Origin of the sequence: Achromobacter sp. MYb9, from assembly GCF_002975275.1 — a bacterium.
Taxonomy (GTDB): domain Bacteria; phylum Pseudomonadota; class Gammaproteobacteria; order Burkholderiales; family Burkholderiaceae_B; genus Achromobacter.
The window spans coordinates 1-57022 of the sequence record NZ_PCOQ01000023.1; the positions used below are offsets into that span (position 1 = coordinate 1).

Annotated in this window: 50 protein-coding genes (1 of these 50 cut by a window edge); 24 read left to right on the top strand and 26 right to left on the bottom strand. The window is 66.6% G+C overall.

Annotation, left to right across the window (positions count from 1 at the left end):
- Positions 1-120 precede the first annotated feature (120 nt).
- The gene (locus CQ050_RS24650) at positions 121-3729 is read right to left on the bottom strand and encodes an indolepyruvate ferredoxin oxidoreductase family protein (protein WP_105559443.1); all 3609 of its coding nucleotides are present in this window, start codon (positions 3727-3729) and stop codon (positions 121-123) included.
- Between the two features lie 188 nt (positions 3730-3917).
- Here CQ050_RS24650 and mutY point away from each other — a divergent pair, with 188 nt between their 5' ends.
- Complete coding sequence (mutY, locus tag CQ050_RS24655; protein ID WP_105559444.1) at positions 3918-5006, top strand: A/G-specific adenine glycosylase; 1089 nt, start codon at positions 3918-3920, stop codon at positions 5004-5006.
- Positions 5007-5039: 33 nt separating this feature from the next.
- Here mutY and CQ050_RS24660 read toward each other — a convergent pair whose 3' ends face one another.
- The 3 genes from CQ050_RS24660 to CQ050_RS24670 are packed head-to-tail and all read right to left on the bottom strand — an operon-like array spanning position 5040 to position 8512.
- A complete protein-coding gene (locus CQ050_RS24660) occupies positions 5040-5996 on the bottom strand; it encodes a tripartite tricarboxylate transporter substrate binding protein (RefSeq protein WP_105559445.1) in 957 nt (318 codons plus the stop codon).
- A 36-nt stretch (positions 5997-6032) separates the two neighbouring features.
- Positions 6033-6788 carry a 3-oxoacyl-ACP reductase gene (locus CQ050_RS24665; RefSeq protein ID WP_105559446.1) on the bottom strand — a complete coding sequence of 252 codons (756 nt, stop codon included), beginning with the start codon at positions 6786-6788 and terminating at the stop codon, positions 6033-6035.
- Complete coding sequence (locus CQ050_RS24670; protein WP_105559447.1) at positions 6785-8512, bottom strand: acetolactate synthase catalytic subunit; 1728 nt, start codon at positions 8510-8512, stop codon at positions 6785-6787. Before CQ050_RS24670 ends, CQ050_RS24665 begins: the two co-directional genes overlap by 4 nt.
- A gap of 165 nt (positions 8513-8677) precedes the next feature.
- Here CQ050_RS24670 and CQ050_RS24675 point away from each other — a divergent pair, with 165 nt between their 5' ends.
- Complete coding sequence (locus CQ050_RS24675) at positions 8678-9355, top strand: GntR family transcriptional regulator (RefSeq protein WP_105559448.1); 678 nt, start codon at positions 8678-8680, stop codon at positions 9353-9355.
- 15 nt (positions 9356-9370) lie between these two features.
- On the opposite strand, the gene CQ050_RS24680 is transcribed toward CQ050_RS24675, so the two are convergent.
- Positions 9371-10204: a helix-turn-helix transcriptional regulator gene (locus CQ050_RS24680; protein ID WP_105559449.1), complete on the bottom strand. Its 834-nt coding sequence runs from the start codon at positions 10202-10204 to the stop codon at positions 9371-9373.
- Between the two features lie 91 nt (positions 10205-10295).
- Between CQ050_RS24680 and CQ050_RS24685 the strand changes: the two genes are divergently transcribed.
- On the top strand, positions 10296-11066 hold the full coding sequence (locus tag CQ050_RS24685) for a class I SAM-dependent methyltransferase (protein WP_105559450.1): 771 nt from the start codon (positions 10296-10298) through the stop codon (positions 11064-11066).
- Positions 11067-11124: 58 nt separating this feature from the next.
- Here CQ050_RS24685 and CQ050_RS24690 read toward each other — a convergent pair whose 3' ends face one another.
- The 9 genes from CQ050_RS24690 to CQ050_RS24730 form a co-directional block, all read right to left on the bottom strand.
- A complete protein-coding gene (locus tag CQ050_RS24690; protein WP_105559451.1) occupies positions 11125-12678 on the bottom strand; it encodes a mannitol dehydrogenase family protein in 1554 nt (517 codons plus the stop codon).
- Positions 12666-13877, bottom strand: a complete 1212-nt coding sequence (manD, locus tag CQ050_RS24695; protein WP_105559452.1) for a D-mannonate dehydratase ManD — start codon at positions 13875-13877, stop codon at positions 12666-12668. Before manD ends, CQ050_RS24690 begins: the two co-directional genes overlap by 13 nt.
- Before the next feature lie 31 nt (positions 13878-13908).
- Positions 13909-14721 carry an amino acid ABC transporter ATP-binding protein gene (locus tag CQ050_RS24700; protein WP_105559453.1) on the bottom strand — a complete coding sequence of 271 codons (813 nt, stop codon included), beginning with the start codon at positions 14719-14721 and terminating at the stop codon, positions 13909-13911.
- Positions 14718-15377, bottom strand: a complete 660-nt coding sequence (locus tag CQ050_RS24705) for an amino acid ABC transporter permease (protein WP_105559454.1) — start codon at positions 15375-15377, stop codon at positions 14718-14720. The genes CQ050_RS24700 and CQ050_RS24705 overlap by 4 nt, the downstream gene beginning before the upstream one ends.
- Complete coding sequence (locus CQ050_RS24710) at positions 15374-16039, bottom strand: amino acid ABC transporter permease (protein ID WP_105559455.1); 666 nt, start codon at positions 16037-16039, stop codon at positions 15374-15376. Before CQ050_RS24710 ends, CQ050_RS24705 begins: the two co-directional genes overlap by 4 nt.
- Before the next feature lie 41 nt (positions 16040-16080).
- Positions 16081-17118 carry an L-idonate 5-dehydrogenase gene (locus CQ050_RS24715; RefSeq protein ID WP_105559456.1) on the bottom strand — a complete coding sequence of 346 codons (1038 nt, stop codon included), beginning with the start codon at positions 17116-17118 and terminating at the stop codon, positions 16081-16083.
- A 10-nt stretch (positions 17119-17128) separates the two neighbouring features.
- Positions 17129-17977, bottom strand: coding sequence for a transporter substrate-binding domain-containing protein (locus CQ050_RS24720; RefSeq protein WP_105559457.1), 849 nt, complete (start codon positions 17975-17977; stop codon positions 17129-17131).
- Between the two features lie 140 nt (positions 17978-18117).
- Positions 18118-18984: an ABC transporter substrate-binding protein gene (locus CQ050_RS24725; RefSeq protein ID WP_105559458.1), complete on the bottom strand. Its 867-nt coding sequence runs from the start codon at positions 18982-18984 to the stop codon at positions 18118-18120.
- Between the two features lie 96 nt (positions 18985-19080).
- Positions 19081-19809, bottom strand: a complete 729-nt coding sequence (locus CQ050_RS24730; protein ID WP_105559459.1) for a FadR/GntR family transcriptional regulator — start codon at positions 19807-19809, stop codon at positions 19081-19083.
- 193 nt (positions 19810-20002) lie between these two features.
- On the opposite strand from CQ050_RS24730, the gene iaaH reads away from it, so the two are divergent.
- Positions 20003-21502: an indoleacetamide hydrolase gene (gene iaaH, locus CQ050_RS24735; RefSeq protein ID WP_105559460.1), complete on the top strand. Its 1500-nt coding sequence runs from the start codon at positions 20003-20005 to the stop codon at positions 21500-21502.
- An 87-nt stretch (positions 21503-21589) separates the two neighbouring features.
- Here iaaH and metH read toward each other — a convergent pair whose 3' ends face one another.
- Positions 21590-25363, bottom strand: coding sequence for a methionine synthase (gene metH / locus CQ050_RS24740; RefSeq protein WP_105559532.1), 3774 nt, complete (start codon positions 25361-25363; stop codon positions 21590-21592).
- A gap of 459 nt (positions 25364-25822) precedes the next feature.
- On the opposite strand from metH, the gene CQ050_RS24745 reads away from it, so the two are divergent.
- The 6 genes from CQ050_RS24745 (at position 25823) to CQ050_RS24770 (ending at position 32854) form a co-directional block, all read left to right on the top strand.
- Positions 25823-27868 (top strand): TonB-dependent receptor, encoded by a 2046-nt coding sequence (locus CQ050_RS24745; RefSeq protein ID WP_105559461.1) that lies wholly within the window; start codon positions 25823-25825, stop codon positions 27866-27868.
- Positions 27869-27920: 52 nt separating this feature from the next.
- A complete protein-coding gene (locus CQ050_RS24750) occupies positions 27921-28847 on the top strand; it encodes a cobalamin-binding protein (protein WP_105559462.1) in 927 nt (308 codons plus the stop codon).
- A 154-nt stretch (positions 28848-29001) separates the two neighbouring features.
- Positions 29002-29811 carry a thiazole synthase gene (locus CQ050_RS24755; RefSeq protein WP_105559463.1) on the top strand — a complete coding sequence of 270 codons (810 nt, stop codon included), beginning with the start codon at positions 29002-29004 and terminating at the stop codon, positions 29809-29811.
- Positions 29808-30650 carry a bifunctional hydroxymethylpyrimidine kinase/phosphomethylpyrimidine kinase gene (gene thiD, locus CQ050_RS24760; RefSeq protein ID WP_105559464.1) on the top strand — a complete coding sequence of 281 codons (843 nt, stop codon included), beginning with the start codon at positions 29808-29810 and terminating at the stop codon, positions 30648-30650. Before CQ050_RS24755 ends, thiD begins: the two co-directional genes overlap by 4 nt.
- A gap of 113 nt (positions 30651-30763) precedes the next feature.
- Positions 30764-31444, top strand: a complete 681-nt coding sequence (locus CQ050_RS24765; RefSeq protein ID WP_105559465.1) for a protein-L-isoaspartate O-methyltransferase — start codon at positions 30764-30766, stop codon at positions 31442-31444.
- A 78-nt stretch (positions 31445-31522) separates the two neighbouring features.
- Complete coding sequence (locus CQ050_RS24770; protein WP_105559533.1) at positions 31523-32854, top strand: TolC family outer membrane protein; 1332 nt, start codon at positions 31523-31525, stop codon at positions 32852-32854.
- Positions 32855-32929: 75 nt separating this feature from the next.
- Here the strand turns inward: CQ050_RS24770 and CQ050_RS24775 are convergent, their stop codons facing one another.
- The 6 genes from CQ050_RS24775 to ubiE form a co-directional block, all read right to left on the bottom strand.
- Positions 32930-33418 carry an adenylyltransferase/cytidyltransferase family protein gene (locus CQ050_RS24775; protein ID WP_105559466.1) on the bottom strand — a complete coding sequence of 163 codons (489 nt, stop codon included), beginning with the start codon at positions 33416-33418 and terminating at the stop codon, positions 32930-32932.
- Positions 33419-33496: 78 nt separating this feature from the next.
- Positions 33497-34375, bottom strand: coding sequence for a ferritin-like domain-containing protein (locus CQ050_RS24780; protein ID WP_105559467.1), 879 nt, complete (start codon positions 34373-34375; stop codon positions 33497-33499).
- A gap of 181 nt (positions 34376-34556) precedes the next feature.
- On the bottom strand, positions 34557-36110 hold the full coding sequence (gene ubiB / locus CQ050_RS24785; protein ID WP_105559468.1) for a ubiquinone biosynthesis regulatory protein kinase UbiB: 1554 nt from the start codon (positions 36108-36110) through the stop codon (positions 34557-34559).
- Between the two features lie 3 nt (positions 36111-36113).
- On the bottom strand, positions 36114-36752 hold the full coding sequence (locus tag CQ050_RS24790; RefSeq protein ID WP_105559469.1) for an SCP2 domain-containing protein: 639 nt from the start codon (positions 36750-36752) through the stop codon (positions 36114-36116).
- A 185-nt stretch (positions 36753-36937) separates the two neighbouring features.
- Positions 36938-37948 (bottom strand): Tim44 domain-containing protein, encoded by a 1011-nt coding sequence (locus tag CQ050_RS24795; protein WP_105559470.1) that lies wholly within the window; start codon positions 37946-37948, stop codon positions 36938-36940.
- Between the two features lie 179 nt (positions 37949-38127).
- The gene (gene ubiE / locus CQ050_RS24800) at positions 38128-38904 is read right to left on the bottom strand and encodes a bifunctional demethylmenaquinone methyltransferase/2-methoxy-6-polyprenyl-1,4-benzoquinol methylase UbiE (protein WP_105559471.1); all 777 of its coding nucleotides are present in this window, start codon (positions 38902-38904) and stop codon (positions 38128-38130) included.
- Between the two features lie 163 nt (positions 38905-39067).
- Here ubiE and phoB point away from each other — a divergent pair, with 163 nt between their 5' ends.
- The 9 genes from phoB (at position 39068) to serA (ending at position 48277) form a co-directional block, all read left to right on the top strand.
- A complete protein-coding gene (phoB, locus tag CQ050_RS24805) occupies positions 39068-39766 on the top strand; it encodes a phosphate regulon transcriptional regulator PhoB (protein ID WP_006227196.1) in 699 nt (232 codons plus the stop codon).
- 12 nt (positions 39767-39778) lie between these two features.
- Positions 39779-41086, top strand: a complete 1308-nt coding sequence (gene phoR / locus CQ050_RS24810) for a phosphate regulon sensor histidine kinase PhoR (protein WP_105559472.1) — start codon at positions 39779-39781, stop codon at positions 41084-41086.
- 61 nt (positions 41087-41147) lie between these two features.
- Positions 41148-41846 carry a heavy metal response regulator transcription factor gene (locus CQ050_RS24815; RefSeq protein WP_105559473.1) on the top strand — a complete coding sequence of 233 codons (699 nt, stop codon included), beginning with the start codon at positions 41148-41150 and terminating at the stop codon, positions 41844-41846.
- Positions 41843-43243 carry a heavy metal sensor histidine kinase gene (locus CQ050_RS24820; RefSeq protein ID WP_105559474.1) on the top strand — a complete coding sequence of 467 codons (1401 nt, stop codon included), beginning with the start codon at positions 41843-41845 and terminating at the stop codon, positions 43241-43243. Before CQ050_RS24815 ends, CQ050_RS24820 begins: the two co-directional genes overlap by 4 nt.
- Before the next feature lie 71 nt (positions 43244-43314).
- Positions 43315-43803 (top strand): plastocyanin/azurin family copper-binding protein, encoded by a 489-nt coding sequence (locus CQ050_RS24825; protein ID WP_105559475.1) that lies wholly within the window; start codon positions 43315-43317, stop codon positions 43801-43803.
- A 19-nt stretch (positions 43804-43822) separates the two neighbouring features.
- Positions 43823-45547: a copper resistance system multicopper oxidase gene (locus CQ050_RS24830; RefSeq protein ID WP_105559476.1), complete on the top strand. Its 1725-nt coding sequence runs from the start codon at positions 43823-43825 to the stop codon at positions 45545-45547.
- A gap of 3 nt (positions 45548-45550) precedes the next feature.
- Positions 45551-46480, top strand: a complete 930-nt coding sequence (locus CQ050_RS24835; RefSeq protein ID WP_105559477.1) for a copper resistance protein B — start codon at positions 45551-45553, stop codon at positions 46478-46480.
- Between the two features lie 44 nt (positions 46481-46524).
- Positions 46525-46983, top strand: coding sequence for a DUF411 domain-containing protein (locus CQ050_RS24840; protein WP_105559478.1), 459 nt, complete (start codon positions 46525-46527; stop codon positions 46981-46983).
- Between the two features lie 97 nt (positions 46984-47080).
- Positions 47081-48277, top strand: a complete 1197-nt coding sequence (serA, locus tag CQ050_RS24845) for a phosphoglycerate dehydrogenase (RefSeq protein ID WP_105559479.1) — start codon at positions 47081-47083, stop codon at positions 48275-48277.
- 88 nt (positions 48278-48365) lie between these two features.
- Here serA and CQ050_RS24850 read toward each other — a convergent pair whose 3' ends face one another.
- Positions 48366-49232 (bottom strand): LysR family transcriptional regulator, encoded by an 867-nt coding sequence (locus CQ050_RS24850; RefSeq protein WP_199196924.1) that lies wholly within the window; start codon positions 49230-49232, stop codon positions 48366-48368.
- 139 nt (positions 49233-49371) lie between these two features.
- Here CQ050_RS24850 and CQ050_RS24855 point away from each other — a divergent pair, with 139 nt between their 5' ends.
- Genes CQ050_RS24855 through CQ050_RS24870 form a run of 4 tightly spaced genes read left to right on the top strand, consistent with a single transcriptional unit; the run spans position 49372 to position 52333 of the window.
- Positions 49372-49803 carry a VOC family protein gene (locus CQ050_RS24855; RefSeq protein ID WP_105559481.1) on the top strand — a complete coding sequence of 144 codons (432 nt, stop codon included), beginning with the start codon at positions 49372-49374 and terminating at the stop codon, positions 49801-49803.
- Between the two features lie 24 nt (positions 49804-49827).
- A complete protein-coding gene (gene pxpB, locus CQ050_RS24860) occupies positions 49828-50562 on the top strand; it encodes a 5-oxoprolinase subunit PxpB (protein WP_105559482.1) in 735 nt (244 codons plus the stop codon).
- A complete protein-coding gene (locus tag CQ050_RS24865) occupies positions 50559-51569 on the top strand; it encodes a biotin-dependent carboxyltransferase family protein (protein ID WP_105559483.1) in 1011 nt (336 codons plus the stop codon). Before pxpB ends, CQ050_RS24865 begins: the two co-directional genes overlap by 4 nt.
- Entirely contained in the window at positions 51566-52333 is a 768-nt protein-coding gene (locus CQ050_RS24870; RefSeq protein ID WP_105559484.1) for a LamB/YcsF family protein, read from the top strand. The genes CQ050_RS24865 and CQ050_RS24870 overlap by 4 nt, the downstream gene beginning before the upstream one ends.
- Before the next feature lie 40 nt (positions 52334-52373).
- Here CQ050_RS24870 and CQ050_RS24875 read toward each other — a convergent pair whose 3' ends face one another.
- Together CQ050_RS24875 and CQ050_RS24880 are read right to left on the bottom strand one after the other, a co-directional pair.
- Positions 52374-53075 (bottom strand): GntR family transcriptional regulator, encoded by a 702-nt coding sequence (locus tag CQ050_RS24875; protein ID WP_105559485.1) that lies wholly within the window; start codon positions 53073-53075, stop codon positions 52374-52376.
- 123 nt (positions 53076-53198) lie between these two features.
- A complete protein-coding gene (locus CQ050_RS24880) occupies positions 53199-53837 on the bottom strand; it encodes a trimeric intracellular cation channel family protein (protein WP_105559486.1) in 639 nt (212 codons plus the stop codon).
- 264 nt (positions 53838-54101) lie between these two features.
- Here CQ050_RS24880 and CQ050_RS24885 point away from each other — a divergent pair, with 264 nt between their 5' ends.
- Entirely contained in the window at positions 54102-54968 is an 867-nt protein-coding gene (locus CQ050_RS24885) for a universal stress protein (RefSeq protein ID WP_105559487.1), read from the top strand.
- A 91-nt stretch (positions 54969-55059) separates the two neighbouring features.
- On the opposite strand, the gene CQ050_RS24890 is transcribed toward CQ050_RS24885, so the two are convergent.
- Both CQ050_RS24890 and metW read right to left on the bottom strand, forming a co-directional pair.
- The gene (locus CQ050_RS24890; protein WP_105559534.1) at positions 55060-56310 is read right to left on the bottom strand and encodes a muropeptide transporter; all 1251 of its coding nucleotides are present in this window, start codon (positions 56308-56310) and stop codon (positions 55060-55062) included.
- A gap of 108 nt (positions 56311-56418) precedes the next feature.
- Positions 56419-57022 carry the 3' portion of a methionine biosynthesis protein MetW gene (gene metW / locus CQ050_RS24895; RefSeq protein ID WP_105559488.1) on the bottom strand. It continues 11 nt past the right edge of the window, so only the last 604 of its 615 coding nucleotides appear in the window; the start codon falls outside the window, past its right edge — the gene reads right to left on this strand; it ends in the stop codon at positions 56419-56421.

A 57022-nucleotide genomic window follows, 5' to 3' on the forward strand; every position in this document is an offset into this window, starting at 1 on the left:
AGTCCGGAGCGAAGGCTCCGGACCGCAATCGTTGACCCGCGCCCCACCGGCCACCGACGCGACGGGCGCCTCAAGAACCCCACCGCCACCACCATCAAACACCCCCCCCAAAAAAAATCTTCAAGCCGCCCGAACCCCAATAGCCACAACCCGAGCACTAAACTCCTTCAGCAATTCCTCCCGCTTCCCCGCCACCTTCTCCATCGCCGCCTCCTTTATATGTCCGTAGCCTCTGATTTCTTCGGGCAGGCCTGCTAACGTCACGGCCTTGTCGAGGTTGCCGCGGTTCAATTTCGATAAGATCGCCGTCAGTGTTTCCCGATACTCGCGGATCAGTTCGCGTTCCGCGCGCCTTTCCGCCGTATAGCCGAACGGGTCCAGCCGGGTGCCGCGCAGCCGCCGCATCTTCGCCAGCAGCGCGAACACCTTCAGCATCGCCGGCCCGTAGCTGCGCTTGATCAGATGGCCCTGCGGGTCGCGGCGGGCGAACAGCGGCGGGGCCAGGTGAAAGCGCAGCTTCCAGTCGCCTTCGAACTGTTCGCCGATCTTCTTCACGAACTCGCCGTCCGAGTACAGGCGGGCCACTTCGTACTCGTCCTTGTATGCCATCAGCTTGAAATAGTTGCGCGCCACGGCGATCGCCAGGCGGTTCGTGCCTGTGGCGTCCTGTTCCGCCCGCGCAACCCGGTCCACCAGATCCGTGTACTGCTTCGCGTAGACCTCGTTCTGATATTGCGTCAGGAACGCCTTGCGCACCGCCACCAGCTGCGCCAGTTCACCCGAGGGCTTCTTCAAATCCGTGACCGGGGCCACGCGCGGGCGCTTGATCTCGATAATGTCTTCGGGTGGCGCGATGGGCATGCCGCCGTTGGCCAGCACGCGCATCACATCGGCCATGTCGTGCGCGGCGCGGCGGCCCCACGCGAAGGCAGCCTGGTTGGTGGCGACTTGCTGGCCGTTCAACGCTATCGCCCGCAGCAGCGCCTCTTGGGACAGCGGGATCCAGCCCTTTTGGTAGGCGTAACCCATCATCAGGGGATTGGCGTAGATCGCATCCCCCAACAAGGCAACCGCCATCGCCGCCGCGTCCACGCTATGCAGATTTTCCTTGCCGCAAGCGGTTTGCAGGTCGGCGGTCAGGTGGTCGGCCGGCAGCGTCCAATCGGGGTTGGAGACAAAGGCGGCGGTCGGCGCGTTGTCGCGGTTCAGCAGCACGCGGGTGCGCCCCGGCCGCAGGCGCGCCATGCTGTCCGCGCTGGTGGCAACCACCAGGTCGCCGGCCAGCAGCAAGTCGGCCTCGCCCATGGCGACGCGCGTGTTCATCAAATGGTCGGGCGATTGCGCCAGCACCACATGCGAATACACGGCGCCGCCCTTTTGCGCCAGGCCGGCCATGTCCAGCACCGAACAGCCCTTGCCTTCCAGGTGCGCCGCCATGCCCAGCAATTGGCCGATGGTGACGACGCCCGTGCCGCCAACGCCCGCGATGAAGACGCCATACGGCTGGTCCAGCACGGCCGCGCGCGGCGCGGGTACGCCTTCATCGATGACGCCCTCTTGCGACAGCGCCTTCGGCTTTCTCAACTTGCCGCCTTCCACCGTCACGAAGCTGGGGCAAAAGCCCTTCAGACAGGAGAAGTCTTTATTGCAGCTGGATTGATTGATGGCACGCTTGCGGCCGAATTCGGTTTCCAGCGGTTCGACCGACAGGCAATGGGACTTCTGCGAACAATCACCGCAGCCTTCGCAGACGCGCTCATTGATGACGACGCGGCGTGCCGGATCGGGATAGGCGTTGCGCTTGCGGCGGCGGCGCTTTTCCGTGGCGCAGGTCTGGTCGTAGATCAGCACCGACACGCCCGGATGCTCGCGCAGGTCGCGCATCACCGCGTCGAGTTCGTCACGGTGCATCACCGGCACGCCCGGCGCCAGGTCCGAGACATCGTTGTACTTGTCGGGGTCGTCCGTCACGATGACGATCTTGTCGATGCCTTCGGCGGCCACCTGGCGGCTGATCATCGGCACGCTGATCGGGCCGTCGACAGGCTGGCCGCCCGTCATGGCGACGGCGTCGTTGAACAGGATCTTGTAGGTGATCGGCACCTTGGCCGCCACCGCCGCGCGTATGGCCAGCAAGCCGGAATGGAAGTACGTGCCGTCGCCCAGGTTGGCGAACACGTGCTTTTCCTCGGTGAACGGCGCCTGGCCCACCCACGGCACGCCCTCGCCGCCCATCTGGGTATAGACCTCGGTATTGCGGTCCATCCACCGCACCATGTAATGGCAGCCGATGCCAGCCATGCCGCGCGACCCTTCGGGCAGGCGGGTCGAGGTGTTATGCGGACAGCCCGAACAGAACCAGGGCTTTCGCTCTTCGACGACGCGCGGACGCGCCAGGGCCTGTTCGCGGCCGCCGATGAAGTCCAGCCGGGCCAGGATGCCGGCGCGCACATCCTGGGGCAGTTCAAAGCGCAACAGGCGTGCCGCGATCGCCTTCGCGACCATCGCCGGCGAAAATTCGTAGTGCGCGGGCAACAGCCAATTGCCCTGCGGCACGGACCATTCACCGCCATCCTTGTCGTCGAACTTGCCCGCCACGCGAGGGATCTTCTTGCCGCTGCCGATCCAGCTGAACAGCTCTTCCTTCAACTGGTATTCCAACACCTGGCGCTTTTCCTCGACGACCAGAATCTCGTCCAGGCCTTCGGCGAAGTGCTGCATGCCGGTGGACTCCAGCGGCCAGACCATGCCCACCTTGAACAGGCGCACGCCGATGCGCTGGCAGACGGCGTCGGTCAGCCCCAGGTCCGACAGCGCCTGGCGCGTGTCCAGATAGGCCTTGCCGGAAGTCATGATGCCGAAGCGCGCATCGCGCTGGGGCACGTGCCAGAGTTCGCGGTTGAGCTTGTTGGCGCGGGCGTAGGCCAGCGCGGCGTACAGCTTGTAGTCCAGCAGCCGGGCCTCTTGCTGCAGCGGCGTGTCCGGTATCCGGATGTTCAGGCCGTCGGCCGGCATCAGGAAATCTTCGGGCAGTTGGATGCGCACGCGGTGCGGGTCCACGTCCACCGACGCCGACACTTCCACGATGTCGGTGATGCATTTCATGCCCACCCACACGCCGGCATAGCGGCTCATGGCCCAGCCGTGCAGGCCGAAATCCAGTACCTCCTGGACGCTGGCCGGAAACAGCGCCGGGATCATACAGGCCTTCAGGATATGGTCGCTTTGATGCGGCAGCGTCGAAGACTTGGCCGGATGGTCGTCGCCCGCCACCACCAGCACGCCGCCATGCCGCGACGTGCCCGCCGCATTGGCGTGTTTGAAGACGTCGCCGCAGCGGTCCACGCCCGGGCCCTTGCCGTACCACATGCCGAAGACGCCGTCGTACCTGGCGCCGGGGAACAGGTTGACCTGCTGCGATCCCCAGACGGCGGTGGCGGCCAGGTCTTCGTTGATGCCCGGCTGAAACTCAACATGATGGGCCTTCAGGTACTTGGCCGCCTTCCACATGTTCTGGTCCACGCCGCCCAACGGCGAGCCGCGGTAGCCGGACACGAAGCCCGCCGTGTTCAACCCTGCCCGCGCGTCCCGCACGCGCTGCATCATGGGCAGGCGGACCAGGGCGTGGATGCCGCTCATCCAGGCTCGGCCGGACTCAAGGGTGTATTTGTCGTCCAGTTGGACGGATTCGAGCGCGGCGCGCAAGGCGGGCGACAAGGGGGCATTCATGTCTCGACTCCAAGATCCTGGATGCCCCCACCAGCTTCGCGTTTCGCGCTGCACGCGCCCGCGGGCCAACAAGGGCCGTGAAAGTGAAGTGATGGCGCTTTCGCGCTCTAGGAAGAGCCTGTCAACACCACAAGGCCCGGGTTAGTTGTAACCGGTCGCCCCAAGCCCGGCAAGAGGGCGATGCGATAATGTGCGGCATGGAATTCGCCCCTTGTATCGTCGCCTGGCAACGCCAGCATGGCCGGCATGATCTGCCCTGGCAAAACACGCGTGACCCGTATCGGATCTGGCTGTCCGAGATCATGCTGCAGCAGACGCAGGTGGCCACCGTCATCCCCTATTACGACCGCTTCCTGCAGCGCTTCCCCGACGTGGCCGCGCTGGCCGCCGCCGCGCAGGAAGACGTGATGCCGTACTGGGCCGGGCTGGGCTACTACGCCCGCGCGCGCAACCTGCACCGTTGCGCGCAAGAGATCGCCCGCGATTGGGGCGGCGGCTTCCCGCCCACCGCGCAAACCATCGCCACCCTGCCCGGCATCGGCCGGTCCACGGCGGCGGCCATCGCGGCGTTCGCCTACGGCGAGCGTTCGCCCATCCTGGACGGCAACGTCAAGCGCGTGTTCACCCGCCACTTCGGCATCGCGGGCGATCCCTCCAAACGGGACGTCGAGACGCGGCTATGGGCGCTGGCCGACGCCCAGGTCGAGGCCGCCCCCGACCTGGACATGGCCGCCTACACGCAGGGTCTGATGGATTTGGGCGCCACGTTGTGCACGCGCGGCAAACCGGCTTGCGACAAGTGCCCGGTGGCGCAAACGTGCGTTGCCCGCCGCGAGGGCCGTCAGGCCGAGCTACCCACCCCGAAGGTACGCCGCGCCATCCCGGAACGCGAAACCTGTATGTTGGTGTTGCAGCATCAAGGGGCGTTCCTGCTGCAGCAGCGGCCCGAACCCGGCATCTGGGGCGGGCTGTGGAGCCTGCCCGAATTCGATGTGGCGGGCGACCCCGACACCGCCTCGCGCGCGCTGGGCCTGGAACCCGAACAACGCTTCGAGCTTGCCGCTTTCGCCCACACCTTCACGCACTACCGCCTGCACATCCGGCCGTGGCTGGTGCCGGTGCGCGCGGCCAGCCTGCGCGAAGCGGCATTGCCGGAACGCTGGGTGCATGCGGACAAGCTGGCGTCGATGGCGCTGCCCGCGCCGGTCAAGAAACTGCTGCAAGGGCTGGTCGAGGCCGGGATGCAGGACAGCCTGTTCCCGGCCGGCCCCCGATAACCGCCGCGGCGCCGCGCGGCGGCCATCGCGCCCCTAGTTGGTCATGCGCGGCAGGTTGGCCGCCTTGATGGCGCGGCCCATCTGATCGTAGGTGGTGTCGACCATTTTTGCGTAGTCCTGTCCCGACATCCAGACGGGGTCCACGCCCAGTTGCTTGTAGGTCTGCTGCAAGCGGTCGGAGGCCACGGCCGCCTTGGCCGATTGTTCCAGGCGGGCGCGGACAGCTTCCGGCGTGCCTTTGGGCACCGCCAACCCCAGCCACGAATCGATTTCCACGTTGTAGCCCGCTTCCTTCAGGGTGGGCACCTCCGGGAATTCCGGCCATCGGATCGGACTGGCCGACGCCAACAGGCGCAGGCGGCCTGCCTGGATGTAGCTGGTGACGTCCGACGGATTCTGGACGATGGCATCGACCTGCTTGCCGAGCAATGCCGATACGGTTTCACTGCCCGATTTGTACGACACCTGCTCGAACTTCGCGCCCGTGACGCGGCCCAGATCGAACATGGCCAGGTTGTTGGGCGCGGACGGCGCGCCGAAGAAGATGCCCGGGCCCTGCTTGGCTGCCGCGACCAGATCGGCCACGCTCTTGTACGGCGAGTCCGCGCGCACCACGACCCCATAGCGGTAGCGGCCATAGGCGGCCACGAAATCGAAATCCCGCGCGGCGTAGGGAATGGTCATCAGGTGCGGCATGATGGCAATGGACGACAACGTCACCACGCCCACGTTGTAGCCGTCGGCCGGCTGCTTGGCCACATAGCCGGGGCCGATGGTGCCCAACGCGCCGGGGCGGTTGAAGACCACCACGGCGCGGCCCAGGTCGGCCTCCATCGCGCGGGCCAGTTCGCGGCTGGCAACGTCCGTGTTGCCGCCAGCGCCGTAGTTCACCGTCAGCGTCACCTCCTTGTCGGGCCACGCCTGCGCAGGCGCGGCCGTCATGCTTATCGCGGCAGCGGCCATCGCCGCCAGCATCGATGCTGTTTTCATGTTTGTCTCCTTTGTTTTTTTATGGGTGCGGCATGCTCACGGCATGTAGAAGCCGCCATTGATGTCGAGGATGGCGCCGTTGATGAAGCCCGCCTCTTCCGCGGCCAGGAACACCATCGCCGCGGCCACCTCTTCTGGTGTTCCCAGACGGCGGACGGGAATCTGCGCCGCATAGTTCTCGTTCACCGACGGCGCGGCCTGCTGCGCCATTTCGGTCAGGATGCGCCCCGGCGTGATGGCGTTGGCCGTGATGCCGTGGGGCCCCATCTCGGCGGCGATGGCGCGGGTCAGGCCCAGCACCCCCGCCTTGGACGCCATGTAGCTGCCGCCCGCCACCAGCGACTTGGCGCGGCCCGCCAGCGACGACACATTGACAATGCGCCCAAAGCCCTGCTCGCGCATGCCTGGCAGCACCATCTGGCACAGGCGCAGGATCGACGTCAGGTTCACCTGCAGCACCGATTCCCATTCCTCTGGCGTGATGTCCAGAATGCCGGCGGAATTTCCGTCCGCCTGCTTGGGCGAGATGCCCGCGTTGTTCATCAATACCGACACCGGCCCCCACTGCTCGCGCGCACGGTCCACCACGGCCTGCATGGCCGCGTAGTCGGTCACATCGGCTTGCTCGGTGCGCAGCTGCGCGCAGGGGCCACCCAGCCGTTGCGCGTCCACGCCCTCGCGGCTGACGGCCAGCACGCGATAGCCCTTGGCCAGCAGCAGGCGAGCCACCTCCAGGCCGATGCCGCGGCCCGCGCCGGTGACCAGCGCGACTTTGCTCGGATCCTGTTTCATGCCGATTCCGCCGTGAAGAAGGTGATGGGCGGAAACGCGTTTTCGTCGCACATGACTTCGATCAGTGTCGTCAGTTCGGCGTTGCGCGCGTCGCGCAGCGCGCCGGCCAGGTCCGCCGGCGCTTCGACGCGCACGCCCAGGCAGCCCGCCGCCCGCGCCACCGCGGCATGGTCCACCGGATGGAAATGGACGGCCGACGTATGCGCGCCGAACTTCACGTTTTCGGCGTGCTTCTGGAAGCCCAGGATGCCGTTGTTGATGACGACCAGCGTCACCTTGATGCCCATGCGGCGGGCGGTTTCCAGTTCGGACCACACGTGGCCGAACCCGCCGTCGCCCACCACGCAAACCACGTGCGCGTCCGGCCTGGCCACCTTGGCGCCCATGGCCATCGGAAAGCCCCAGCCCAGCCCGGCCAACCCGCGCGGCGTCAAGAAACGCATCCCGGGCGCCAGCGACGTCAGGTAGTTGGCGATCCAGATCGAGGAGTAGCTGGCGTCGGCGACCACGATGGTGTTTACGTCCACGTCCTGGCGGATTTCCTCCAGCAGCCGTTCGGGGCGGATCGGCTGCTGGTCCGACAAGCGGACGGCGCGCGACGCTTCCCAGGAAGACGCCTTGCCCGACTCGATGGCGGCTTCCAGGCCTGCCCGGCGCGCTTGCGCGGCAGACAGGTCACGGCAGCCCAGTTCACGCGCCAGCGCCAACAGCGTTTCCCGCGCGTCGCCCGCCAAACGCAGCGCTTCGTAGTTACGGCCGATTTCGGCCCCGTCGACATCGATATGGATGTAGCGGGCGTTCCTGGGATACAGCTTCCAGGAATCGGTGGCGTTCTGGTTGGTGCGCGTTCCCACCAGCAGCACGACATCGGCATCGGCGATCAGCGGGCGCAGGTCGCGGCTGGCGCCATTGGGGCCCATGAAATAGCCGACCACGCCCAGCGACAGCGGATGCCGTTCGTCCGTGGCGCCCTTGCCCATGACCGTGGTGCCCACGGGCAGGTGGGCTGCTTCCTGCAAGGCGGCCAGCGCCTGGCTCGCGCCCGATACATGCACGCCGCCGCCGGCCACCACGACCGGCCGCTGCGCGCCGGCCAACAAGTCGGCCGCGGCCTTCACGGCCTCGCTCGCGGCCACCGTGCGGTCCAACGGGAAATGCCCCAGGCTGGCGTGGCGTTGCGACGCCGCGGCCGCCTCGTTCAGCAGATCCGCCGGCAGCATCAAGGCGACGGGGCCCGGGCGGCCCGAGCAGGCGATGGCGAAAGCCTGGTCCACATAGTCCTCGACCCGCGAGGCCTCGGTGACCCGGCGTACCCACTTGGTGCAGGAGGCGAACAGCGCCAGGTGGTCGAATTCCTGAAACGCGTTCTTATCGGTCTGGTCGCGGTTGACGTCCTGGACGAGCGCGATGACGGGGATCGACACCTTCAGCGCTTCGGCCAGCGGGGGCACCAGCAGCGTGGCCGCCGGGCCATTCTGCGCGGTCACGATGGCGGGCTTTCCCGTGATGCGGGCATAGGCGTCGGCCATGTAGCCGCCCGCGTTCTCGCTACGGTAGGCCACCTGGGTCAACCCCAACTCTTCGCAAGCCAGGTGCAGCATGCTGGGCAGGCTCTGACCGAATACGTGGGTCACGCCATGGCGTATCAGCGCCTTCGCGATCAGATGCGCCACGGTGCCGTGATTGTTCAGCCCGGGCGCGCTCAAGGGATGTAGCGTGGACATCTTGTCTCCTGTTTATATTTTATAAAATATATTCCGAAGCCAAAGCGCCGGTCAATTATTTTATTTTTTATAAAATGTAAAGCGTATGCACGGGGACGGTAGAATCGCGCTGCGCGGGCCGCTGCCAGCAGGGCATGACCCGGCCCGGCCGACCAGGAACACAGGATGACCATCAATTTGGCGCCCATGCAGCGGGAAAACATGACCGCCCGCATCTATCGCGAGATCAAGCAGAAGATCATGATGGGCGAGTTGCGCCCGGGCGACACCATCACGCTGCGCTCGATCACCGACACCTTGGGCGTCAGCCAGACGCCCGTGCGCGAAGCGCTGCTTCAACTGGTGTCTGAACGCGCCTTGACGCTCAGCCCGGGCAAGTCGGTCAAAGTGCCCGAGCTGACGGTGGCGCAGCTGCAGGAATTACGCAGCATCCGGCTGGAGCTGGAGTGCTTCGCGGCGCGGCGCGCGGCCCCGCTGGCCACGCCCGCCCTGATCGCCGAACTGCGCGGCATCCACGGCAATCTGATGGCAAGCCGGCAGCAGCAGTTGATGGCGCCGGTGCTGGCGCGCAATTTCGACTTCCACTTCGCGCTGTACTCGGCGGCGCAAATGCCGCACCTGTTGTCGATGATCGAAAACCTGTGGGTCCAGACGGCGTCCTACCTGTCGTACCTGTACACCCCGCCCTTTCCCACCTTGCCCGGCGCGCATCCGCACGAGGGCATCATTGCCGGGCTGGAAGCCGGCGACACGGAAGCCGTGGTGCGCGAAATCCGCCGCGACATCGAAGGCCACGGCGAATTCCTCGTCCGCTATCTGATCGAACACGGACTGGCGAAGTAGTCCGCGCGCGGCGGGTCAGGCCGCCTCTTGCGCCGCCCCGCTCAACAGCATCACCAGTTTCAGGTCCGGATGGGTCGCCAGCCGGAACGTGATCTGCTGGAACGCCAGCTTGCCGTCCCGGGGATGCTGGAATTCACGCAGGCCGCCCTCGCGTTCCACCACGGCGTGGCGCGTCCACCAATGGGCGAACACGGGGCTCTGGCGGCTTAGCGTATCCAGCAGCGCCAGTACCGCCGGCTCATCCAGGTGCGCGCCGGCATCCGCGCGGAATTCCGCCACGACGCGGCGCGCGCGCTGGTCCCAGTCCACCACCAGTTCGCGGGCGGCCGGGTCCATGAAAATGTAGCGCAGCAAGTTCGGCTCGTGATCCCGGGTGGGCCAATCGTCGAACAGGTCGCGCAGCGGCTCGTTGTAGGCCAGCACATTCCAGGCGCGGTCCAGCACATAGGCCGGCGCGCCGATGGCGTTCACGCATTCCTGCAATGGCCCGGGCGCCGCGCCCGCGTCGTCGCGCGCATGTTGCGGATCCGCGCAGTCGGCCAGGTCGAACAAGTAGGCCCGTTCCGCGCGCGCCAGTTGCAGCACGCCCGCGATGCGCGACCAGACCGAGGGCGATACCGAGACTTCCCGCCCCTGCTCGATCCAGGTGTACCAGGTGACGCTGATGCCACACAGCTGCGCGACTTCCTCGCGGCGCAGACCGGGCGTGCGGCGGCGCATGCCCTCGGGCAGTCCGGCCATCTGGGGCGTGATGCGGGAGCGGGCGCTGCGGACGAATTCGCCCAGCGCCTGCCGGCGCAACGGGGAACCGTCCTGATGGGCGGCGCTGCCAAGGGGGGAAGTAGTCATACCAGGATAAACAATGGTCTTGTACGTGTATACGGGTCCGCCTATCTTAGCGCCTGCATCTGCTTTTCCGCAGCCGCCCTTAAGGATTCCCATGACCGCCAGTACGCACGACGCCGCCGTCGACCGCCAATTCAGCCCCCGCGCCACCGCCTACCTGACCAGCGCCGTCCACGCCCAGGGTGAAGACCTGCTGCAGATGGCCGGCATTGCCCGCCAGCATCCCGATGCGCGCGTGCTGGACCTGGGCTGTGGCGGCGGGCACGTCAGCTTTCATGTCGCACCGGAAGCCCGGCACGTCACGGCGTATGACCTGTCTCAGCAGATGCTGGACGTGGTGGCGGCCGAAGCCGCCAAGCGCGGGCTGGCCAACCTGACGACCTGTCAGGGCAAGGCCGAATACCTGCCGTTCGGCGACGGCGAATTCGACCTGGTGATGTCGCGCTATTCCACCCACCATTGGCAAGACGCCGGGCGTGGCCTGCGCGAGGCCTTCCGCGTGCTCAAACCGGGTGGCATCGCCGTGTTCGCCGACGTGGTGTCGCCGGGCGAGCCGCTGCTGGATACCTGGCTGCAAACCATCGAAGTGCTGCGCGACACGTCTCACGTGCGGGATTACTCGGTGGCCGAGTGGACGCGCATGCTGACCGAGGCCGGCTTCACCCTGCAAGGGCTGTCGCCGCGCCGCCTGCCGCTGCAGTTCCAGACCTGGGTCACGCGCATGCGCACGCCGGACACGCTGGTGGCGGCATTGCGCCACATGTTCTCCATCGCGCCGGATGTGGTGCGCACGCACTTCGACGTGCAGGAAGACGGCTCTTTCACCAGCGATACGGCGACGATCGTGGTGAAGAAGCCGGGCTGAGCAGCAAGTCGGGCTGAACAGACAGGCAGAAAGGCCTGACCGTTCCAGCCCCCTTGTATCAGCGGCCCGCGGACGGCGCCCACGCCGCCAGCGCGCCGGCCACGCCCAAGCTGCGCAGGGATTGCGCCGCCTGCGCCACGGCGCGCACGAAACGCGGGTCCTGCCCCAAGTCCCCGAAGACCGGCGCCAGCCCCGTCCACGCTTCCGTCCACGCCAACATCGCCGCCGGCCCCGCGCCGGACCGTTCGGCCGCCGCTTCCGCCAACGCATGCTGGCGCGCCAGCACGGCGGCCATGGGGTCCTGGATGTCGTAGCGGCGTCCGGCCTGGTCGACGCCCCGCAAGAAGTGCAACCATGCCGCCACGGCCAGCGCCAGGCCAGGGATAGGCTGATCCGCCGCCAGCCGCGCGCGCACGGTGTCCAGCAGCCGCTGCGGCAGTTTTTGCGAGCCGTCCATCGCAATCTGACGGGTCTGGTGCTTAAGCGCCGGGTTCTCGTACCGTTCCAGCAAGCGCGCCTGATATTGCGCCAGGTCCAGGCCGGGCAAGGCGGGCAAGGTCGGCACGATCTCGTCCTGCAACAGCGCCGCCAGATAGGCTTTCAGCGCCGGTTGCGCCATCGCCTGGTCCACGGTGGCCCAGCCGGCCATCACCGACAGATAGGCCAGCGCCGAATGCGCGCCATTGACCGTGCGCAACTTCAGGGTCTCAAAGGGCGCGGCCTCGGCCACGAAGCGCGCGCCGCCTGCCGTCCAGTCCGGCCTGCCCGCGGCGAAGCGGTCTTCCACCACCCATTCCAGATAGGGTTCGGCCAGCACCGGCCAGGCGTCATGCAAGCCCAGCGCGCCAGCGACGCCGCGCCGGTCTTCGTCCGTCGTGCGGGGCACGATGCGATCCACCATCGAGCAGGGAAAGGCGCAGGACGATGCGATCCATGCCGCCAATGCGCGATCGACCTGCTCTGCGAATGCCAGCACCATGCCTCGCAACAGGTGGCCATTGCTGGGCAGGTTGTCCAGCGACATCAAGGTGACGGGGCCGCGCCCCGCCGCCCGCCGCTGCTGCAAGCCCCACACCAGGAAACCGATGGTGCTGCGCGGCGCCAAAGGCTGGCCCAGGTCGTGCACGATGTCGGGATGCCCCAGGTTGAGTTGGCCGCTGGCGGGATCGTGGCAATAGCCTTTTTCGGTGACGGTGACGCTGACAATGCGCGTATCCGCATGCGCAATGCGCGCCAGCACGGCCTGCGGGTCTTCCGGCGCGACAAGCGTTTCCAGCAGGCAGCCGATGACCGCGAGCTGCTGGCGCGGCGTGCCCTGCCCGTCGGCGCTGCGCAAGGCCAAGGCGTACAGACCGTCCTGCGGCGCCAGCGCATCGCGCGTATCGGCCTGGCGCAACGACACGCCGCATATGCCCCAGACGGGGTCCGCGCCCGCATGCAGCGCGGCCTCGTTGACGGCGGCCAGGTGGGCGCGTGCGAACGCGCCCAGGCCCAGATGGACGATGCCCAGACGCAGGCCGGCCCGCGCATAGCCGGGCCGCGCCACGGCGTGCGGCAGCGCATCCAGGCGCCGGGCCGACAAGCGCGTCGCGCCGGCCGCTACCAGTTCCATAGCGTTCCGTCCTGCTGCAAACGGTTGACGGGCAAATAGGCGCGCTTGTACGGATACTTGGCGGCCAGCTTCTCGTCGATGTCGACGCCGTGGCCGGGCACGTCGCCCGGATACAGCATGCCCTGGTCAAACGTATACGCATGCGGGAAGACCGCGTCCGTCTCGTCCGTGTGGCGCATGTATTCCTGGATGCCGAAGTTGGGCACCCACAGGTCGAAGTGCAGGGCCGCGCCCATGCAGACCGGCGACAGGTCGGTGGCGCCGTGGCAGCCCGTGCGCACCTGATACAGCGAGGCCAGGTCCGCGATGCGGCGCAGGTGCGTGATGCCGCCCGCATGCACCACGGTGGTCCGGATGTAGTCGATCAGCTGGTTCTGCACCAGGTCCTTGCAGTCCCAGATCGAATTGAAGATCTCGCCCACGGCCAGCGGCGTGGTGGTGTGCTGGCGGATCAGACGGAACGCATCCTGGTTCTCGGCCGGCGTCGCGTCCTCCATCCAGAACAGGTTGTAGGGTTCCAGCGATTTGCCCAGGCGGCCGGCTTCGATCGGCGTCAGGCGATGGTGCACGTCGTGCAGCAGGTGATGGTCGAACCCCAGCTTCTCGCGGATGCGCTCGAATAGTTTCGGCGCGTGGCGCAGGTACTTTTCGGTGGACCAGTCATGCTCGCTGGGCAGGTCGGCGTCGGCGGGTTCATAGAACAGGTTGCCGCGACCCACGCCGTAGACCTTGTCCAGGCCCGGCACGCCGCTTTGCGCGCGGATGGCGCGGTAGCCCATGTCGGCATAGCGCAGCACTTCGTCGACCGTGTGCTCGATGTCCGAGCCGTTGGCGTGGCCGTAGACCATCACGCCGCTGCGGCTCTTGCCGCCCAGCAGCTGATACAGCGGCAGGCCGGCCGCCTTGGCCTTCAAATCCCACAGCGCCGTATCCACGGCGGCGATGGCGGTCATGGTGACCGGCCCGCGGCGCCAGTACGCACCCTTGTACAGGTACTGCCAGATGTCTTCGATCTGATGCGCATCGCGCCCGATCAGGCAGGGAATCACATGCTCGGTCAGGTACGCCGACACGGCCAGTTCGCGCCCGTTCAGGGTCGCGTCGCCAATGCCGGTCAAACCCTGGTCGGTTTCGATTTTCAGGGTCACGAAATTGCGGCCCGGCGAACAAACAATCACGCGTGCGTTCGTAATTTTCATTTCTTGGTTTCCGTAAAGACGGGAAAAGGCCCTAGCCTTCCCAGCCCAAATGGCTGAGAAAGTCGCGGGTGCGGGCGACTTGCGGGTTGTCGAAAATCTGCGTGGGCGGGCCTTGCTCCAGGATGGCGCCGTTCTCGAACACCACCACCCAATTGGCCACGCGCCGCGCAAAACTCATCTCGTGGGTCACGACGATCATCGTCATGCCTTCCTGCGCCAGCTTCTTCATCACGTTCAGCACTTCGCCCACCGTTTCCGGGTCCAGCGCCGACGTGGGTTCATCGAACAACATCACTTCGGGTTCCATCGCCAACGCGCGCGCTATGGCCACGCGTTGCTGCTGGCCGCCGGACAGATTGGCGGGAAAATTTCCCGCCTTGGAGGCCAGGCCCACCTTCTCCAGCAATGCCATCGCCCGGGCCCGGGCGGCGTCGGGCGTCATGCCCAGCACCGTGATCGGCCCCATCGCCACGTTATCCAGCGCGGACTTGTGCGGGAAGAGTTCGAAGCTCTGGAACACCATGCCCATGCGCTGGCGCACGCGACGCACGTCGGATTCGGATTCCGGCAGCGCCACGCCGTCCAGCAGCACGCGGCCGCCGTCCAGCTTTTCCAGCGCGTTGGTGCAACGCAGAAGCGTGGATTTTCCGGAACCGGACGGGCCGATCAGGCACATCACCTCGCCCTTGTTCACTTGCAGCGACACATCGGCAAGCGCCACGAAATCGCCGTAGACCTTGCGCACGTGTTCATAGACCAGCACGGGCGGCTGGTCCGCGCCCTTGCGCCCGGCCAACGCGGCATGCGCCGCTGTTGGCTCCTGCTCCAGGATCATGTCGTTCATTCCTTGACTCCGTATTTGCGATGGATCCAGTCGACCAGCTTGGCCTGGGGATATCCCATCAGCCAATAGATCACCGCCATCGCGGTCAGCATTTCCAGCACGCGGAAGCTCTGCGCGCGCACCTGCATCGAGGCATAGGCCAATTCGCTTACCGCGATCACCGACACCAGCGACGTATCTTTGAACAGCGAGATCCAGGTGCTGGCCAGCACCGGCAGGATGCGGCGCCCCGCCTGCGGGATCAGCACCTTGAACATGGCCTGGCGGCGCGACATGCCCATCGCCAGCGCGGCCTCCATCTGGCCCTTGCGGATCGAATTGATGCCGGCGCGAAAGGTCTCGGAGTTGTAGGCCGACACGTTCAGCACCAGCGCCACCAGCGCGGTGGTGACGGCAGAGAACTGCACGTCCAGCGCCATCGGCATCACGTAGAAGGCCCAATAGATCACCAGGATCAGCGGCAGATTCCGGAAGAACTCCACGATGGCGACGGCCACCCCGTTGGCGACGCGGTTCGACGACAGGCGCATCAGCGCAAGCACGATGCCGCCGGGCACGGCAAGCGCCATCGTCACCACCGTCAACATGATGGTCATCGCGGCGCCTTGCAGCAGGGCATCGCGCGAATTCCAGATGATTCCCCAGTCCAGATTCATGAGCGCCCCAGGTGTGCGTAGCGTTGATACAGCCGGTCCACGCCGCGCGTGACCGGGAACAAGATCACGAAGTACGCCACGATGACGGCCGTGAAAACTTCGATGGGCCGGTAGCTCTGCCCCGCGATGGTCTCGGCTTTGTGCATCAGTTCAGGCACCGCGATCACGGTGGCGATCGCCGTGTCCTTGATGGCCAGCGTCAGCACCGAACCGAAGGCCGGCAACATGCGGATAGTGGCTTGCGGCAGGATGATCTTGCGCAGCGCCTGGGCGCGCGACATGCCCAACGCCAGGCCGGCGCGCATCTGGCCGGGCCGCACCGACTCGATGCCCGCGCGGATCACCTCGGCCGAATAGGCCGCGATATGCAGGGTCAGCGCCACCAGGGCCGCCCAGAAAGGCGCGAAGTTGATGCCGGCCAGCAGCGGGAACGCGAAGTAGATCCAGACCAGCACCACCAGCACGGGGATGGCGCGCATGCTGTCGATATAGAACACCAGCAGCACCCGCAGCCAGCGCGGCCCGTACAGGCGCAGCAGCGCGATCACCAGGCCCAGCAGGATGCTGGACACCGCGGTGATGGCACTGAGCGCCACGGTGATGCCGAGGCCGCCGGCGAAGAATCGCCAGTTCTCGACAAGGGGGGAAAAATCAAAATCCATGGTGTCTCCGTGAAACTAGACGGCCGACGGCGACGCGCGCGTCAGAACGTCACCATCACTTTCATGGCCTGATGGCGGTCGGCCGCCAGCGCGAATGCGTCATGCACGCGGGCTACCGGCACCGCCGCCGTCAACAATGGCGACACGTCCAGCAGCCCACGGCTCAGGTAGTCCACGGCCCAGGCGTATTCGTCCACGAAACGGAAGCTGCCGATGACCGACAAGCTCTTGACCATGATCTGGTTGAACGGACATTGCTCGCTGCTGCCGCTAAGCGTGCCCACCGTCACGATGACGCCGCGCGGACGCGTCACGCGGATGCAATTGGCCAGGCCGGCATAGTTGCCGGACGCCTCGAAGCAGACGTCGACCGACCCCTTGCCCGCCGCCAGTTCCTCGACTGCGCCCGGATCGCGGGCAACGTTGATGGTGCGCGTGGCGCCCACCCGCACGCAGGTGGCCAGCGTCTCGTCGACGATGTCCACCACGATCACCCGGCCGGCTCCCGCCAGACGCGCCGCCATCAGAATCAACGCGCCGATCGGCCCGGCTCCCACCACCATGACCGTCTTGCCCAGCAGCGTCCCCGCGCTACGCACGGCGTGCAGCGCCACGGCCAGCGGCTCGCCGAATGCGGCGAGTTCGAACGACAGGCTGTCGGGCACCGGCAGGCATTGCTTTTCCTGCACCACCACCTGTTCGCGCATCGCGCCCTGCATGTGCGGATAGCGGCTGGCGCTACCGAAGAAGAACACCGACTCGCAGTGGTTGGAATCGCCCTGGCGGCAATAGCGGCAGACCCCGCAGGTACGCGCCGGATCCAGCGCCACGCGGTCGCCCGGCTTGACGGCGGTGACGGCCGCGCCAACCTCCAGCACCTGGCCCGACGCTTCGTGCCCCGGCGTCAGCGGTTCGCGGATGACGAAATCGCCCACTTTGCCGTGCCGGTAGTAGTGCAGGTCCGAGCCGCAGATGCCCACGGCCTTGACCCCCACCCGCACTTGCGTGGGGCCCAGGGCCTCGGGCTGCTGTTCGTCCAGGCGCAGGTCCTGGGCGCCATGAATCGCGCAATTCAACATGATGGCCGCCTTATTTCAGGGTTTGCGTCATGCGGCGCTCTTCCGCCGCCAGTTCGGGATGCATGCGCGCTTCCACTTTGCGCAGCCAGTCCAGGTAGACGGCCTGATCCTTGGCCACGCCCATGCCCGCGTCGATCGCGAAGATCTTGCTGTCCTGGCAGTCGTTTTCCTTCGGGAATACCGCCAGGCCCTTGACCTTCTTGCTGATGTTGGGCCACAGCATGCGGTTCAGCGGCGCCACGTCCGAACGGCCGGCCAGCACTTCCTCGATGGGCGCGACCGATCCCGAATTCGTCACGCCGCGCAGCTTGGCATTGGGGAAGTTCTGCAGCACCAGCGGTTCTTCGCCCGCGCCCGAGAAGTAGGCCATCGTGATGCCGGGCTGGTTGAAGTCCTCGACCTTGGTGGCGTTGGTGAATTTCGGATTCGACGCCAGCCCGAACATGCAGACGCTGGTGTTGGAAAAGGTCACGAAATCGATGATCTTGGCGCGCTCGGCGTTCTGGTTCAGCGGGCCGATCATGATGTCCATCTGGTTGGCGATCAGCGCAGGCACCTTGGTCTCATGGCTGACCTGCACGGGCACGATCTTCACCTCCAGCAAGCGCGCGAATTCCTTGCCCAGCAGCCACGAAGACCCCATCCACGGTTCGCCCGAACCGGTCGTGTTCTGCACCAGCCAGGGCGGGTTGTTGACCACGCCGACCCGCAGCACGCCCGCCTTGCGGATCGCGTCGATGCGGGGGCTTTCGCCGGGCGCGGGCGGCGTCTGCGCGTGCGCCGCGGCCGTGCCCGCCAGCATCGCGGCGGACAGGAACAGGCGGGCGGCGGTCAGGCGCGAGGGAAATCGGGGTTGCATGCAAAGTCTCCTAGAGGGCGCCCGGACGTCCGCCGCACGAAGGCGGCGCGCCGGGTACCGGCGTGTTGACGCACCGGCGGAATCGCCAGATCTGCACGCGCCGGGCGCGTGCCGGTTGAAAAGGGGAATGGCCGGACGGCCTACGGGGTCTGTTCGATGATGCGCATTTCGTCCGCATCCAGCGCGGGCTTCATCGTCGCCGCCACCTGCCGCAGCCAGGCCAGGTAGCCGGGTTGGTTCTTGTCGATCGCCAGCCCCACCGGCGAGGCCTTTTCGGTGCTCTGCTGGCAATTGGCTTCGGCGGGAAACACCACCAGGCCTCGCACCTTGCGGTTCAGCCCCACCCACGGCACGCGGTTGATCGGCGCCGCGTCGGCGCGCTTGGCCATGATCTCTTCGATGGGCGCGGTGGCGCCAGAGTTGGCGACGGCGCGCAGCCGCGCCTTGGGAAAGCGTTCTTTCACCCAGGCCTCTTCGGCGCCGCCGGTGAAGTACGCGATCGTGACGTCCGGCTGGTTCAGGTCTTCAACCGTCTTGGCGCGGGTCAGTTTGTCGTTGCCGGCGCGGCCGAACATGCAGACGCTGGTGGCGGAATACAGCACGAAATCCACCACTTTCAGGCGCTCGGTCGTCTCGGCCAGCGGGCTGATGGTCATATCGACTTGATTGGCGGCCAGCACGGGCACTTTGGTTTCGTGCGAAACGGGCACCGCGGTCAGTTTGACGCCCAGTTGGTGCGCGTATTCCTTGGCCAGCAGCCAGGCCGGACCGCTCCAGGCCTCGCCGCTTTTGCCCGACAAGTCCTGGATCAGCCAGGGCGCGTTCTGCAGGACGCCGACCCGCAGTTCGCCCGCCTTGCGGATGGCGTCGACGCGCGGGCTTTGCCCTGCCGCCGGCGGGCTGGCCGCCGCCGCACCGCTTTGCGCGGCCGCCGGCAATGACATCGCCAGCATCGCGGCCGCCATCCATCGGGCCCACGCGCGGCTTGCCTTGTTCTGTTGCTGCATTGCTTGTCTCCTGAACTTGAAAAGCCCGGATCCGGGGCGCGGTTATCTTCCTCGCTCTACCGGGGGCAGCCTGCCTGTCCGCCTTGCGCTACGGGGTCAACGCCACCCCTGCGCGAATTCGCCGATCACGCGCTCAAGGTGAGCGCGCATCGCTTGCCGCGCCGCCTGCGCGTCGCCGGCCACCAGCGCGCTGAAGATGCGCTGATGGTCTTCCTGCGACGCGTGCCGCAACTCCTGCGTATGAAAATGCTGTTCGATCTTTTCCCAGATCGGCCCCTGGGCCTGATCCCACATCGACGTCACCGTGGCCAGCAGCACGCTGTTGCCCGTGGACTGCGCGATGTACAGGTGGAAGCGGCGGTCGGCTTCTTCATTGGCCGCCTTGTCCATCATCTGCTCGCGCATTGTCGTCAGCGCTTCAAAAATGCGGTCCAGATCCGCGTCGTTGCGGGTCGTGGCGGCAAGCGCGGCGATTTCGGATTCGATCAGGCAACGCGCCCGCAACAACTCGAACGGCCCCGCCCCGGCTTCCTGAGCCGCCGGCAAACGGGCAATGCCGGGCTTGGGCTCACAGACGTAGATGCCCGATCCGCCCCGGACTTCCACCACCCCCTGCAGTTCCAGCGCGATGATGGCTTCGCGCAGCGCGGTGCGGCTGACGTCAAAGCGTTCGGCCAGCGCGCGTTCAGCCGGCAAACGCTTGCCAACGGCGAACTCGCCTTGCGAGACCAGGGCCTGGATCTGTGCGGCCAGCCGCACATAGGCGCGGTCCGCCACCGGCTTGCTGGCCGGCTCTTCGGGTTTGGGGATCAGTTGAAGTGTCATGGATATCAAAAGTGGTTAGACCAAATCATAAGTGGTTCACCAATTTTCACCATAATGGTTTACCAGTATCAAAGTGGTAAACCATCGGTGCGCAGGGTGACGGCAAGGAGGGCGGCGGGGGTCGACAGCGGCGGCAGGAACCCTGTATAGATGGCAGTCCAACAGAATCCCTCCGTGCGGGTAAGGAAGCGTCATGTCCGATACGTCCAGGCAGCCATTGTCCGTCAAGCCCCCGCTTCACTCGCCCGGCAGCGATGCCTTGGCCGCCCTGACCGTTACCGAGGCCGCCGCCCAGGTCCGTGAAGGCCGCCTCACCAGTCTGGCGCTGACCCAGGCGTGCCTGGAGCGCATCGACGCCCACGGCGTGCTCAATGCTTTCATCACCGTCGACCACGAGGGCGCGCTGGCCCAGGCCCGCGCCTACGACGCCGCGCCGCCCCCGGCCAGCCCGGCCGCCGCGCGGCTGGGCGGCGTTCCGATCGCCATCAAGGACAACATCCACGTGGCCGGCCTGCCCAATACCGCCGGCACCCCGGCCCTTAAACAGTTCCATCCCGCGCAGGACGCCCCGGTCGTGCAGCGCCTGCGCGCCGCCGGCGCCGTCATCATCGGCAAGACCAACATGCACGAGCTGGCCTTTGGCGTATCCGGCTACAACACCGCCTTCCCCGGCACGCACGGCGAGGGTACGCGCAACGCCTACGACAACCGCCGCATCGCCGGTGGCTCGTCGTCGGGCAGCGGCGCGGCCGTGGGCGCGCGGCTGACGCCCGCCGCCCTGGGCACCGACACCGGCGCCTCCGTGCGCCTGCCGGCCGCCGTCAACGGCGCCGCGGGTTTCCGGCCATCGGTCGGCCGCTACGACGGGGCGGGCATCACGCCCATCTCGCACACACGGGACACGCCGGGGCCGATCGCCAACGGCATGGCAGACATCGTGCTGCTGGACGCCGTGCTGGCGGACGACGCCGAACCGCTGGCGGCCCTGCCCCCCGCAAGCGTGCGCCTGGGTCTGGCCCGCTATTTCTGGGCCGACCTGGACCCTTCCGTGCGCACGGTCATGGACACGGCCCTGGCCGCATTGCGCGACGCCGGCGTGCAGCTGATCGACATCGACATGCCCGATCTGCCGGCCGCCAATGCCGCCGTCGGCATGCCGCTGTGCCTGTATGAGCAGAAGCCCGACCTGATCGCCTACCTGCAACGCTACGACACGGGCGTAAGCTTCGACGAGGTGGTGGCGCAGATCGCAAGCCCCGACGTCAAGGCCATTTTCGACGGGCTGATCGTGCCGGGCGTGCTGCCCACGCCGGACGGCCAGGTCCTGCCGCTAAAGCCGCTATACGACCGCGTCATCGCGGGCCAGCGCGACGCACTGATCGACGTGTACCGCCGCGCGCTCCAGGAACACGCGCTGGACGGCCTGCTATTTCCCACGTTGCCGATCCTGCCGATGCTGGCCACGCCGGAGGCCAGCAGCTTCGAAAGCTTCAGCCGCCTGGCCCGCAACGTCGATCCCGGCAGCAACGCCGGCTTGCCGGGGCTGAGCGTGCCGGCGGGCTTGTCGCCCGAGGGCTTGCCCGTCGGCGTCGAGATCGACGGCCTGCCGGGCGACGACCGCAAGGTGCTGGCCATCGGCGTGATGATCGAGGGCATCCTGGGACGCATCGCCCCGCCCCGGCCCGCCGCCTGAACCGGCGGCCCCATCACCGTTCGCCCTCGGCGGAGCGCAAAAAAAACCGGCCATGCGGCCGGTTTTTCATTTGCGCCGGTGGGCGCCTCAGCCCAGGTTCGGGGCCAGCGTCCGCTTCAGGTCCTCGATGGTACGTCCGCTGCGCTTGGCGTAGTCTTCCAGCTGGTCCTCGCCGATCACACCCACGTTGAAGTACTGCGACTCCGGGTGGCTGAAGTAGAAGCCCGACACGCTGGACGCCGGGTACATGGCGTAGCTGTCGGTCAGCATCATGCCGATGTCGCCACCGTCCAGCACGCGGAACATATCGGACTTGACCACGTGTTCCGGGCAGGCCGGATAGCCGGGCGCGGGCCGGATGCCCACGTATTTCTCGGCGATCATGTCCTCGTTGGACAGGGCTTCGTCGGGCGCATAGCCCCACAAGTCCTGGCGCACGCGGGCATGCAGGCATTCGGCGAAACCTTCGGCCAGGCGATCGGCCAGCGACTTCAGCATGATGCTGGAATAGTCGTCCAGCGCGCGCTCGAATTCGGCTTCCTTTTTCTCGATGCCGATGCCCGCCGTGACGGCGAACATGCCGATGTAATCCAGCTTGCCGGACGACTTGGGCGCAATGAAGTCGGCCAGCGACTTGTTGCTGACGCCTTCGCGCTTGGCGCCCTGCTGACGCAGGTTGCGGTACGTGAACAGCACTTCGCTGCGCGTCTCGTCTTTGTAGATCTCGATGTCTTCGTCGTTGACGCGGTTGGCCGGGTAGAACCCGACCACGCCGTTGGCGGTCAGCCAGCGACCTTCGACGATGCGCTTCATCATGGCCAGGCCGTCGGCGTAGACCTTGCGCGCCTGTTCACCCACCACCTTGTCGTCAAGAATGGCGGGGAACGGGCCGAACAGGCTCCAGGTCTGGAAGAACGGTCCCCAGTCCACGTACTTCACGATCTCGGCCAGGTCATAGCTTTTGAACGTGCGGCGGCCAATGAACTTCGGGCGCGGCGGGGTGTAGTTGTCCCAATCGATGGCCGGACGCGAGGCGCGCGCGTCGGCCAGCGGCAGGATCGGCGTGGCCTTGCGGTTGGCGTGGCGGCGGCGCACTTCCTCGTATTCCTGGGCCAGCTCCGCCAGATACGTTTCCGACTGGTCCGACATCAGGTTGGTCGCGACGCCCACCGAGCGGCTGGCATCCGGCACATAGATGACCGGCCCTTCGTAATTGGGCGCGATCTTGACCGCCGTATGCACGCGGCTGGTGGTGGCGCCGCCAATCATCAGCGGCAGCTTGCGGCTACGGAAATAGTCGTCGCGCTGCATCTCGCTGGCCACGTACGCCATTTCTTCCAGGCTGGGCGTGATCAGGCCGGACAGGCCGACGATGTCGGCGTTTTCTTCCTTGGCCTTTTCCAGGATCTGCGCGCAGGGCACCATCACGCCCATGTTCACGACTTCGAAGTTATTGCACTGCAAGACCACCGACACGATGTTCTTGCCGATGTCGTGCACATCGCCCTTGACGGTGGCGATGACGATCTTGCCCTTGGCGCGAACGTCGCCGCCAGCAGCCGCGATCTGGCGCTTTTCCTCTTCGATGAAGGGAATCAGGTGGGCCACGGCCTGCTTCATGACGCGGGCCGACTTCACCACCTGCGGCAGGAACATCTTGCCTTCGCCGAACAGGTCGCCCACGACGTTCATGCCGTCCATCAGCGGGCCTTCGATCACCTCGATCGGGCGGCCGCCGCGGTCGAAGATCTTCTGGCGCACTTCTTCCGTGTCTTCCACGATGAAGGCCGTGATGCCATGCACCAGTGCATGCGACAGGCGCTTTTCAACGTCGGCATTGCGCCAGCTCAGGTCTTCTTCGCGCTTGGCGCCCGAGCCCTTCACCGTGTCGGCGAACTGCACCAGGCGTTCAGTCGGCGTGCGCTCGTCGTCGGGGTCGGTCTTGCCCACCGGCTCCGGCCGGTCCAGCACCACGTCTTCGACCAGGTCGCGCAGTTTCGGGTCCAGGTCGGCGTACACGCCCAACTGGCCGGCGTTGACGATGCCCATGGTCATGCCTTCCTTCACCGCGTAATACAGGAACACGGTGTGGATGGCTTCGCGCATCGGCTCATTGCCGCGGAACGAGAAGCTGACGTTGGACACGCCGCCCGAAATGCGGGCGTAGGGCAGGTTGTCGCGGATCCAGCGGGTCCCTTCGATGAAGTCCACCGCATAGTGGTTGTGCTCGTCGATGCCGGTGGCGACCGCGAAGACGTTCGGATCGAAAATGATGTCTTCCGGCGGGAAGCCCTCTTCCTCGACCAGGATCTTGTAGGCGCGCGCGCAGATTTCCTTGCGGCGTTCCAACGTGTCGGCCTGGCCCAATTCGTCGAACGCCATCACGACCACGGCGGCGCCGTAGCGGCGGCACAAGCGCGCATGATGGCGGAACGGCTCAATCCCTTCCTTCATGGAAATGGAGTTCACCACCGGCTTGCCCTGCACGCACTTCAGGCCGGTCTCGATGACTTCCCACTTCGAGCTGTCGATCATGACCGGCACGCGGGCGATGTCGGGTTCGGACGCGATCAGGTTCAGGAAGCGATGCATGCAGGCCACCGAATCCAGCATGGCCTCGTCCATGTTGATGTCGATGATCTGCGCGCCGTTCTCGACCTGCTGGCGGGCCACGGCCAGCGCCTCGTCGTACTTTTCTTCGCGAATCAGGCGGGCGAACATCTTGCTGCCCGTCACGTTGGTGCGTTCGCCCACGTTGACGTACAGCGTGTCTTCGTCGATGTTCAACGGCTCCAGGCCCGACAGGCGGGTCTTGACCGGAATGTCGGGCACGACGCGCGGCGTCAGCGACGTGACCTTGTCCGCGATGGCGCGGATGTGGTCCGGCGTGGTGCCGCAACAGCCACCCGACATGTTGACCAGACCGGCGCGGGCAAACTCTTCCAACAGCGCGGACGTGTCGGCGGGCGTTTCGTCAAAGCCGGTTTCCGCCATGGGGTTGGGCAGGCCGGCGTTGGGGTACACGCAGACATAGGTGTCGCAGATCTTGGACAGTTCGGCCACGTAGGGGCGCATCAGCGCGGCGCCCAGCGCGCAGTTCAGGCCGATGGTGACCGGGCGCGCATGGCGCACCGAGTTCCAGAAAGCCTCCACGGTCTGCCCGGACAGGATGCGGCCGGACGCGTCGGTCACGGTGCCCGAGATCATCACGGGCAGGCGGATGCCGCGCGCCTCGAACACTTCCTCGGTCGCGAAGATGGCGGCCTTGGCGTTAAGGGTGTCGAAGATGGTTTCGATCAGGACGATGTCGATGCCGCCGTCCAAGAGACCGTTCAACTGTTCGATATAGGCCACGCGCAATTCGTCGAACGTGACGTTGCGCGCGCCCGGGTCGTTCACATCGGGCGAGATCGACGCGGTCTTGGGCTGCGGGCCCAGGGCGCCTGCCACGAAGCGGGGCCTGTCGGGCGTGCTGAAGGCGTCACAGGCCTCGCGCGCCAACCGGGCGGACACCAGATTCAGTTCGTAGGCCAGTTCCGGCAGGTCGTAGTCGCCCTGCGCGATGGTGGTGGCGCCGAAGGTGTTGGTCTCGATGACGTCCGCGCCGGCTTCCAGGTACTGCCGGTGGATCTCGGAGATCACGTCGGGCCGCACCAGCGACAGCAGTTCGTTGTTGCCCTTCACGTCCTTGCCGTGGTCGGCGAAACGCTCGCCACGGAAGTCTGCTTCGCCCAGCTTGTAGCGCTGGATCATGGTGCCCATGGCACCGTCCAGGATCAGGATGCGCTTGCCCAGCAGGCGGGCGAAATCACCGCCCTGGGTATAGGCTTCGGGCGGGTACGGCAGGCGTGGATACGACACGGGCAGGTCCGGCAATGGGTTGGCTTCAGAGGCGACGCTGTGGCTAAAAAGCAAAAACCACTGAAAAAACAAGCCTTGATCGTAACAAAACGGGCTCCCTCGCGCCCTCGGGTGATACAGTTTCGGCCCCGAACCGGTGCTTTCGGCGCAACGGGCTTGCAAGAACGCAACACTTGCCAGCCGCGCGCGAAAGGTAAACGGGAAACAGGAAGACGGCCGCCCGGGCCGCCGCGTCGCCCACAAAGCGCCCCGGCACGCCCCCCTCGCCGTCCAGCCTGTGCTGCCCCCGCAACGGTCCCCATGCGCGCTTTTTTTGCGCCCATGGCAGCCCGATACCGGCCAGTTCGCTCGTCAGGAAGTCCATGCATCGCCGCCCGGCCCAACCGGCCGGCTGCGGCGCGGGCCTCCTTCCCATCGTGATTGACCTGCGGGGTCGCGGGTCGCATCGAGGTTACGTAGATGAAAGCCCGCTCCATCCGGCGTTACGCCGGCGCCCTGCTCTGTTCCGCTCCGGCCATCGCCGCCGCCCAGCAAACCGCCCCCGCCACCCCCGAACTCGACACGATCACCGTCACCGCCCAGCGCGTGCCGACGGACGGCCGCACCCTGCCGGTGTCCATTTCGGTCATCACCGCCGAAGACATCGCCGCCAGCAGCGCCCGCACGATGCAGGACCTGCTGTCGACGCAAGCCGGCATCAATCTGATCAACACCAGCAGCTCGAGCGACAACGCGATTGTCGACCTGCGCGGCTTCGGCATTACCGGCGCCAGCAACACGCTGATCCTGATCGACGGCGTGAAGCAAAACACCAACGACCTGTCGGCTCCCAGCCTGGGCGTGGTGCCGCTGGACCAGGTGGAACGCGTTGAAATCGTGCGCGGCAGCGGTTCCGTTCAATACGGCGGCGGCACGACCGGCGGCGTGATCAACATCATCACCAAGTCTGATTTCTCGAAAGAGCCGGTCACGGCCCGCGCCACCGCCACGTTCGGCAGCTACGGCCTGCGCCAGTACGACGCCGCCGTTGCGATGAACAACGAGAAGGTCGGCGTTGACGCCTACATGCAGTCGCTGCATTCGGACGGCTACCGCGACCACAGCGGCGAGCGCCGCGAAGGTGGCGGCGGCGGCATCACCCTGCGCCATAGCGATGGCTCGATCCGTCTGTACGGCCGCACCACCACGCAAAAGCTGGAACTGCCCGGCCCGCGCCTGATCAGCCCGTCGACCGGCGTGAACGAATTCCAGGACGACCCGCGCGGTTCGAAGAACGACGTCGACTACGTCAAGACCACGACCACCACCTTCGGCCTGCAAGTCGAACAGGCGATTGGCGTTGGCACCTTGTACGCCGACCTGTCGACCCGCGAAAAGAAGCTGAACGGTCTGTCGTACGACGGCTTTGGCGACACCCTGCGCGACCAGAAGCTGGAAGAGAACATCGCCAGCGTGCGTTATCGCCTGCCGATCAACGGCGGCCACAGCATCGTCTTTGGCGCCGACGCGCAAGAATCCAAGACCACCGCGAACCAGAACGCCTACTACGACTTCGAACCGTCGAAGTGGCAGTCGCGCCAGCACCAGTACGGTCTCTTCGCCGAAGGCCAGATCCGCGCCACCGACAGCACCTACGTCACGGCCGGCGTGCGCCGCCAGTATGCGTCCGACGACCTGGAAGTCCTGAGCGGTTCGGGCACCGCGTCCGATCGCGGCAACCACCTGACCGCCTGGCAACTGGGCGTGCGCCAGGACCTGTCCGCCGGCTTCGGCCTGTACGGCAAGGTCGGCCGCAGCTTCCGTCTGCCCAACGCCGACGAACTGCTGTCGGTGCAACAGCCGCTGGCCCCGCAAACGTCCACCGACAAGGAAATCGGCGTGACGTGGCAAGGCGCCGCAAGCAGCGCCCGCCTGTCGTACTTCCGCTATGACCTGACCAACGAAATCCAGTACAACCCGCTGGCCGACGGTATGTGGGGCCCAGGCACCGGCGCCAACACCAACCTGGATCCGACCCGCCGCCAAGGCATCGAACTGGAAGGCCACACCGCCATTTCCAGCAGCGTGACGCTGGATGCGAACGTGACCTGGATGGAAGCGCAATTCCGTTCGGGCACCTACGCGGGCGTGGACCTGGCCGGCAAGACCGTGCCGCTGGCCCCGAAATGGCTGGCGAATGCCGGCGTGACCTGGCGCCCCACCGACGCCTTCCTGTGGAACGTGTCGGCGCAGTACGTGGGCAAGTCCCGCATGGACAACGACCAGGCCAACCAGTTCGACAAGGAACTGGACGCCTACGTGCTGTTCAACACGAAGCTGGCCTATAAGTTCACGCGCAACATCGAAGGCGCCATCGGCGTGAACAACATCTTCGACCGCCAGTACGCCACCTACGGCATCCGCGGCGGCGATGCGTCGTTCCAGATGCTGGGCCCCGTCGCCAACTACAATCTGTACCCGGCGCCGGGCCGCAACTTCTACGCGTCGCTCACGCTGCGCTATTGATCGCGGACATCCGATATAGTCGGCGTACTCCGCTGACCCTATCGGTCCCTGCATGACCCTCGCACGCGCCTTTCCACGCATCGCTCCCGGGCTGCTCCTGACCCTGGGCGCGATGCTGGCCGCTTTCCCGGCCGCCGCCGGCGGCGGGGCAGACAAGCCCGCCAGTCCCGCCATCCAGGTGCCGGACGACAAGGGCCGCACGGTATGGCTGTCCGCGCCCGCACGCCGCGCCGTCACCTTGGCGCCCCACGCCACCGAACTCGTCTATGCCGCCGGCGCCGGCGACCACCTCATTGCCACCATCCGCGGCAGCGATTTCCCTGCCGCCGCCCGGCAATTGCCCATCATCGGCGACGGCACCCAGCCAGACGCCGAACGCGTGGCCGCCGTGCGCCCCGACCTGCTGATCGGCTGGCAGCCCGCCGCGGCCGAACCGCTGACGCGTGTCATGGACAAGCTGGGCGTGCCCGTCTTCTACAGCGACCCCTTGACGCTTGCCGCCATTCCCGACGCCGTCGAGCGCATGGGCATGCTGTTCGGCACCGAGGCGCAGGCGCGGCCCGCCGCCGCCCGGTTGCGCGACCGCCTGGCCGCCCTGACCGCGCGCTACGCCGGCCGCCGCCCCGTGCGCGTCTTCGTCCAGGCCGGGCTGGACCCCATCTACACCCTGAACGACAGCAGCATCGTCAGCGACGCGCTGCGCGTCTGCGGCGGCGTGAACGTCTTCGGGCAAGCGCCCATCGTCGCCCCGCAAGTCACGCTGGAAAGCGTCCTGGCCGCCCGCCCCGAAGCGGTGCTGGCGGGCGTCGCGCGGCCGGCGGACACGCAGCACAACCTGGCCGCCTGGCAGACGCTCGGGCTGCCCGCCGCCCGCGCAGGGCATGTCTACGGAATCGATGCCGACGCCCTGTACCGCCCGGGGCCGCGCCTGATCGACGCCGCCGAAGCCATCTGCGCCGACCTGGACCGATTGCGCTGACCCGCCCGCCATGCAGCACGATCCGCAAATAGTGGAACGCGGGATTTCATTGCACACGCCTGCCGCGCGGCGGCGTGCTTTATCATTCGCTTAACAACCGTCAGTCAGCCTCCCGCGGGCTCCGCTCTTGCGCCCCCGCCCTTTGAACACCGCCATGACCACACAAGACACCCTCACCATCGCCGGACGCGCCTACTCGTCGCGCCTGCTCGTCGGCACCGGCAAGTACAAGGACTTCGAAGAGACCCGCGCGGCGCTGGACGCCAGCGGCACCGAGATCGTCACGGTCGCCATCCGTCGCACCAACATCGGCCAGAACGCGGGCGAACCGAACCTGCTGGACTACGTTCCGCCGTCGAAATTCACGCTGTTGCCCAACACCGCCGGCTGCTACAGCGCCGACGACGCGGTCCGCACCTTGCGCCTGGCGCGCGAACTGCTGGACGGGCACGACCTGGTCAAGCTGGAAGTGCTGGGCGACCCGCACACCCTGTTCCCCAACATGCCCGAAACGCTCAAGGCCACCAAGACGCTGGTCGACGAAGGTTTCAAGGTCATGGTCTATTGCACCGACGATCCCATCCAGTGCCGCATGCTGGAAGACATGGGCGCCGTGGCGGTGATGCCGCTGGCCTCGCTGATCGGCTCGGGCATGGGCATCCTGAACCCGTGGAACCTTCGGCTGATCATCGACCAGGCCCGCGTGCCGGTCGTGGTCGATGCCGGCGTGGGCACGGCGTCCGACGCCGCCATCGCCATGGAATTGGGCTGCGACGCCGTCCTGATGAACACCGCCATCGCCGCCGCGCGCGCCCCGATCCTGATGGCCAGCGCCATGAAAAAGGGCGTCGAGGCGGGCCGCGAGGCCTTCCTGGCCGGCCGCATGCCCAAAAAACTGTACAGCGGCGCGCCCAGCTCGCCGACCGAAGGCCTGATCACCGCCGGCCCCGGTTCGACGAAATGAGCTCACGCCCGCAGGACGGCAACGTCCGTCCCATTCCCCATGCGCTGACCATCGCCGGCGTCGACCCGTCCGGCGGCGCCGGCACGCTGGCCGACATCAAGGCCATGAGCGCGCTGGGCGCCTATGGGTGCGCGGTCATCGCCGCGTTGACGGCGCAGAACACCCAGGGCGTCACCGGCATTTCGCCCGTGCCACCCGCCTTCGTGGGCCTGCAGATCGACACGCTGTTCACCGATGTGCGCATCGACGCCGTCAAGATCGGCATGCTGGGCCAGCGCGCCGTGATCGAGGTCGTGGCTGAAAAGCTGGCCAAATGGGCGCCGGCGCACGTGGTGCTGGACCCCGTCATGGTAGCCAAGAGCGGCGACCTGCTGCTTGAAAAGGAAGCCGTGGGCGCCATGCGCGAAGCCATGCTGCCCCAGTGCACCCTGCTGACGCCCAACCTGCCCGAAGCCGGCGTGCTGCTGGAAGAACGGCCGGTGGAAACCGTCAAGGAAATGCGCCGCGTGGCCGAACGCCTGCGCAACAAGCTGGCGCATTCCGGCGAACGCTGGGTGCTGGTCAAGGGCGGCCACCTGCCTGGCAACGAGACCATCGACCTGCTGCACAACGGCGACCGGATGATCGAGCTGCCCGGCTACCGTATCGAAACCGCCAACACCCATGGCACCGGCTGCACGCTGTCGGCGGCGCTGGCCGCGCTGCTGCCGCAAACCGGGGACGTGCCCGAGGCCGCCCGGCGCGCCAAGGCCTACCTGACCGAAGCCATCCGCCATGCGGAAAGGCTGTCGGTGGGTTCCGGCCACGGTCCGGTACACCACTTCCACGCCTGGTGGTGACTGGATTCAGGCTGAAACGGCCGGCTGAAACATCTGCCGATCGGGCTCGCCGTCACAGGACGCTACGAATCGGTACAATGGCCGGCTGATTCCTCTGTTTTTTCCTGACCGTCATGAACGCTTCGACCCTGCCCGACGTAGAACAAGCCCGCTTCAATATGGTGGAACAGCAGATCCGCCCGTGGGACGTCCTGGACGCCAACGTGCTGCAAGCGCTGTTCGATGTGCGCCGCGAACAGTTCGTTCCGCCGGCCCTGCGCGCCCTGGCGTTTTCCGACCTGGAATTGCCGCTGGAAATCAATGCGGTCAATACCCGCCAGACCATGCTCGCCCCCAAGGTCGAAGCTCGCCTGGCGCAAGAACTGCAGCTGACCAAGGCCGACTGCGTGCTGGAAATCGGCACCGGCTCCGGCTACCAGGCCGCGCTGCTGGGCTATCTGGCCCAACAGGTCACCTCGGTTGAAATCGACAGCCGCCTGGTGACCTTCGCGCAGCAAAACCTGCAGATGAACAACGTCACCAACGTCAAGGTCGAAACCGGCGACGCCCGCAACGGCTGGGGCTCCACCGAATACGACGCCATCCTGGTAACGGGTTCCGTGCCGGTCGTGCCGGACGCGCTGAAGTACCAGTTGCGCGTCGGTGGCCGCCTGGTCGTGATCGTGGGCCAGGCCCCCGTCATGACGGCCTGTCGCATCACGCGCACCACCGCGGCCAGCTTCGAAACAGTGAACCTGTTCGAAACGGTCATCAAGCCGCTGCGTGGCGCCACGGTGTCCCAGTTCAAGTTCTAATCCCCCACCTTGCCGCCAGGCGCCTGCCCCCGACGGGGCGCGCGCCTGCCAGGGCAGCCCGGCATATCGTTGAAAATCATGCGCGTCCGATTGCTTACGGCTTTACTGGTTTTTACCTCTGCCGCAAGCGTCGGTCCGCTGCCCGCATTCGCGCAAAACCTGATCCAGGTCTGGCAGGCCGCGCTGGGCAATGACCCCGCCTACGCCGCCGCCCGCGCCAGCTACCGTGCCGGCCTGGAAAAAGAACCGCAAGCCCGCTCGCTGCTGCTGCCCCTGATTTCCGCCGAAGCCGGCGGGGCCTACCAGGAAACGCGCAGCACCCGCGGCCTGGGCGTGTCGTACAGCGGCGGACGCGGCGTCTGGGACCTGGCGCTGACCCAACCCCTGTTCGATTGGGGCCGCTGGCAAAACTACGAACAATCCAAGCTGATCGTCGCCGACGTCGAAGTGCAGCTTCAGCAGGCCTATCAAGACCTGCTGCTGCGCGTGGCCGACGCCTACTTCAACGTGCTCTACGCGCAGGACACGCTGACCGCCACCGAGGCCGAAAAGGCCGCCGTGGCGGGGCAGCTGGAGTCCGCCAAGCGCAACTTCGAACTGGGCAACGCCACCGTCACCGACACCTACGAGGCGCAGGCGCGCTACGACCTGGTGGTGGCGCAGGAACTGCGCCTGCAGAACGACCTGGACGTGCGCCGCGACGAGCTGGCCAAGATCATCGGCACCCAGCCCGGCGCCCTGGCCGAGCTGCCCTACGGCGTGCGGCTGCCGGCGCCGGCGCCCGCCCGCGTGAACGACTGGAGCACCCAAGCCGAATCCTCCAGCCTGGAGGTGCTACGCGCGCAGCTCCTGACCCGCATCGCGGGCCGCGAGATCCAGATCGCCAAGAGCGGGCACTACCCCACCCTGAACCTGCGTGCCACCAGCGGCAGCGCCAGCGACGCCATCATGCGCAACGCGGCGCCCGGCAAGCCGATCGACAACACGATCGGCGTGGTGCTCTCCATCCCGCTGTACGCGGGCGGCGGCGTGTCGTCGCAAGTTACCGAGAAAGTACAGCTGGAACAAAAAGCCCGCCACGACTTTGAAACCACGCGCCGCCAGGCTGTCCAGGCCGCCCGCCAGTACTACACCGGCGTCACCAGCGGCCTGGCCCGCATCCAGGCCCTGGAAGCCGGCGAGAAGTCCAGCCGCGCCGCCGTGGAGGCCAACCGCACGGGCTACGAAGTCGGCGTTCGCATCAACCTGGACGTGCTCAACGCCCAGCAGCAGCTGTACGCCACCCAACGCGACCTGGCGCTGGCGCGCTACAGCACCGTGCTGTCCGGCCTGCGCCTGAAAGCCGTCAGCGGCATCCTGGCCGAGACCGACCTGGAAGCCATCAACCGGCTGTTGCGGGACCCCCGCTGAGCGCCGGCGCAATCCGGACGGCAAGATGAAAAAAACGGCCCGCAAGGCCGCTTTTTCGTATTCCCCGCACGCTGGTCAGGCGCCCTGGATCTTCTTCACCAATGCGGTGGTCGAACGTTCGAATTCAAACGGGATGGCCACGGCGCGGCCGCCCCAGGTCTTTACCAAGGCGGTCTCGGGCAGTTTCTCCATGTCGTAGTCGCCGCCTTTGACGATCAGGTCGGGCTTGAGCTCGCCGATCAGCGCCTCGGGCGTATCTTCGTGGAACGACGTGACGACGGTCACGAAACCCAGCGCGGCAAGCAGCGCGGCGCGGTCTTCCATGCGATTCAGCGGGCGCTCGGACCCTTTGCCCAGGCGGCGCACCGATTCATCGGTGTTCACCGCCACCACCAGCGTCGCGCCCAGTTGGGCGGCCTGGTCCAGATAGGTCGCGTGCCCCCGGTGCAGGATGTCGAAGACGCCGTTGGTGAACACCAGCGGCCGCGGCAAGCGGCCGGCAGCGACGGCGGCGACGCATTCTTCGCGGGACAGGACTTTGGATTCGAAACGGGCGGCGGACATGCGGCGATTATATCCGCCCGTCCGCCGTCCCACGCAGCAAGCGGGGCGGCTCAAGGCTCGCCCCGCAATGCCTGGCAATCAGGCGCCGGCGAGGACGATCTTCTTTTCCTTGGGCACCACCAGCGCGGTCATTTCCTTGCGGTAGCGGTTCAGGTCCTTCACCGTTTCAAAGCTGCGATCCATCAGCTTGGACAGGATATGCAGGATCCGGCTGGCGACCTTCTGTTCCCAGATGCCGTCAAAGCGGATCTGCGTATCCAGCCAGTGTTCCAGCCAGCCCGGCTCCGGCAAGCGGGACTGCACCGTGTCGTTGGGGAACAGGTCCTTGTTCACGTGCAGGTTGGTCGGGTGCAGCGCCTGCTGGGTACGGCCGGCGGACGCCATCAGCACGCCGATTTTCGAAAACGCCAGGCGGGCCTGTTCGCTCGTGTCCTCGCCGCGGTCATGCAGCGCACGGCGCATGTACTGCAGGTAGGCGCCAGCGTGGCGGGCTTCGTCTTGCGCAACGGTCTTGTAGATGGCCTTGATGACGGGTTCCGTGTGCCATTCGGCGGCGCGGCGGTACCAGTGATTCAGGCGGATTTCACCGCAGAAGTGCAGCATCAGGGTTTCGAGCTCGGGCGCGGCGTCGAATTCAAAGCGCACGTTGTGCAGCTCTTCCTCGGTCGGGACCAGGTCCGGGCGGAAGCGGCGCAGGTATTCGATCAGCACCAGCGAATGCTTCTGTTCTTCAAAGAACCACACCGACATGAACGCGCAGAAATCACTGTCGCCGCGATTGTCGCGCAGGAACATTTCCGTGGCCGGCAAGGCCGCCCATTCGGTAATGGCGTTCATCTTGATCGTGTGGGCTTGCTCGTCGGAGAGCTTGCTGCGATCGAAATCCCCCCAGGGGATGTCGTGGGCCATGTTCCAGCGCACGGCTTCCATGGTCTTGAAGAGTTCAGGATAAAGCATGGTCTGCCCTTGTATTCGTCCCGCTAGTGGGGCGATAGAAATTAATGAATGGCGCGCGCGTCTCTTTCGGCGTGACGCTGCATTCATCCACCGCAGCGCTATTTTTCGCCGTCTCCCGCGAAGCTATGATGACCGTTTCATGAATGAAACATGACAGAGTTCGTCTAGATCATCGCGCCGCCTATCGGGTCAAGGCCCATATTGCGACCCCGATCGCAAGGGCCAGCACCCCAACCAGCGCTGCAACCAGCCGGTTGTTTTGTTCCTGGGCGCGCCGCAGGTGAATCATCTCGGCCAGCAGCGCAGGCGAGACGTTCGGGCGGCTCAGGTGGTCATGGACCAGCCTGGGCAAGGCTGGCAGCATCTGAGACCACTGCACGGCTTCCTTTTCCAGGCTCTGACGCAAACCCTTGAATCCGACGCGCTGACGCATCCAGCGTTCCAGATAGGGCTTGGCAGTCTTCCAGAGATCCAGGTTGGGATCAAGCTGGCGGCCCAATCCCTCGACGTTCAGCAACGTCTTCTGCAACAGCACCAGCTGGGGCTGGATCTCCACGTTGAACCGGCGCGACGTCTGGAACAGGCGAAGCAGCACTTGCCCCAGCGAGATCTCGGACAACGGCCGGTCAAAGTACGGTTCGCAAACGGCACGCACGGCGCCTTCCAGCTCTTCTTCACGCGTATCCGCGGGCACCCATCCCGATTCGATGTGCAGTTGCGCCACGCGCCGGTAGTCGCGATGGAAGAAGGCCAGGAAATTCTGCGCCAGGTAGTTCTTGTCGAACTCGGACAGCGACCCGACGATGCCGAAGTCCAGCGCGATGTAGCTGCCCAGCGTATCGGGGCGGTCCGACACGTAGATGTTGCCCGGGTGCATGTCGGCGTGGAAGAAGCCGTCGGTGAAGACCTGCGTGAAGAAGATCTCGACGCCGGTACGCGCCAGGGTCGGGATGTCGATGCCCGCCGCGCGCATGCGTTCCACCTGGCCCACCGGCATGCCGTACATGCGCTGCATGGTGAACACCGTGGATGCCGTGTATTCCCAGATGACTTCGGGCACGATCAGCATGTCGCCACGGCCCGATTCGGGGCCGAAGTTGCGGCGCAGCTGGCTGCAGTTCGAGGCCTCGCGCACCAGATCCAGTTCGTCGTGCAGGTATTTATCGAATTCGGCCACGACCTCGCGCGGCTTCAGGCGACGGCCATCGGCGCCCAGGCGCTCGATGATGCGCGCCACGATCTTCAGCAGCGACAGGTCTTTTTCGATGATGCTCAGCATGCCCGGACGCAGCACCTTCACCGCGACCTCGCGGCCGTCGTGCAGCACCGCGAAGTGCACCTGGGCGATCGAGGCCGACGCCACCGGGTCCACGTCGAACTGCGCGAAGAGCTTTTCGGGCGGCGCGCCCAGCGCCGCTTCGATGCAGGCCGCGGCCTGGGCCGACGGGAACGGCGGCACGCGGTCTTGCAGCAGCGCAAGTTCGTCGGCGATGTCGGCGGGGATCAGGTCGCGACGGGTGGACAGCACCTGCCCGAACTTCACGAAAATGGGGCCCAGCGATTCCAGGGCCAGACGCAGGCGTTGCCCGCGCGGCTGGCGCGGCCGGGTGCCCAGGCGGATGACGCGCAACAGGCAGGTGGCCAGCGGATGGTTCAGGCTGGAGAGCACCAGCTCGTCCAGGCCATAGCGCAACGAAACCAGGATGATGCGGAACAGGCGCAGCAAGGGGAACATGGATCAGGCGCCCCGCTTTGCACTGGCGGCCGCCAGACGGGTTTGCAGCGCGGTGGCCGAGCGCGCCAGCGCATCGGCGCGGGCGTTCAGCTCGGCAAGATCCAGGCGCCATTGCTCAAGCGCCGGGCGGCCCGTCAGCACGCCGCTTTCTTCCGACAGGTATTCAGACACGTTCTCGGCCAGGCGGCGGCCCGCCGTGCGCGCGCCGTCGGTGGCCGCGCGGGCCCCGCCCACGATGCGCAGCGCGGCAATATCGCCCACCACCCGGGCCAGGGCGTCTTCCGGGTCCCAGCGCAATTGCTTGGACAGGTCCGCCACCACCTGCGCCAGCGCCGCATCCCCCGAAATATGGGTAGCCTCGGCGAAGTCGGGCGTCTCGCGGTCCGCGCCCAGGCGCGGCAGGGGCAATTTTTCCGGGGCGACGGTCAGCGTCACGTCGGGCACCACGGCCGGGTCGGCCTGGGCTGCCAGGCCCTCGCTGTCGATCGTCAGGCCCAGGGTGAAGCCCCCAAGCGCGAAACGCACGGTTTTGCCGGCGTGGCGCGCCAGGCGCTCGCGCGCCCAGTCCTCGCGCCGCAACAGGGCGTTGAGCGCGCTTACAGCCAGTCGCGAGGGAGTGGGCAGGAACGAAAAAGGCAGCATGACGGTCTGCAACGGCCCCGGTGGCCGGGGTTGCCGAAGTTAATGGGTAAATCGGGAGTGTAACGGGTTAGATGGGCGCGTGTTTTGCGGCAGAACATGGAAAAACCGGCCCTTGGAGGGCCGGTTCAAGCAGATGCCTTGCGGCATCCGCAACGGAGGCGGGATTCGGACCCGGCCGGCCAGCCTTAGCTGGCGAGATCCACCGGGATCTGCTGGATGCCGGCCAGCAGCCAGCCGCCGTTCGCCGGCTTGAACAGGTTCCAGACTTCTTCGAAGCGGAAGGCCTCGGTGCCCGGGGCTTCGCGCAGCATCCCGGAGAAGCGCACGCTGGCCAGATGGCCGTCGGACACGGTTTCGATGCCCAGCATTTCAGCGTTCAGCAGGACCACTTCGGTCTTGTTGGGCGCGGCGCCGCGCTCGGCCAGTTGCGGCTTGAGCTCGGTGATCAGGTCATCGGTCAGGAAGTCGCGCAGGCCATCGGTGCTGCCACTGTCCCAGACGGCCTGGATGCGGACGAACTGCTCCTTGGCCTGCTTCAGGAAGTTGGGCGTATCGAAATCGCCCGGCACGAACCAGTTGCTGTCCTCGCCGGCCTTGGGCAGCGCGGCGGGCGTGGTCACCGGCGCGGCGGCCACGGAGGCCGCAGCAGCGGCGGGCGCGGCGGCAGCCGGCTTCAGCGCTTCACGCCATGCGGGCTGCTGTTGCTGGCCCGGTGCGTTGTTGGCGCCGTTGAACGCGCCTTGCGTCGCGGTGCGCGGCGCGGCGCCACGCAGGCGGCGGATGATGAACATGACGGCGAACACGACAGCGGCGATCAGCAGCGCGGAGCCGAGGAATTCGGCGAACGCGCCCGACAGGCCCATGCTGGACAGCAGGGCGGCGATGCCCAGGCCAGCAGCGATGCCGGCGATGGGGCCGAGCCAGCGCGATGCGCCGCTCTTGGCGGCGGCGCCCGCAGCGCCAGCCGTGGCTGCGCCGGCGGCTGCCGGGGCGGCGGTGGCGCCTGCCGTATTGCTACCGGCGGCCGGAGGCGTCGTAGCCTGGCGTTGCTGGGTCACATTGGTGGATTGACGGCCGACGCTGCTGCCGCCGCCCGCACGACGGGCTTCGGCGTCAAAGGACGCCGTCACCAACGCCGCGCCGGAGATGGCGATGAGCGCCGCGGCGACAAACCGCGAGAAACAGAATTTGGTCATAGAGTTTTGCTCCCTCGTACTCGCGCCCCCGCTGCCCCGAGCAGCGGGGAGTCCCACGGACAGCGGGACCATAGTCGCGACTTTTCTTACAGTAATCTGAATGACGTAAGAATAACGGACAAGACGCCCGCCCACAAGTTCCCCGTGGGGTGGCGAAACATCCTATGGACACCCTGGATTCAGCCCAGGCGCACGCCCTCGTGCAGCGCGGCGATGCCGGCGGTCAGGTTGAAGTACTGCACCCGCTCCAGGCCGGCGGTGCGGAGCATGTCGGCCAGGGTTTCCTGGTCGGGATGCATGCGGATGGATTCCGCCAGGTAACGGTAGCTGGCCTCGTCGTTGGCGATCTTCTTGCCCAACCACGGCAGCACGTTGAACGAATACCAGTCGTAGGCGGGCGACAGCGGCTTGGCCACCCGCGAGAATTCCAGCACCAGCAACTTGCCGCCCGGCTTCAGCACGCGGGCCATTTCGGCCAGGGCGCGGTCTTTGTGGGTCATGTTGCGCAGCCCGAAAGCCACGCTGACGCGGTCGAAGTAGCCCGTGGGGAACGGCAGGCGTTCGGCGTCGCAGACGGCGGTGGGCAGCAGCAGGCCCGCGTCGGTCAGGCGGTCGCGGCCCACGCGCAGCATGGAATCGTTGATGTCGGTCAGCCAGACTTCGCCCGTGGGGCCGGCGCGCTTGGCGAACGCACGGGCCAGGTCGCCCGTGCCGCCAGCAATGTCCAGCACCTTCATGCCGGGGCGGATGGCGGCGCGGCCGATGGTGAAGGCCTTCCAGACGCGGTGCAGGCCGGCGGACATGAAATCATTCATGACGTCGTAGCGCTGAGCAACCGAATGGAAGACTTCAGCCACTTTGCGGGCTTTTTCGCCTTCCGGCACCGTTTGGAAGCCGAAATGCGTGGATTGCGGGTTGGAGTCGGCGGAATGTTGCGATTCGGAGGGGTTTTGCATGGTGAAATTCCCGATATATCGTTCAATGGTAGCCTATCGGGCACCGGGCGGCGGCCAGTGAACCTGCCCCGGCGGCACCTCTCGGTCACATACCTGAAATATTGCGGCCATACTATCGCAATGTTCGCGCCGCGCCGGCGCTCCGAAGTGTGCCAAATTCGCCATGTCCAGCACTATCCTCGTTGTCGAAGACGAACCCGCAATCCAGGAACTGATCGCCGTCAACCTGTCTTTCGCGGGGCACAAAGTGTTGCGCGCCTTCGACGCGGACCAGGCCCAGACCCTGATCCGCGCCGAACTCCCCGATCTGATCCTGCTGGATTGGATGCTGCCCGGCACGTCCGGCCTGGCCATGGCGCGCAAGCTGCGCAACGACGAGCGCACCCGCGCCGTCCCGGTCATCATGCTGACCGCCAAGGGTTCCGAGCAAGACAAGGTCGACGGCCTGGAAGCTGGCGCCGACGACTACATCACCAAGCCTTTCTCGCCGAAAGAGCTGATGGCCCGCATCAAGGCCGTGCTGCGCCGCCGCGCGCCCCAGTTGACCGACGACGTGATCGACGTGGGCGGCCTGAAACTGGATCCGGTGACGCATCGCCTGTCGGGCAACAGCCAATCGCTGCAGATCGGTCCCACCGAATTCCGCCTGCTGCATTTCTTCATGACCCACCCCGAGCGCGTGTTCTCGCGGTCGCAGCTGCTGGACCAGGTCTGGGGCGACCACGTGTTTGTCGAAGAACGCACCGTGGACGTCCATATCCGCCGCCTGCGCAAAGCGCTGGAGCCCAGCGGCCATGACGCGCACGTGGAAACGGTGCGCGGCAGCGGTTACCGGTTTACGGCCCAGCTCCCGACGCGGTAAAACTGCCGCACGATGATCTGGCTGCGCACACTTTTCCTGGTCGCCCTGTGGGCGGTGATTTCACTACTGGCGCAATGGCTCATAGGAGACCCGGCGGGCTGGATCGTGTTTTCGGCCGTGCTGGCCGTCATGCTGCTTTGGCGCAGCTGGAGGCTGACGCTGGTCTCGCAATGGGCCCACCACCCGGACACCTCCCCCCCCGCCTCCGTCGGGCCTTGGGACGACATCCTCGCCCCCCTCTACCGCTATACCCGCGCCCGTGCCCGCGAGCTGGCCGAAACCCGCGACACCATGCAAGGCATGCTGGCCGCCGCCCAGGCGTTGCCGGACGGCGCGGTCACGCTGAATGCGGACTTCCAGATCGACTGGTGCAACCGCATGGCGCGCCAGCACCTGGGCCTGCGCCTGCCGGCCGACCGCGGCCATAACCTGCTGAACCTGCTGCGCGCGCCGGAATTCGTGGAATACGCGCATCGGCCGGCCTGGCCCGAACCCATCCTGGTGCGCCTGGGCCAGAACGGCCAGGAACGCCTGATGATGATGCAGCTGACGGCTTATGCCAGCAATCAGCGCCTGCTTATCACCCGCGACGTCACCCAGATCGAACGCCTGGAAACCACGCGCCGCGATTTCGTGGCCAACGTCTCGCACGAACTGCGCACGCCGCTGACCGTGCTGGCCGGGTTCCTGGAAACGCTGCGTGACATGCCGGCCGACGCGCTGCCCGAAGAACAGCGCGCGCAGTACATCGACATGATGCACGAGCAGGCCCAGCGCATGCAGGCCATCGTGGAAGACCTGCTGACCTTGTCCACGCTGGAATCTTCGCCGGGTAGCGATCCGCGCGCCATCAACATGGGCGCGTTGCTGCAGAAGGCGCGCCAGCAGATCGAAGCGCTGTCGGGCGGACGCCACGTGCTGGAATGGCATATCGACGACACGCTGGACGTGCTGGGCGCCGAAACCGAGCTGACCTCAGCGCTATCGAACCTGCTGACCAACGCGGTGCGCTACACGCCGGACGGCGGCACGATCACGGTTCGCTGGGAACGTGAGGCGGACGGCGGCGCGCGCTACAGCGTGCAGGACACCGGCATCGGCATCCCTGCCCGCCACCTGCCGCGCCTGACGGAACGGTTCTACCGCGTGGACCGCGGCCGCTCGCGCGCCGTCGGCGGCACCGGCCTGGGCCTGGCGATTACCAAGCACATCGCCATGCGCCACGACGCCGAACTGCTCATCACCAGCGAACCCGGCAAGGGCAGCGTCTTCGCGCTGCGCTTTCCGGCCGAGCGCATCGCCATCGACGAGCCGACGTAAGGCCCGGCCAGGCCGCGACCCTCCGCGCCGCATCCGTGGCGCGGATGGTAAATTCCCGGCCATGCGCATCCTGGTCATCGAAGACGAACCCAAACTGGCCGACTACCTGAAGAAGGGCCTGTCGGAGCAAAGCCATGTCGTGGACCTTGCCCGCGACGGCGTCGACGGGCTGCATCTGGCGCTGGAAGGCGCCTACGACCTGATCGTGCTGGACGTGATGCTGCCGGGCGTGGACGGCTTCGGCATCCTGGCTTCAGTGCGCGCGCAGAAAGACACCCCCATCCTGATGCTGACCGCGCGCGACGCGGTGGAAGACCGCGTGCGCGGCCTGGAAGGCGGCGCCGACGACTACCTGGTCAAGCCCTTCGCGTTTTCCGAGCTGCTGGCGCGCGTGCAGGCGCTGCTGCGCCGCGGACGCACGCAGGAACCCACGCTGCTGCGGCTGGCTGACCTGGAACTGGACCTGGCGCGCCGGCGCGCGCAACGCAGCGGACGCCGGCTGGACCTGACCGCCAAGGAATTCAGCCTGCTGGCGCTGCTGCTGCGCCGCCAGGGACAGGTGCTGTCGCGTACCACGTTGGCCGAACAGGTCTGGGACATGAACTTCGACAGCGACACCAACGTCATCGACGTGGCGGTGCGGCGCTTGCGCAGCAAGCTGGACGATCCGTTCGACACCAAACTGCTGCATACCGTGCGCGGCATGGGCTACGTGCTGGAGTCGCGCCCGCCCCCCCATCCGGCGCCCCATTCCGAATGAAACCGCCGCGCATGCGCTCGATGCAGGCGCGGCTGACGCTGTTGCTGGGCGCCATTGCGCTGCTGGTCTCCAGTTTGGCGGGGGCCACGCTGTTCTGGGCGCTCAAGCGCGAAGTCGAGCGCCAGGAAATCACCGAGGTCAACGGCAAGCTGGAACTGATCAACCACCTGATCGACATGCAGAACAGCGCCAGCGGCCTGCACGATCTGGCCGCCACCTTCGACGAAATGCGCGCAGGCCAGGGCCAGTTGGGCATCTGGATCGTGGACGCGCAGGGCAACGCCGTCTACGGCGGCGCCCTGCCCGAAACACTGGACACCGTGGGCGGCCAACAGGTCGTCCTGCAAACGGCGGATGGTGGACGCATGCGCGGTTTGCGGGTGGCCATGAACGACCGCATTCTGCCGGGCGCGCAGCTGACCGTGGCAGTCAGCACCCGCACCAGTTCGCAGTTCTTGTACGCCTATGGCACGGCTTTGGTGCTGATCTGCGCGCTGTGGGTGGGCGCGACGGTCGTGCTGGCGGCCTGGGCCGTGCGCCGCAGCATGGCGCCCACGCGCCGGCTGTCGGAACAGGCCGCGCGCATCCAGCCCGACAACCTGGCGCTGCGCCTGCCGCTGGAAGACACCGACCGCGAACTCCACGAACTGGTGCGGTCGTTCAACCGCACGCTGGAGCGGCTGCAGGCGGCCTATCAGCAAATGGAAGGCTTCAATGCCGACGTGGCGCATGAACTGCGCACGCCGCTGGCCACATTGATCAATGGCGCGCAGGTCATGCTGTCGTCGCCGCGCAATGCCGCCGAACTGCGCGACGCCCTGGAATCCAATCTGGAAGAGCTCGAAGACCTGAAGAAGCTGGTCAACGACATGCTGTTCCTGGCCCGCGCGGACCGTGGCGAACTGGCCGCGGACCTGGCCCCGGTATCGCTGGCGGCCGAGGCCCGCCGCGTGGCGGAATACTACGAAGCCACCCTGGACGAACACGGCGTGCGCCTGCGCTGCGAGGGCGACGCCACCGTGGCCGCCAATCCCGGGCTGGTGCGCCGCGCCTTGGCCAACCTGATCTCCAATGCCATCAAGGCCACGCCCGCAGGGCACGACATCGTGCTGCGCTGCTCGGCATCGCCGGCGGGCGCGCGGGTGGAAGTGCGCAATCCCGGCCCCCCCATTCCGCCCGCCGACCTGCCCCGCATTTTCGACCGCTTCTTCCGGTCGGGGCAGGCGCGCGCGCCGCGCAGCGAGGGCCACGGCCTGGGCCTGGCCATCGTGCGCGCCATCGCCCGCATGCACGGCGGCGATGTGGACGCGGTGTCGGACCTCCATGGCACGGTGGTCGGCATCACGCTGCGCGGGCCCGTGCCGCCCGCGGCTTCCGGCAACATTACAAAACCGTAATCCGAACGACAGAATCGGGTCACCCCCGCTTTCCTACAGTGTCATCACGGCCATCCCTCTCTAGGACTCTCGTGAAAGACACCCTGATCCGCTTTACCCAAGCCGCCGCGCTGACCTTGCTGGTCGCTGGCGCCGCGCAGGCCGCAGGCGACCACGCCGGCCACGGCATGTCCATGCCTGCCGCCTCGACGCCCATCGGCAAGCCGGGCGATGCCGCCCGCGCCACGCGCACCATCGATGTCGACATGACCGACGCCATGCGCTTCACGCCCGATCGCATCGAAGTCAAGGCAGGCGAGACGGTGCGCATCAACGTGCGCAATTCCGGAAAGATCCGCCACGAGCTGGTGCTGGGCACCGATGCGGACTTGAAGGCGCACTACGACATGATGATGAAAGACCCCGGCATGCGCCACGAAGAGGCGAACGCCGTGTCGCTGGAAGCCGGCAAGAGCGGCCAGATCGTCTGGCGTTTCGACAAGGCGGGCACCGTTTCCTTCGGCTGCCTGGAGCCCGGCCACTACAGCGCCGGCATGAAGGGAGCGGTGTCGGTCCTTTGACGCCCGGCGCCTTCTTTCCATGAGCACATCTCCCCCTCTTGCCCGCCGCCGCTTCGTGCAGGGCCTGGCCGCCGGCGGCGCGCTGGCCGCGCTGGGCGGCTGGCGCGCCGCATTGGCCGCGCCCGCGCCTGCCACCGAATTGCGCGGCACGGAATTCCATCTGGAAATCGGCGAAACGCCCGTGAACTTCACCGGCGCCGCACGCATCGGCACCACCGTCAACGGCCAGGTGCCCGCGCCGCTCCTGCGTTGGCGCGAAGGCGACACGGTGACCCTGCACGTCACCAACCGGCTGCGCGAACAGACCTCCATTCACTGGCACGGCATCTTGCTGCCAACCGACATGGACGGCGTGCCCGGCCTGAGCTTTTCGGGCATCGACCCGGGCCAGACCTTCACCTACCGCTTCCCGGTGCGCCAGAGCGGCACGTACTGGTATCACAGCCACTCGGGCTTTCAGGAACAGACCGGCCTGTACGGCGCCATCGTCATCGACCCGCGCCGCCGCGACCCCATCGCGTCGGACCGCGACTACACGGTGCTGCTGTCCGACTGGACGGACGAAGACCCGATGCGGCTCTTCAACAAACTGAAGGTGATGCCCGAGTACTACAACCGCATCCAGCCCAGCGTCCAGAGCCTGGCCGCCGACGCGCAGGAACGCGGCTGGCGCGCGGCGTTGTCCGAACGGCTGATGTGGGAACAGATGCGCATGACGCCGACGGACCTGGCCGACGTGTCGGGCGCCACCTACACCTACCTGACCAACGGCGCGACGCCCTCGGGCAACTGGACCGGGCTGTTCAAGCCGGGCGAACGCATCCGACTGCGCTTCATCAACGGGTCCGCGATGACGTACTTCGACGTGCGTATCCCGGGCCTGAAAATGACGGTCGTGGCCGCCGACGGGCAGGACGTGCGGCCCGTCGGCGTCGAAGAATTCCGCATCGGCGTGGCCGAGACCTATGACGTGATCGTCGAGCCGCAGGACGACCGCGCCTACACCATCTTTTCCCAGGCGATGGACCGCTCGGGTTTTGCTCGCGCGACGCTGGCGCCGCGCGCCGGCATGCAGGCCGACGTGCCCGCGCTGGACCGCGTTCAATTGCTGGGCATGATGGACATGGGCATGGCGCACGACATGGGTGGAGGTTCAGGCGGCATGGCCGGCATGGACCATGGCGGCCACGGCGACTCTGCCGCCGGGCAAGGCGGCATGGTCGAAATCAGGCACCCCTACCCGACCGAGCGCGGCGTCAGCAATTCCATGCTGCCCGACGTGGTGTCGACACGCCTGGACGACCCGGGCGTGGGGCTGCGCGACAACGGCCGCCGGGTGCTGACGTACGCCGATCTGCACTCCATTCGGGAACCCGAAGACAATCGCGCGCCCTCTCGCGAGATCGAACTGCACCTGACCGGCAACATGGAACGCTACATGTGGTCGTTCAATGGCGTGAAATTCTCGGACGCCAAACCCATCGTGCTGCGCTACGGCGAACGTGTGCGCTTCGTGCTGGTCAACGACACGATGATGACGCACCCGATCCATCTGCATGGCCTGTGGAGCGACCTGGAATCGCCCGACGGCGCGTTTCAGGTGCGCAAGCACACCATCACCCTCAACCCGGCGCAGCGGCTGAGCTATCGCGTCAGCGCCGATGCGCGTGGACTTTGGGCCTACCACTGCCACCTGCTGTATCACATGGAGGCCGGCATGTTCAGAGCGGTCGTGGTGGAGTAAGCGATGACGACTCAATGCAAACTGATGGGCGCCTGCGTCCTGGCCTTGACCCTGGGCGCATCGGGCGTCCACGCGCAACCCGCCGCGATGGACCATTCCAGCATGCCCGGCATGGACCACGGCGCGATGCCGCCAGCCGCCCCGCCTGCCCCGGAGCCAGCGCCGGCCGCCATGGACCACGCGGCGATGGGGCACGGCGCCCCCGCGTCGAACGCGCCGCCGGCGGGCAGCCTGCCGACGAGCGACGGCGCGGGCGAGCGCGACTACGACAGCTACGGTATTCACCCGCACATGATGGACAACGCGTCCACCTGGCAGGTGCTGTTCGACAAATTCGGCGTCACGCGCAATCGCGACGGCGAAAACGCCCTGGACTGGGACGGCCGCTTCTGGTTCGGGTCGGCCACCGATCGCCTGCTCATCAAGAGTGAAGGCGAACGCGAAAGCGGCGGCGGCTCGGAGGGCAAGGTCGAAGCCTACTGGAGCCATGCCGTATCGCCCTTCTGGAACCTGCAACTGGGCGCGCGCCGCGATATCGGCACCGGGCCCAAGCGCAACTGGGCCGCGTTCGGCGTCGAAGGCCTGCTGCCCTACAACATCGAACTGGAGACCACCGCCTATGTGGGATCGTCTGGCCGCACCGCGCTGGCGCTGAAGGCCGAGTACGACCTGCTGCTGACGCAGCGCCTGATCCTCACGCCGGAAATCGAGGCCAGCCTGTACGGCAAGCGCGACCCGGAACGCGGCATCGGTTCGGGCCTGTCGACCGGGTCGCTCTCTTTGCGGCTACGCTATGAGGTCACGCGCGAGTTCGCCCCGTACATCGGCGTCTCGTTCGAACGGAAATTCGGCCAGACCGCCAGCTACGCCGCCGACGCCGGGGCCAGCCGGTCCCAAACCGCCGTCATGGCGGGCGTGCGGTTCTGGTTCTGACGCGGTATCGCGCCCCTCTCATCCCTATTCGTGCACGGAGCATCATGAACATTTCCCGCATCACGCGCCGACTGATTCTTGCCACGGCGCTTGCCGCCCCCGTCTTCGCCACGGCGCAGACGCCCGTGAAGATCGAGGTCTGGAAGACGCCCACCTGCGGCTGCTGCGAAGACTGGGTCAAGCACATGCGCGACAGCGGTTTCGCCGTCACCACGCACGACGTGCAGGACACCGGCCCCATCCGCCGCAACGCGGGCATGGCCGACTACGGGTCCTGCCATACCGCCGTCGTGGACGGCTACGCGGTCGAAGGCCACGTGCCCGCCAGCGACGTCCGCCGCCTGCTCCTGGAAAAGCCGGACGCCGCCGGCCTGGCCGCGCCCGGCATGCCGCTGGGATCGCCCGGCATGGACGGCCCCGAGTACGGCGGGCGCAAGACCCCGCACGACATCCTGCTGGTGGACAAGCAAGGCGGCGCGAAGGTCTTCCAGGCGTACCGCTGAAACAATTCATCCACACCGTCTCAATGGCTACTCCTTGCACTGCAGCAAAAATGCGCCACAATCGATAAAACGCATTTTTCACCCACCCCTGGCAGTCATGGCAAAAATCGTCCTGTTCGAGAACATCCATCCGAGCGCGCGCGCAGTCTTCGAAGCCGCCGGTTACACCGACATCGTCACGCACGCCGCGGCCCTGCCGCCGGCGAAAATGCAGGAAGCCCTGCGTGGCGTGCACGTGGCGGGGATCCGTTCTCGCACGCACCTGGACGCCGCCCTGCTGTCCAGCCCCGACCTGCGCGTCGTGGGCTGCTTCTGCATCGGCACCAACCAGGTCGACCTGGATTCCGCCATGCAGCGCGGGGTTCCGGTGTTCAACGCGCCGTTCTCCAACACGCGTTCGGTGGCCGAACTGGTGTTGGGCGAGGCCATCCTGCTGCTGCGCCGGATTCCCGAAAAGAACGCCCGCGTGCATCTGGGCCATTGGGACAAGAGCGCCTCGGGCGCCTTTGAAACGCGCGGCAAGACGCTGGGCATCGTGGGCTACGGCAATATCGGTTCGCAGATCAGCACGCTGGCCGAGGGCCTGGGCATGCGCGTCGTCTACCACGACGTGGAAGCCAAGCTGCCGCTGGGCAACGCCCGCCCCGCCGGGACGCTCAACGACTTGCTGGAACAGGCCGACGTGGTGACGCTGCACGTGCCGGGCGGCAAGTCCACCGAGAACATCATGAATGCGGAAACCATCGGCCGCATGCGGCGCGGCGCGATCCTCATCAACGCTTCGCGTGGCACGGTCGTGGACATCGACGCCCTGCATGCCGCGCTGAAGTCCGGCCATCTGGCGGGCGCCGCGCTGGACGTGTTCCCCACCGAGCCCAAGGGCGCGGACGAACCGCTGGCCAGCCCGCTGATCGGCCTGCCCAACGTCATCCTGACGCCGCACATTGGCGGCAGCACGCAGGAATCGCAAGAGAACATCGGCCGCGAAGTGGCCGAGAAACTGGTGCGCTTCATGCAGGCCGGCACGACCAAGGGCGCGGTCAACTTCCCCGAACTGCCCTACCTGGAGCCGGCCGGCGCCACTCGCATCCTGCACGTGCACCGCAACGCCCCGGGCGCGCTTGGCACGCTGGACAACCTGATGGCGCAGCACGGCCTGAACATCGTCAGCCAGATCTTGCAGACCAAGGGCCAGATTGGCTACGTGATCACCGACGTGGAAGGCCAGGTCGATGACGCGGTGATGACCACGTTGCGCGATCACCCCATCACGGTCCGCTGCGACCGGCTGTAAATCCCGGTTGCGCCCAAACGGAAAGCGCCCCTTCGCGGGGCGCTTTTTTTTGGCGGGCCTGCGCTGGCCGGCCGGGCCAAAGGCGGCGTCACGGCTCAGCCGCCGCCGTCATCAGGCATTCCGCCATCTTCTCGCGCACGCTGCCCGCGTCGAACGGCAGGCGGCCGATGATGCCGATTTCCCGGTGGAACGCTTGTTCGGCCAGCGGCACCAGGCGCAGCCCCGTCACGTCCAACCGCCGCAGCTGCGGCAGCAGCGCCACGCCCAGGCCGTGCCGAACCATATTGGCGATGGCTTCGATTTCGTCCAGTTCCACGGCTTCGTGCACATGGATGCGGTGCTTCTTCAAGAAGATATCCACCACCCGCCCGCCGAACGAGGCCCGGTCGTAACGGATGAAGGGCTGCGTCGCCAACAGTTCGCGCCAGGGCGCTGCGGGCAAGGATGCCGGCACGGCCAGCACCACCGGCTCATTCAGCAGGCGATGCCAGCCCAGTTCCGGCGGCAGCGTGAACGGCGGGCGGATCAGCACGGCCATGTCCACTTCGCCCGCGTCCACCTGCCCCAGCAGCGACAGCGACACACCGGGCACGATACGCACTCGCACATCGGGGTAGACGGCGCGAAAGCGGCCCAAGGCGCGCACCAGCAGGTCTTGCTGCACCGAGGCGATGGCGCCGATGCGCAACGACCCGCTGACCTGGCCGGCCCCGGCGGTCGTCACCATGCGCTCAGCCATGGCGACGAGTTCTTCCGCCTGCGGCAGCATCTCGCGGCCATGGGCGTTCAACACGGCGGCCCGGGCTCCGCGATCAAACAGCGCCACGCCCAGGTATTCCTCCAGCCGCTTGATCTGGGCGCTGACGGCCGACTGCGTCAAACCCAGATGGGCGCCCGCGCCCGTGAACGTACCGTCTCGCGCCACGGCGATGAAGGTTTTGAATTCTTTGATCACAATCAATATTTTTGATGCTAAGGCACAAAAAATATCGTTTTTCAATCAAAAAAACAATACCTAAACTATGCGCTGGTGTTAACGGAGGCCCAACGGCCCCGTGCAAACCGATTCCTTTTTTGAATGACCCGGAGTTTTCATGACCGCCCAAACCAACCTGCCGCCGTTCCACCTGGCCTTCCCGGTTCGCGACCTGGCCGAAGCCCGCGCCTTCTACGGCGAAAAACTGGGCTGTCCGGAGGGCCGCAGCTCGCCCGAGTGGATCGATTTCAATTTCTACGGCCACCAGATCGTCGCCCACCTGGCGCCCAGCGAATGCGGCCACAACGCCACCAGCGCAGTGGATTCCCACAATGTGCCGGTGCGCCATTTTGGCGCCGTGCTTTCCATGGAACAATGGGAAACCATGTCCAAGCGCCTGATCGACGCAGGCACCGAGTTCGTCATCGAACCCTACATCCGCTTCAAGGGCGAAGTGGGCGAACAGGCCACGATGTTCTTCCTGGATCCGTCGGGCAACGCGCTGGAATTCAAAGCCTTCAAGAACATGGATTCCTTGTTCGCCAAGTAATCCGCTGCCAGAGGTTTCGCGCCGTTGAACGCCTTGTCAGAACCCCCTTCTCCGGCCGAAACCGCTTGGCGCATCCTGCCTCAGGGTGATCGCTGTCTGATCATCTCGTTCGGCGACAAGATCGATGCATCGGTCGGCCGGACCTGTCTGGCCGCGGCGCGCAAGCTGCGCGCCGCACAGTTGCCCGGCGTGACCGATGTCGTGCCTTCGTTCGTCGCGGTGGCCGTGCACTACCGGCCCGACGGCCTGGGCAACGGCCCCACCTGCCACAGCCTGACCGCAAGCATCGACGCCTTGCTGGCCGAAGGCATCGCCGCCGACGCTCTGGACGGCCGTCAGATCGACATCCCCGTCTGCTACGGTGGCCAGCATGGCCCCGACCTGTCCGAGGTGGCGCGGGCGGCTGGCGCGACGGAAGACGAAATCGTCGCGCTGCACAGCGAGCCACGCTGCATGGTGTTCATGTTGGGCTTCGCGCCCGGCCACGCCTACCTGGGCGTGCATGACCCCAAACTGAATATCCCGCGTCGGCCCTCGCCACGCACTGCGGTGCCCGTCGGCTCGGTCGCCGTGGCCAACCGGCAGACCGTGATCTACCCCAACCGGCTGCCGGGCGGCTGGAACATTATCGGCGCGACGCCGCTGACGCTGTTCGACCCCGCCCGCGAGCCCGCTTCCCTGCTTCAACCCGGTGATTCGGTCCGATTCGTACCCATCAGCGCCCAGGAATTCGACCGCCTTCGGGAAGCCCGGCCATGAGCGTGACCGTCATCAAGCCCGGCATGCTGTCCAGCTTCCAGGATCGGGGTCGCGACGGCTACCAGCACGAAGGCATTCCGGCCGCGGGCGCCATGGACGAACGCGCGCACCGGCTGGCTAACGCGCTTGCCGGCAATAGCGGCGACCCGGCCACCCTGGAAATGACCCTGCTTGGCCCCACGCTCCGCTTTGACGCCCCGGCATGCTTCGCGCTGACGGGCGCCGACCTGGGCGCCACCCTCAATGGCCGGGACATCCCCCTGCACCGGCCGCTGGTGGCCCGGGCGGGCGACACCCTGGCCTTCGGCGCCAGGCCGGCCGTGGGCGTGCGCGGCTATCTGGCGGTGCATGGCGGCTTTGCGCTGCCTGCCGTCATGGGCAGCGAAGCGACCTACCTGCGCAGCGGCTTCGGTGGATTCCAGGGCCGGGCGCTGGCCAAAGGCGACCGCATTGCGCTGCGCGCCCCGCTGGACGGCCACGGCCTGGATGCGCTGCAAGCGGCGCTATGGGATATCCGCGCTTATCTGCCCGGCACGCTGGGCGGCCAACGGCGCGGCGCCATCCGTTTCCTGCCGGGCATGCACTGGGAAGAATTCTCGGCGGCCACGCGGCAGGCCTTCACGGATGCGGAATTCCGCGTCAGCCCCCAGTCCGACCGCATGGGATACCGCCTGACGGGCCCGGCGCTGTCCATGAGCCGGCCGCGCCAGATGCTGTCCGAGGCCGCCAGTTTCGGCACCGTGCAGGTGCCCGCGGGCGGCGAAGCCATTATCCTCATGGCCGACCGGCAAACCACCGGCGGCTATCCCAAGATCGCGCAGATCGCGACGGTGGACCTGCCCGCGCTGGCGCAATCCGCGCCCGGCCAGGCGCTGCGCTTCCAGCTGATCAGCCTGGATGACGCGCAACGCCTGGACGCCGGGCGCGAACACGCGTTCATGCAATTGCAAGAGGCGCTGGCCCCCCTGCGCGCGCTTCTGGCCCCCGCAACAAGGAAACCACAATGACCACCCGCATCGATATGAACTGCGACATGGGCGAAAGCTATGGCGCGTGGACCATGGGCAACGACACGGCGGTGCTGCAATACGTCAGCTCCGCCAATATCGCTTGCGGCTTTCATGGCGGGGACCCCGCCACCATGCGCAAGACCGTCGCCGCGGCGCGGAAGCAGGGCGTGGCGCTGGGCGCCCATCCCAGCTTGCAGGACCTGGCGGGGTTCGGCCGCCGCGTCATCCAGATCACGCCGGATGAAGCCTATGACATCGTGGTCTATCAGATCGGCGCGCTGGCCGGCGTGGCCGCTTCGCAAGGCGCGCGCCTGCACCATGTGAAGGCCCACGGCGCGCTGTACAACATGGCCGCCCGCGATGAAGGGCTGTCACGCGCCATCTGCCAGGCGGTCAAGGATGTGGATGCGTCGCTGATCCTGTACGGGCTGGCGGGCAGCAAGCTGATCGACGCGGCGCGCGCGATCGGTCTGACAGCGGCCAGCGAAGTGTTTGCCGACCGCTCCTACCAGGACGACGGTTCACTGACGCCGCGCACGCGCGCCGGCGCCATGATCGAAGACCTGGACCAGGCGGTGGCGCAAGTGGTGCGCATGGTGCGCGAAGGAAAGGTGCGTTCCGTCGACGGGCACGACGTGCCGGTGCAAGCCGACACGCTTTGCATCCACGGCGATCAGCCCAACGCCTTGCTGTTCGCCAACGGCATCCGCCAGGCGCTGGAGCAGGCGGGCATCGAAATCCGCACGCCGCCTCGGGCCTGAGCGGGGCGCAGGCCAGGAAGCGTCCGCGCGTTCCGGCCGTTCAAGCCCGGCCGTAGCGCGGCGCCAGTTCTTCCGCGGCCTGTTCGGCGGCGTCGCGGTATGCCTGCAGAATACCCGGCAGCACTTCCACGACATAGGTGCGCGTCAAATCGGCCGCGCGCTCGAAATCGCGGACGGCCAGCGCCTGCGTGATGCCGTGCGTATAGATCTGCAAGGTATTGGTTTCGATCGAGCGCCGGGCCAGCAGATAGCGCAGCGGCTCCACCTGTTCGTAGAGCTTGCTGAGCATGCTGGTCAGCGGCGTATTGCCCGTATAGCGGGCCGCCGCCAGATAGAACTCGCGCGCCGCCGCGATGCAGGCCCGAATATCGCGCTTGGCCACGGCCGCCGCGATGGCCTCGTCATAGCTGCGCAGTTCGGCCACCAGCGGCGCCAGGTCGTGCATGTCCGCCAACTGGCGGATGCAATACGCCTCCAGCTCCGCGCGCAGCAGGTACAGGTGACGGATCTGCGTTTCGGTATAGAGGGTGACCCTGAAGCCCTTGCGTTGGATATGCGTGACCAGGCCGCTCAGTTCCAGCAACCGCAGCGCTTCCCGGATCGGGCTGCGGCTGGTGCCGAAACGCTGCTCTAGTTCTTGCTCCCGCAAGGGCTGCCCAGGCCGGATAGTGCCATCCACTATCAACTCACGAATCTGTTCCTGTAGGAAATACGGAATCGTGGCGGGCGCTTTGACGTCCAATCGGCTCCCCTTGTACTGCGCGATGCGTGGTTGAGACACCGAGAAGATACTAGAAATCTATTGAAACACAAATAAGAATATTGTTGCAGAGACCAATAACTTTCGCTACGCCCTGCCCCGGGATCAGTCCCAATCGTCGCGATAGACGAATTTGGGCATCTGCCAGTTGAAGCGCAGCGCCAGCAGGCGCAGGGCCAGGCCGGCCGCCAGCGCCACGGGCACGGCGGCGTTGGCCGACAGGCCCAGGGACTGTCCGCCCAGGTAAAGCGCCCCGGTCACGACCGACACGCTGGCGTACAGCTCCTTGCGGAACAGCAGCGGCACTTCGTTGCACAGCACGTCGCGCAGCACCCCGCCGGCGCAGCCGGTGATCATCCCGCTGATCAGCACCACCGTGATCGGCAATTGCATCAGCTGCGCCACCTGGCAGCCGATGACGGTGAACGCCACCAGCCCCAGGGCGTCGGCCAACAGGAATACGCTGCGCAGGCGCCGCATGACGGGCGCGATCAAGGCGGTCAGGATCGCGGCGCCGCCCGTCATCCACAGGTACTCGGGATGGATGACCCACGTCAGCGGGTAGTGTCCCAGCAGCACGTCGCGCAGCGACCCGCCGCCCAGGGCGGTCACGCAGGCAATGATGCAGACGCCCATCCAGTCCATGTCGCGCCGGCCGGCCGACAACGCCGCCGTCATGGCTTCGGCCACGATGGCGACCAGGTACAGCGTGTGCAGCAGGGCAGGAGAAATATCGGAGAGCATGGGGAAAGGCGGCAGCAAGACGGTGATCGGGCCGGAACGCGGCGCGGACTCGGGGTACGGCAGGCCCCATTGTATTGACCCTGACCGTGCGCAAGGCGCCATTGCCTACAGGCGTTCCATCCCTTACGCTGGACCGTGCGTTGATATCGATCAATCCCCGGTCCGCATCGCGGCGGGACAATGGGGACATGCCCTCACGGGCGGCAACCGCCAGGTTGCCCGGATGCGGAAGCCGGCACCCTGGCTTGAACCGGGAGATAACGTATGACACAGCAAACAGGCCCCATCCTATTGGCAACGGACCTGAGCGCGCGGGGCGACCGTGCCCTGGACCGCGCGCTCCAGCTCACCAAAGAGCTCAACACCAAGCTGATCGTCCTGCATGTCATGGAAAGCCATGCCACGCCCGCCCGTCTTACCACGCCGGTCTGGCGGCGCCTGTCGACCGATCACAAAGCGCTGGCCGAACGCGAGCTGTCCGAAGACCTGGCTGCCGCCGACGTGCCGTCCGAAGTCGTCGTCGTATCCGGCGATCCCCTCACGCGCATCATGGAAACCGCCGACAGCTTCGGCTGCTCGCTGATCGTCACCGGCATCGCCCGCGACGAGACGCTGGGCCGGCTGCTGCTGGGCACCACCGTCGAAAAACTGGCCCGCCAGGCGCGCCAGCCGGTTCTGGTGGTCAAGACCCGTCCGCGCAAGCCGTACCGCGACGTGCTGGTCGCCACCGATTTCTCGCCCGGCTCGCGCCAGGCCCTGCGCGCCGCGTTGCAACTGGTGCCCAACGCCAATCTGACGCTGTTCCACGCCTATGACGTGCCGTTTCAGGGCAAGACCGTGCCCGACGACGCCATCACGCGCAGCTTCTACAACGGCGCCGAACAAAGCGCGCGGGAATTCACGGCTGAAACGCCCGAACTGGCCGGCAAGACGCCCCAGATCGTGCTCGAGGCCGGTCAGCCCGAAACCGTGCTGTCGGAATACTCGTTCAACCACCGCTCCGACCTGGTCGTCACGGGCACCCACGGCCGCACCGGCATCCTGCGCACCGCCATCGGCAGCGTGGCCGAGCGGCTGCTGGAATCCTTGCCCAGCGACGTGCTGATCGTCCGGCTGACCGAAAAGGAATAAGCCGCGCGCAAGGAACATCGGCGCCCCATCCCGGGCGCCGATTTTTTTTGTGCGAAGGATGCGAATCCCGGAAGGACCGGCCGCCGCGCCCTTACGCCTGGTCCCCCTGCCTTTCCATGGTGTCGATCGTGCCGCGCAGCATCTTCAGCAGCACGAGGCCTGGCAGCGCGATCACTACCGTCACCAGGAAGAAGCCTGGCCAGCCCATGTACCCCACCAGCGGCGGGGTCAGCGGCCCGGCCAGATACGTGCGGCCCACCGCCGACAACGCCGACAGCAGCGCGAACTGCGTCGCGGAAAACTGCTTACGGCACAGCGCCATCAACAAGCCCACGAAAGACGCGGTGCCCAGCCCGCCGCACAGGTTTTCGATCCCGACGCCCGTTGCCATCAGCCACAGGTTCTTCGGGCTGATCGCGATGAGCCAGTACGCCAGGTTGGACACCGCTTGCAGCAGCCCGAAGGCCATCAGCGACCGGTACAGACCCCAGCGCGACATCAGCGAGCCGCCGGCCAGCGCACCCACGATGGTGGCGGCCAGCCCCAACACCTTGTTCACCGTGCCGACTTCGGTGGGCGTGAATCCCGCCCCGCGGATCAGGAACGTGGTGGACAAGGCGCCCGCGAAGGCGTCTCCCAGCTTGTACAGCACGATCAGCAACAGCACCGCCAGCGCGCCACGCCGCGTGAAAAATTCGCGCAGCGGCTCGCCAACCGCCTCGCGAAGATTGCGGGGCGCGACGACGACGTGTTCGGGTTCGGGCGCCAGCAGTGTCGCCACCGCGCACAGCAGCATCAGGCCGCCCATCAGCACATAGGTATAGCCCCAGCCGATCCATTGGTCCGCCAGGATCAGCGCCAGGCCGCCAGAGGCAATCATGGCCAGGCGGTAGCCCATGACCTTGACGGCGGCGCCGGCGCCGCGTTCCTCCTTGCGCAGCACGTCGGTGCAATAGGCGTCGAACGCGATGTCCTGCGTGGCGGACAGGAAAGCCACCAGCACCGCCAGCATCGCCAGCGGCATGAGGGCCGTCGACGGCGACATCATGCCCATCGCCATGATGGTCAACGCCAGCAGCAACTGCGTCACCAGCATCCAGCCGCGGCGGCGGCCCAACAAGGGCGGCACATACCGGTCGACCAGGGGTGCCCAAAGGAATTTGATGGTGTAGGCCGTGCCCACCAGGGTGAGGAAACCGATTTCCTGAAGCGGCACGCCTTCCACGGTTGCCCAGGCTTGCAAGGTTCCGCTGGTCAGGGCCAACGGCAATCCGCTGGCAAAGCCCAGGACCAGCAAGGGGGCCACGCGGGGGCTGGTGTAGACGTTGGATACAGCGGTGATGACGGTCTCCTGAAACGCGCCGGCGCGGCGCAACTGGCATCGCGCCGCGGGCTTGCGGCATTTTAGGGCTTGTTCGGCCGCGCCGTCAGGACGATCGGTGTCGGAATGTCAGGGCGACGCGAAGCGATAGACCGCCAGCGTGCTGCGCCAGCTGGGGAATAGCTTGACCTCGCGGCCTTCGTTGAAGGTCGCGCGTTCCAGGATGCGCACGTCCACGACGCCCGCCAGCTGTTCGAAGTCGCGCAGCGTGCACAGGTGGATGTTCGGCGTGTTGTACCACTGGTAGGGCATCTGGCCCGTCACCGGCATGCGGCCGCGCAAGATGGCCCAGCCGTGCGGCCAGTAGCCGAAGTTGGGAAACGACACGATGCCGTAACGCGCCACCCGCGCCATCTCGCGCAGGATGTGTTCGGTGTGGTGCATCGACTGCAAGGTCTGCGACAGCACCACCGTGTCGAACTGCTTGTCGTCGAACAGCGCCAGGCCGTCTTCAAGGTTTTGCTGGATCACCTCGACCCCGCGACGCACACAGGCGATGACGCAGGTGTCGTCCAGTTCGACGCCCGCGCCGCGCACCTGGCGGTGGTCGCGCAGGTGCGCCAGCAGCGCGCCGTCGCCACAGCCCAAGTCCAGGACGCGGCTGCCGGGCTCGATCCATCCTGCAATGCGCGCCAGGTCGGGCCGCAGCGCGCTGTGGGCATAGCGGGGGGTC

Excerpts from the sequence above, each read along its gene's own strand:
- CQ050_RS24650 (WP_105559443.1), bottom strand. The coding sequence starts at position 3,729 with ATGAATGCCCCCTTGTCGCCCGCCTTGCGCGCCGCGCTCGAATCCGTC.
- mutY (WP_105559444.1), top strand. The coding sequence starts at position 3,918 with ATGTGCGGCATGGAATTCGCCCCTTGTATCGTCGCCTGGCAACGCCAG.
- CQ050_RS24660 (WP_105559445.1), bottom strand. The coding sequence starts at position 5,996 with ATGAAAACAGCATCGATGCTGGCGGCGATGGCCGCTGCCGCGATAAGC.
- CQ050_RS24665 (WP_105559446.1), bottom strand. The coding sequence starts at position 6,788 with ATGAAACAGGATCCGAGCAAAGTCGCGCTGGTCACCGGCGCGGGCCGC.
- CQ050_RS24670 (WP_105559447.1), bottom strand. The coding sequence starts at position 8,512 with ATGTCCACGCTACATCCCTTGAGCGCGCCCGGGCTGAACAATCACGGC.
- CQ050_RS24675 (WP_105559448.1), top strand. The coding sequence starts at position 8,678 with ATGACCATCAATTTGGCGCCCATGCAGCGGGAAAACATGACCGCCCGC.
- CQ050_RS24680 (WP_105559449.1), bottom strand. The coding sequence starts at position 10,204 with ATGACTACTTCCCCCCTTGGCAGCGCCGCCCATCAGGACGGTTCCCCG.
- CQ050_RS24685 (WP_105559450.1), top strand. The coding sequence starts at position 10,296 with ATGACCGCCAGTACGCACGACGCCGCCGTCGACCGCCAATTCAGCCCC.
- CQ050_RS24690 (WP_105559451.1), bottom strand. The coding sequence starts at position 12,678 with ATGGAACTGGTAGCGGCCGGCGCGACGCGCTTGTCGGCCCGGCGCCTG.
- manD (WP_105559452.1), bottom strand. The coding sequence starts at position 13,877 with ATGAAAATTACGAACGCACGCGTGATTGTTTGTTCGCCGGGCCGCAAT.
- CQ050_RS24700 (WP_105559453.1), bottom strand. The coding sequence starts at position 14,721 with ATGAACGACATGATCCTGGAGCAGGAGCCAACAGCGGCGCATGCCGCG.
- CQ050_RS24705 (WP_105559454.1), bottom strand. The coding sequence starts at position 15,377 with ATGAATCTGGACTGGGGAATCATCTGGAATTCGCGCGATGCCCTGCTG.
- CQ050_RS24710 (WP_105559455.1), bottom strand. The coding sequence starts at position 16,039 with ATGGATTTTGATTTTTCCCCCCTTGTCGAGAACTGGCGATTCTTCGCC.
- CQ050_RS24715 (WP_105559456.1), bottom strand. The coding sequence starts at position 17,118 with ATGTTGAATTGCGCGATTCATGGCGCCCAGGACCTGCGCCTGGACGAA.
- CQ050_RS24720 (WP_105559457.1), bottom strand. The coding sequence starts at position 17,977 with ATGCAACCCCGATTTCCCTCGCGCCTGACCGCCGCCCGCCTGTTCCTG.
- CQ050_RS24725 (WP_105559458.1), bottom strand. The coding sequence starts at position 18,984 with ATGCAGCAACAGAACAAGGCAAGCCGCGCGTGGGCCCGATGGATGGCG.
- CQ050_RS24730 (WP_105559459.1), bottom strand. The coding sequence starts at position 19,809 with ATGACACTTCAACTGATCCCCAAACCCGAAGAGCCGGCCAGCAAGCCG.
- iaaH (WP_105559460.1), top strand. The coding sequence starts at position 20,003 with ATGTCCGATACGTCCAGGCAGCCATTGTCCGTCAAGCCCCCGCTTCAC.
- CQ050_RS24745 (WP_105559461.1), top strand. The coding sequence starts at position 25,823 with ATGAAAGCCCGCTCCATCCGGCGTTACGCCGGCGCCCTGCTCTGTTCC.
- CQ050_RS24750 (WP_105559462.1), top strand. The coding sequence starts at position 27,921 with ATGACCCTCGCACGCGCCTTTCCACGCATCGCTCCCGGGCTGCTCCTG.
- CQ050_RS24755 (WP_105559463.1), top strand. The coding sequence starts at position 29,002 with ATGACCACACAAGACACCCTCACCATCGCCGGACGCGCCTACTCGTCG.
- thiD (WP_105559464.1), top strand. The coding sequence starts at position 29,808 with ATGAGCTCACGCCCGCAGGACGGCAACGTCCGTCCCATTCCCCATGCG.
- CQ050_RS24765 (WP_105559465.1), top strand. The coding sequence starts at position 30,764 with ATGAACGCTTCGACCCTGCCCGACGTAGAACAAGCCCGCTTCAATATG.
- CQ050_RS24770 (WP_105559533.1), top strand. The coding sequence starts at position 31,523 with ATGCGCGTCCGATTGCTTACGGCTTTACTGGTTTTTACCTCTGCCGCA.
- CQ050_RS24775 (WP_105559466.1), bottom strand. The coding sequence starts at position 33,418 with ATGTCCGCCGCCCGTTTCGAATCCAAAGTCCTGTCCCGCGAAGAATGC.
- CQ050_RS24780 (WP_105559467.1), bottom strand. The coding sequence starts at position 34,375 with ATGCTTTATCCTGAACTCTTCAAGACCATGGAAGCCGTGCGCTGGAAC.
- ubiB (WP_105559468.1), bottom strand. The coding sequence starts at position 36,110 with ATGTTCCCCTTGCTGCGCCTGTTCCGCATCATCCTGGTTTCGTTGCGC.
- CQ050_RS24790 (WP_105559469.1), bottom strand. The coding sequence starts at position 36,752 with ATGCTGCCTTTTTCGTTCCTGCCCACTCCCTCGCGACTGGCTGTAAGC.
- CQ050_RS24795 (WP_105559470.1), bottom strand. The coding sequence starts at position 37,948 with ATGACCAAATTCTGTTTCTCGCGGTTTGTCGCCGCGGCGCTCATCGCC.
- ubiE (WP_105559471.1), bottom strand. The coding sequence starts at position 38,904 with ATGCAAAACCCCTCCGAATCGCAACATTCCGCCGACTCCAACCCGCAA.
- phoB (WP_006227196.1), top strand. The coding sequence starts at position 39,068 with ATGTCCAGCACTATCCTCGTTGTCGAAGACGAACCCGCAATCCAGGAA.
- phoR (WP_105559472.1), top strand. The coding sequence starts at position 39,779 with ATGATCTGGCTGCGCACACTTTTCCTGGTCGCCCTGTGGGCGGTGATT.
- CQ050_RS24815 (WP_105559473.1), top strand. The coding sequence starts at position 41,148 with ATGCGCATCCTGGTCATCGAAGACGAACCCAAACTGGCCGACTACCTG.
- CQ050_RS24820 (WP_105559474.1), top strand. The coding sequence starts at position 41,843 with ATGAAACCGCCGCGCATGCGCTCGATGCAGGCGCGGCTGACGCTGTTG.
- CQ050_RS24830 (WP_105559476.1), top strand. The coding sequence starts at position 43,823 with ATGAGCACATCTCCCCCTCTTGCCCGCCGCCGCTTCGTGCAGGGCCTG.
- CQ050_RS24835 (WP_105559477.1), top strand. The coding sequence starts at position 45,551 with ATGACGACTCAATGCAAACTGATGGGCGCCTGCGTCCTGGCCTTGACC.
- CQ050_RS24840 (WP_105559478.1), top strand. The coding sequence starts at position 46,525 with ATGAACATTTCCCGCATCACGCGCCGACTGATTCTTGCCACGGCGCTT.
- serA (WP_105559479.1), top strand. The coding sequence starts at position 47,081 with ATGGCAAAAATCGTCCTGTTCGAGAACATCCATCCGAGCGCGCGCGCA.
- CQ050_RS24855 (WP_105559481.1), top strand. The coding sequence starts at position 49,372 with ATGACCGCCCAAACCAACCTGCCGCCGTTCCACCTGGCCTTCCCGGTT.
- CQ050_RS24865 (WP_105559483.1), top strand. The coding sequence starts at position 50,559 with ATGAGCGTGACCGTCATCAAGCCCGGCATGCTGTCCAGCTTCCAGGAT.
- CQ050_RS24870 (WP_105559484.1), top strand. The coding sequence starts at position 51,566 with ATGACCACCCGCATCGATATGAACTGCGACATGGGCGAAAGCTATGGC.
- CQ050_RS24880 (WP_105559486.1), bottom strand. The coding sequence starts at position 53,837 with ATGCTCTCCGATATTTCTCCTGCCCTGCTGCACACGCTGTACCTGGTC.
- CQ050_RS24885 (WP_105559487.1), top strand. The coding sequence starts at position 54,102 with ATGACACAGCAAACAGGCCCCATCCTATTGGCAACGGACCTGAGCGCG.